46 protein-coding genes (2 of these 46 cut by a window edge) are annotated in these 57671 nt (G+C 67.2%); 17 read left to right on the forward strand and 29 right to left on the reverse strand.

The window, feature by feature from the left end; genetic code table 11:
- Positions 1-214, reverse strand: partial view of a VOC family protein gene (locus ACLJOO_RS40430; protein WP_410793385.1) — the 5' portion only. Its footprint begins 179 nt before the window's first position; 214 of the gene's 393 nt are visible here — the first part of the coding sequence; it begins with the start codon at positions 212-214; its stop codon lies beyond the left edge, outside the window.
- Between the two features lie 7 nt (positions 215-221).
- Complete coding sequence (locus ACLJOO_RS40435; RefSeq protein WP_130388993.1) at positions 222-431, reverse strand: hypothetical protein; 210 nt, start codon at positions 429-431, stop codon at positions 222-224.
- 232 nt (positions 432-663) lie between these two features.
- Between ACLJOO_RS40435 and ACLJOO_RS40440 the strand changes: the two genes are divergently transcribed.
- Both ACLJOO_RS40440 and ACLJOO_RS40445 read left to right on the forward strand, forming a co-directional pair.
- Positions 664-3747: a PD-(D/E)XK nuclease family protein gene (locus tag ACLJOO_RS40440; RefSeq protein WP_410793388.1), complete on the forward strand. Its 3084-nt coding sequence runs from the start codon at positions 664-666 to the stop codon at positions 3745-3747.
- Complete coding sequence (locus ACLJOO_RS40445; RefSeq protein ID WP_410793389.1) at positions 3740-7201, forward strand: UvrD-helicase domain-containing protein; 3462 nt, start codon at positions 3740-3742, stop codon at positions 7199-7201. Before ACLJOO_RS40440 ends, ACLJOO_RS40445 begins: the two co-directional genes overlap by 8 nt.
- Positions 7202-7216: 15 nt before the next feature.
- On the opposite strand, the gene ACLJOO_RS40450 is transcribed toward ACLJOO_RS40445, so the two are convergent.
- The 5 genes from ACLJOO_RS40450 to ACLJOO_RS40470 form a co-directional block, all read right to left on the reverse strand.
- Positions 7217-7999, reverse strand: coding sequence for an alpha/beta fold hydrolase (locus ACLJOO_RS40450; protein WP_410793392.1), 783 nt, complete (start codon positions 7997-7999; stop codon positions 7217-7219).
- A gap of 13 nt (positions 8000-8012) precedes the next feature.
- Positions 8013-8654, reverse strand: coding sequence for a LysE family transporter (locus ACLJOO_RS40455; RefSeq protein WP_410793393.1), 642 nt, complete (start codon positions 8652-8654; stop codon positions 8013-8015).
- A gap of 615 nt (positions 8655-9269) precedes the next feature.
- Positions 9270-9620 (reverse strand): hypothetical protein, encoded by a 351-nt coding sequence (locus tag ACLJOO_RS40460; RefSeq protein WP_410793395.1) that lies wholly within the window; start codon positions 9618-9620, stop codon positions 9270-9272.
- A 905-nt stretch (positions 9621-10525) separates the two neighbouring features.
- Entirely contained in the window at positions 10526-10843 is a 318-nt protein-coding gene (locus ACLJOO_RS40465; RefSeq protein WP_410793396.1) for a hypothetical protein, read from the reverse strand.
- Positions 10840-14811, reverse strand: a complete 3972-nt coding sequence (locus ACLJOO_RS40470) for a DUF6531 domain-containing protein (RefSeq protein ID WP_410793398.1) — start codon at positions 14809-14811, stop codon at positions 10840-10842. Before ACLJOO_RS40470 ends, ACLJOO_RS40465 begins: the two co-directional genes overlap by 4 nt.
- A gap of 319 nt (positions 14812-15130) precedes the next feature.
- On the opposite strand from ACLJOO_RS40470, the gene ACLJOO_RS40475 reads away from it, so the two are divergent.
- Positions 15131-15757 (forward strand): DUF6308 family protein, encoded by a 627-nt coding sequence (locus ACLJOO_RS40475; RefSeq protein WP_410793400.1) that lies wholly within the window; start codon positions 15131-15133, stop codon positions 15755-15757.
- Positions 15758-15760: 3 nt separating this feature from the next.
- Here ACLJOO_RS40475 and ACLJOO_RS40480 read toward each other — a convergent pair whose 3' ends face one another.
- Together ACLJOO_RS40480 and ACLJOO_RS40485 are read right to left on the reverse strand one after the other, a co-directional pair.
- Positions 15761-17275: an LLM class flavin-dependent oxidoreductase gene (locus ACLJOO_RS40480; protein ID WP_410793402.1), complete on the reverse strand. Its 1515-nt coding sequence runs from the start codon at positions 17273-17275 to the stop codon at positions 15761-15763.
- Between the two features lie 71 nt (positions 17276-17346).
- On the reverse strand, positions 17347-20373 hold the full coding sequence (locus ACLJOO_RS40485; RefSeq protein ID WP_410793403.1) for a BTAD domain-containing putative transcriptional regulator: 3027 nt from the start codon (positions 20371-20373) through the stop codon (positions 17347-17349).
- A gap of 92 nt (positions 20374-20465) precedes the next feature.
- On the opposite strand from ACLJOO_RS40485, the gene ACLJOO_RS40490 reads away from it, so the two are divergent.
- From ACLJOO_RS40490 to ACLJOO_RS40510, 5 genes are all read left to right on the forward strand, one after another.
- Positions 20466-21029 (forward strand): NADPH-dependent FMN reductase, encoded by a 564-nt coding sequence (locus tag ACLJOO_RS40490; RefSeq protein ID WP_410793405.1) that lies wholly within the window; start codon positions 20466-20468, stop codon positions 21027-21029.
- Positions 21030-21042: 13 nt separating this feature from the next.
- Positions 21043-21582, forward strand: coding sequence for a dihydrofolate reductase family protein (locus ACLJOO_RS40495; protein WP_410793407.1), 540 nt, complete (start codon positions 21043-21045; stop codon positions 21580-21582).
- Positions 21583-21648: 66 nt separating this feature from the next.
- The gene (locus ACLJOO_RS40500; protein ID WP_410793409.1) at positions 21649-22440 is read left to right on the forward strand and encodes a maleylpyruvate isomerase family mycothiol-dependent enzyme; all 792 of its coding nucleotides are present in this window, start codon (positions 21649-21651) and stop codon (positions 22438-22440) included.
- A 229-nt stretch (positions 22441-22669) separates the two neighbouring features.
- A complete protein-coding gene (locus ACLJOO_RS40505; protein WP_410793410.1) occupies positions 22670-23236 on the forward strand; it encodes a hypothetical protein in 567 nt (188 codons plus the stop codon).
- Positions 23233-23751: a hypothetical protein gene (locus ACLJOO_RS40510; protein WP_410793411.1), complete on the forward strand. Its 519-nt coding sequence runs from the start codon at positions 23233-23235 to the stop codon at positions 23749-23751. The genes ACLJOO_RS40505 and ACLJOO_RS40510 overlap by 4 nt, the downstream gene beginning before the upstream one ends.
- A gap of 48 nt (positions 23752-23799) precedes the next feature.
- On the opposite strand, the gene ACLJOO_RS40515 is transcribed toward ACLJOO_RS40510, so the two are convergent.
- The 9 genes from ACLJOO_RS40515 to ACLJOO_RS40555 form a co-directional block, all read right to left on the reverse strand.
- Entirely contained in the window at positions 23800-25158 is a 1359-nt protein-coding gene (locus ACLJOO_RS40515) for an FAD-binding oxidoreductase (protein ID WP_410793413.1), read from the reverse strand.
- Between the two features lie 205 nt (positions 25159-25363).
- Positions 25364-26029 (reverse strand): GntR family transcriptional regulator, encoded by a 666-nt coding sequence (locus ACLJOO_RS40520; RefSeq protein ID WP_410793414.1) that lies wholly within the window; start codon positions 26027-26029, stop codon positions 25364-25366.
- A 44-nt stretch (positions 26030-26073) separates the two neighbouring features.
- Positions 26074-26988 carry a D-2-hydroxyacid dehydrogenase gene (locus ACLJOO_RS40525; RefSeq protein ID WP_410793416.1) on the reverse strand — a complete coding sequence of 305 codons (915 nt, stop codon included), beginning with the start codon at positions 26986-26988 and terminating at the stop codon, positions 26074-26076.
- A complete protein-coding gene (locus ACLJOO_RS40530; RefSeq protein ID WP_410793418.1) occupies positions 26988-27812 on the reverse strand; it encodes a carbohydrate ABC transporter permease in 825 nt (274 codons plus the stop codon). Before ACLJOO_RS40530 ends, ACLJOO_RS40525 begins: the two co-directional genes overlap by 1 nt.
- Positions 27812-28711, reverse strand: coding sequence for a carbohydrate ABC transporter permease (locus tag ACLJOO_RS40535; RefSeq protein ID WP_410793420.1), 900 nt, complete (start codon positions 28709-28711; stop codon positions 27812-27814). Before ACLJOO_RS40535 ends, ACLJOO_RS40530 begins: the two co-directional genes overlap by 1 nt.
- Positions 28708-30015 (reverse strand): ABC transporter substrate-binding protein, encoded by a 1308-nt coding sequence (locus ACLJOO_RS40540; protein WP_410793422.1) that lies wholly within the window; start codon positions 30013-30015, stop codon positions 28708-28710. The genes ACLJOO_RS40535 and ACLJOO_RS40540 overlap by 4 nt, the downstream gene beginning before the upstream one ends.
- 10 nt (positions 30016-30025) lie before the next feature.
- Complete coding sequence (locus ACLJOO_RS40545) at positions 30026-31846, reverse strand: hypothetical protein (protein ID WP_410793423.1); 1821 nt, start codon at positions 31844-31846, stop codon at positions 30026-30028.
- On the reverse strand, positions 31843-32691 hold the full coding sequence (locus tag ACLJOO_RS40550; protein WP_410793425.1) for a 2-hydroxy-3-oxopropionate reductase: 849 nt from the start codon (positions 32689-32691) through the stop codon (positions 31843-31845). The genes ACLJOO_RS40545 and ACLJOO_RS40550 overlap by 4 nt, the downstream gene beginning before the upstream one ends.
- Positions 32688-34766, reverse strand: coding sequence for an alpha-amylase family protein (locus tag ACLJOO_RS40555; protein ID WP_410793427.1), 2079 nt, complete (start codon positions 34764-34766; stop codon positions 32688-32690). The genes ACLJOO_RS40550 and ACLJOO_RS40555 overlap by 4 nt, the downstream gene beginning before the upstream one ends.
- A gap of 79 nt (positions 34767-34845) precedes the next feature.
- On the opposite strand from ACLJOO_RS40555, the gene ACLJOO_RS40560 reads away from it, so the two are divergent.
- On the forward strand, positions 34846-35643 hold the full coding sequence (locus ACLJOO_RS40560) for a TIM barrel protein (RefSeq protein ID WP_410793429.1): 798 nt from the start codon (positions 34846-34848) through the stop codon (positions 35641-35643).
- Between the two features lie 7 nt (positions 35644-35650).
- On the opposite strand, the gene ACLJOO_RS40565 is transcribed toward ACLJOO_RS40560, so the two are convergent.
- Positions 35651-36559 carry a LysR family transcriptional regulator gene (locus tag ACLJOO_RS40565; protein ID WP_410793431.1) on the reverse strand — a complete coding sequence of 303 codons (909 nt, stop codon included), beginning with the start codon at positions 36557-36559 and terminating at the stop codon, positions 35651-35653.
- A 78-nt stretch (positions 36560-36637) separates the two neighbouring features.
- Here ACLJOO_RS40565 and ACLJOO_RS40570 point away from each other — a divergent pair, with 78 nt between their 5' ends.
- Positions 36638-37546, forward strand: coding sequence for a DMT family transporter (locus ACLJOO_RS40570; RefSeq protein WP_410793433.1), 909 nt, complete (start codon positions 36638-36640; stop codon positions 37544-37546).
- Complete coding sequence (locus ACLJOO_RS40575; protein ID WP_410793434.1) at positions 37543-38586, forward strand: alpha/beta hydrolase family protein; 1044 nt, start codon at positions 37543-37545, stop codon at positions 38584-38586. Before ACLJOO_RS40570 ends, ACLJOO_RS40575 begins: the two co-directional genes overlap by 4 nt.
- 22 nt (positions 38587-38608) lie before the next feature.
- On the opposite strand, the gene ACLJOO_RS40580 is transcribed toward ACLJOO_RS40575, so the two are convergent.
- The 3 genes from ACLJOO_RS40580 to ACLJOO_RS40590 all read right to left on the reverse strand — a co-directional run bounded on the left by ACLJOO_RS40580 (position 38609) and on the right by ACLJOO_RS40590 (position 40796).
- Positions 38609-39325 carry a hypothetical protein gene (locus ACLJOO_RS40580; protein WP_410793436.1) on the reverse strand — a complete coding sequence of 239 codons (717 nt, stop codon included), beginning with the start codon at positions 39323-39325 and terminating at the stop codon, positions 38609-38611.
- Positions 39326-39768: 443 nt separating this feature from the next.
- Positions 39769-40455, reverse strand: coding sequence for a hypothetical protein (locus ACLJOO_RS40585; protein ID WP_410793438.1), 687 nt, complete (start codon positions 40453-40455; stop codon positions 39769-39771).
- Positions 40452-40796: a hypothetical protein gene (locus tag ACLJOO_RS40590; protein WP_327636111.1), complete on the reverse strand. Its 345-nt coding sequence runs from the start codon at positions 40794-40796 to the stop codon at positions 40452-40454. Before ACLJOO_RS40590 ends, ACLJOO_RS40585 begins: the two co-directional genes overlap by 4 nt.
- A gap of 155 nt (positions 40797-40951) precedes the next feature.
- On the opposite strand from ACLJOO_RS40590, the gene ACLJOO_RS40595 reads away from it, so the two are divergent.
- Both ACLJOO_RS40595 and ACLJOO_RS40600 read left to right on the forward strand, forming a co-directional pair.
- The gene (locus ACLJOO_RS40595; protein ID WP_410793440.1) at positions 40952-43033 is read left to right on the forward strand and encodes a sensor histidine kinase; all 2082 of its coding nucleotides are present in this window, start codon (positions 40952-40954) and stop codon (positions 43031-43033) included.
- A complete protein-coding gene (locus tag ACLJOO_RS40600) occupies positions 43030-43677 on the forward strand; it encodes a response regulator (RefSeq protein WP_410793442.1) in 648 nt (215 codons plus the stop codon). The genes ACLJOO_RS40595 and ACLJOO_RS40600 overlap by 4 nt, the downstream gene beginning before the upstream one ends.
- Before the next feature lie 58 nt (positions 43678-43735).
- On the opposite strand, the gene ACLJOO_RS40605 is transcribed toward ACLJOO_RS40600, so the two are convergent.
- The gene (locus ACLJOO_RS40605) at positions 43736-44749 is read right to left on the reverse strand and encodes a helix-turn-helix transcriptional regulator (protein WP_410793443.1); all 1014 of its coding nucleotides are present in this window, start codon (positions 44747-44749) and stop codon (positions 43736-43738) included.
- A gap of 54 nt (positions 44750-44803) precedes the next feature.
- Here ACLJOO_RS40605 and ACLJOO_RS40610 point away from each other — a divergent pair, with 54 nt between their 5' ends.
- Positions 44804-45934: an epoxide hydrolase family protein gene (locus ACLJOO_RS40610; protein ID WP_410793445.1), complete on the forward strand. Its 1131-nt coding sequence runs from the start codon at positions 44804-44806 to the stop codon at positions 45932-45934.
- Between the two features lie 37 nt (positions 45935-45971).
- Here the strand turns inward: ACLJOO_RS40610 and ACLJOO_RS40615 are convergent, their stop codons facing one another.
- The 3 genes from ACLJOO_RS40615 to ACLJOO_RS40625 all read right to left on the reverse strand — a co-directional run bounded on the left by ACLJOO_RS40615 (position 45972) and on the right by ACLJOO_RS40625 (position 49785).
- Complete coding sequence (locus ACLJOO_RS40615; protein ID WP_410793447.1) at positions 45972-48704, reverse strand: caspase, EACC1-associated type; 2733 nt, start codon at positions 48702-48704, stop codon at positions 45972-45974.
- Positions 48705-48707: 3 nt separating this feature from the next.
- Positions 48708-49064, reverse strand: a complete 357-nt coding sequence (locus ACLJOO_RS40620; protein ID WP_410793448.1) for an effector-associated constant component EACC1 — start codon at positions 49062-49064, stop codon at positions 48708-48710.
- Positions 49065-49488: 424 nt separating this feature from the next.
- A complete protein-coding gene (locus ACLJOO_RS40625) occupies positions 49489-49785 on the reverse strand; it encodes an effector-associated constant component EACC1 (RefSeq protein WP_410793450.1) in 297 nt (98 codons plus the stop codon).
- Positions 49786-50158: 373 nt separating this feature from the next.
- Between ACLJOO_RS40625 and ACLJOO_RS40630 the strand changes: the two genes are divergently transcribed.
- The 3 genes from ACLJOO_RS40630 (at position 50159) to ACLJOO_RS40640 (ending at position 51812) form a co-directional block, all read left to right on the forward strand.
- Positions 50159-50560 (forward strand): hypothetical protein, encoded by a 402-nt coding sequence (locus ACLJOO_RS40630; RefSeq protein ID WP_410793451.1) that lies wholly within the window; start codon positions 50159-50161, stop codon positions 50558-50560.
- Positions 50557-51174, forward strand: coding sequence for a hypothetical protein (locus ACLJOO_RS40635; protein WP_410793453.1), 618 nt, complete (start codon positions 50557-50559; stop codon positions 51172-51174). The genes ACLJOO_RS40630 and ACLJOO_RS40635 overlap by 4 nt, the downstream gene beginning before the upstream one ends.
- Positions 51175-51401: 227 nt before the next feature.
- Positions 51402-51812: a hypothetical protein gene (locus ACLJOO_RS40640; RefSeq protein ID WP_410793455.1), complete on the forward strand. Its 411-nt coding sequence runs from the start codon at positions 51402-51404 to the stop codon at positions 51810-51812.
- On the opposite strand, the gene drmB is transcribed toward ACLJOO_RS40640, so the two are convergent.
- The 3 genes in view from drmB to ACLJOO_RS40655 are tightly spaced (each overlapping or abutting the next) and all read right to left on the reverse strand, a layout consistent with a single transcriptional unit that may run on beyond the window.
- A complete protein-coding gene (gene drmB / locus ACLJOO_RS40645) occupies positions 51801-53603 on the reverse strand; it encodes a DrmB family protein (RefSeq protein ID WP_410793457.1) in 1803 nt (600 codons plus the stop codon). The genes ACLJOO_RS40640 and drmB overlap by 12 nt on opposite strands.
- A complete protein-coding gene (locus ACLJOO_RS40650; protein ID WP_410793459.1) occupies positions 53603-56782 on the reverse strand; it encodes a helicase-related protein in 3180 nt (1059 codons plus the stop codon). The genes drmB and ACLJOO_RS40650 overlap by 1 nt, the downstream gene beginning before the upstream one ends.
- Positions 56779-57671, reverse strand: partial view of an NERD domain-containing protein gene (locus ACLJOO_RS40655; protein WP_410793461.1) — the 3' portion only. Its footprint extends 628 nt past the window's final position; 893 of the gene's 1521 nt are visible here — the last part of the coding sequence; the start codon falls outside the window, past its right edge; the stop codon is at positions 56779-56781. The genes ACLJOO_RS40650 and ACLJOO_RS40655 overlap by 4 nt, the downstream gene beginning before the upstream one ends.

Below are 57671 nucleotides of genomic sequence, written 5' to 3' on the forward strand. Positions count from 1 at the left end.
TCATCCCCGGCCGCATCCGGTCGTGCTCGGCGGCCGACATCGCCGGGCTCTGCTCGACGACGACGTAGCAGCCGTCCGGGGCGGTCCAGGTCATACCGCCGGGCCAGCCGTCGCCGTCCTTCCAGCCCAGCCGGTTGAAGACCCAGCCCCAGCTCGTTACGGCCCGGGACAGGTCCGGGACCCAGATCTCGACGTGATGCACCGCTGCAGCCATCGGAGCATTATCTGTGCTCGGCGTGATGGTGCGACACGGCCGTCGAGATCCCTGCCGCGATCGCGCCGGAAAGCAGCAGCCAGACCAGCGCGGCGAGCAGCCACGGCCACCACGGCCGGACCTGCGCGGCCTCGGCGACGGCCTTGCCGAACAATCCGCCGGCGGGCGCGAAGACGAGCACGAGCACCAACCGCGCGAACCTCGTCTCCCTGGTCATCTCTTCATTGTGAAAGCCGCTCGCCGCCCCCGCGCCGCCTACGGCGTTTCGCCCACCACTCGCACCCGCCACCACCCCCGACTTTGAGAAGCCACCAACCATTTCCGCGGTGAATTTTTGGTTGGTGGCTTCTCAAAGTCGGGTTGTCCACCGCCCGGCCGCCGGGTGTTTCGGTTTGTGTCCGTGGGAGGGTTTAGCGTCTGCGGTGAGAGTCGAGAGATGGGGAGTCCTGGTGAGTACCACCCGGATCGAGAGCACGGCGTACGGCGCCGCGGCTCTGGAGCGCCTGCAAGCCGTCGTCGCGCGGCTCAAGGCCGACGATCCGATGACCCCTGTCACCCTGCTCCTGCCGAACAACCTGGCCGGCGTGATCGCCCGCCGCCACCTCGCCCGCTCCTCGGTCGGCGGGCTGTATCTGGCGACCCTCGAGCGACTCGCCGAGCAGATCGCCGCCGGGTTGCTCTCGCCGCGACGTCCCGCGACCCGTCCGATCGTGGCGGCCACCTGGCGTACGGCGCTCGCGAAGGCGCCCGGCATCTTCGACGAGGTCGCCGCGCACCCGTCGACCATCCAAGCGCTTGCATCCGCCCATCGCGAGCTCCGTGACCTCACCGAACCAGCGCTCGACAAGGTCGCTGCCGCCTCCGCACTCGGCCCGGATCTGGTCCGTCTGCACCGGCACGTCACCGCCGAACTGGCCGCGGACTGGTACGACGCGACCGATCTGCTCCGCGCCGCCGCGTCCCGGATCGCGGCCGCGCCTTCAACCGTCGATGAGCTGGGCGCGCTGGTGCTGTATCTCCCGCAAGAGCTGACCCAGTCCGAGGCCGCGTTCGTCGCCGCGCTCGGCGAAGCGGCCGCGGATCTCACCGTGATCGTCGGGCTGACCGACGTACGTCGTGCCGACCGCGCCGTACGGCGATCGCTCGAACGGATCGGGATCGATCTGCCGACGTCGATCTCGAAGAACTATCCGGTCGCGACCGAGATCCTCAACGCGTCCGATGCCGACGACGAGGTGCGGTGCGTCGTGCGGGACGTCGTGTCGGCGCTCGAGCAGACGCCGGCGCATCGGATCGCGGTGCTGTACGCCGCGGCCTCGCCGTACGCGCGTCTGCTCCACGAGCACCTGTCCGCCGCGCGCATCGAGGTGAACGGTCCCGGTACGCGTCCGGTGCACGAGCGGGCGATCGCGCGGACGCTCCTCGAAGTCCTCGCGCTGGTCGATCAGGATCTGCCGCGAGCGGACGTGTTCCGTGCTTTGGCGAATGCGCCGACACGCGACTTCACCGGCGAGCGCATCCCGGTGCCGCAGTGGGAGCGGATGTCGCGGGCGGCCGGGGTGGTGCGTGGGGACGACTGGGACACGCGGCTGGCGCGGTACGCCCAGTCGGAGCGGCGGACCGCTGACCAGGAGGAGGCGGCCGAGGATCCACGACCGGCCGCGGTACGGCGCGCGCAGTACAACGCGTCGACGGCCGAGCGGCTGCATACGTTCGCGTCGACGTTGCGTCGACGGCTTGGGAGTTTGGCTGCGCTGGAGACGTGGGCCTCACTGTCCGAAGGTGTGCTGCAGCTCTTCCACGACTTGCTCGGGGACTACTCGTCTCTGCCGATCGAGGAGCAGTACGCCGCGGCCGCGGTCGAGGGATCGTTGAAGGGGCTGTCCACGCTCGACGAGCTCGGTACGCCGGCGAGTCTCGCGGTGCTGCGCGACGTACTCGATCTTGAACTGCAGCAGTCGCTGCCGCGGGTCGGGACGTTCGGGACGGGCGTGCTGGTGGCGCCGCTGTCGGCGAGCGTCGGGTTGTCGGCGGACATCGTGTACGTCGTCGGTCTGTCCGAGGATCTGTATCCGGGACGGGTGCACGAGGACGCGCTGCTCCCCCATCGGGTGCGTGAGGCGGCCGCACCGGAGTTGGCGTCGTTCCGGGACCGTTTGGACGAGAAACAGCGGCATCTCCTCGTCGCGTTCTCGGCCGGTGCGCGGGTGGTGGCGTCGTTCCCGCGCGGCGATCTGCGAAGGTCGTCGCGGCGGTTGCCGACGCGCTGGTTGCTCGGGTCGTTGCGAGAGCTGACGGGTGATCACGCGTTGCCCGCGACGCAGTGGGACCGGTACGGCGAGGTCCTGCAGACGTCCGCGTCGTACGCCGGTTCGTTGACGACGGCAACGATGCCGGCGACCGAGCAGGAGTGGCAGACCCGCGCGGCGGCAGCGCGGCTGTGGGTTCAGGACAGGGTGCTTGTGCGGGCGCGGGAGTTGCTGCGGGGGCGTGGTTCCGCTGCCTTCACGCGCTTCGACGGGGACTTGTCGGGCGTGTCGGGGCTGCCCGAGTTCGCGGTCGAGGACCGGATCGCGTCGCCGACGTCGCTGGAGTCGTATGCGACCTGTCCGCACGCGTACTTCGTCGAGCGGCTGCTGCAGGTGGAGCCGTTGGAGGCGCCGGAGGACCTGCTCGTCATCTCGCCGATCCAGGTCGGGAACCTGATCCACAACAGCCTGGACGCGTTCGTGACGCGACTGGCCGGTTCGCTGCCCGGGTACGGTGAGCCGTGGACCTCTGAGCAACGGTCGCTGTTGTTGGCGATCGGGGCGGATCTCGCCGAGCAGTTCGAGGCGGAAGGCCTGACCGGGCATCCTCGGCTGTGGCAGCGCGAGCGGTTGCGGGTCCTCGGGGACCTGATGGTGCTGCTCACCGACGACGATCGCTGGCGCGCATCGCGGTCCGCGTCGGTGGTTGCCAGTGAGTTGACGTTCGGGTTCGACGGCGAGCCTCCGGTGGAGATCCCGGTGCCGTCCGGCCGGGTGTTGCTGCGCGGATCCGCCGACAAGGTGGACCTCGGCGCGGACGGCACGATCTACGTGACGGACGTGAAAACCGGCGGCTTCTCGCGGTACGAGGGCATCGAGGCGGATCCGGTCGCGGGCGGGACAAAACTGCAGCTGCCCGTGTACGCGTACGCGGCCCGCGCGCGGCTGGGTGAACCGTCCACTCCGGTCGAGGCGTCGTACTGGTTCGTCCGGCGCGGCGGCAAACGGATCCCGGTCCCGCTGACCCCCGAGGTCGAGGCCCGGTACGTCGACACGCTCGACGTGATCGTGTCGTCGATCGCGGCGGGCCACTTCCCCCCGAAGGCGCCCGAAATCCCCGACTTCCTCTGGACTCAGTGCCCCTACTGCAACCCCGACGGTCTGGGCCACAGCGAAGTCCGCGCCCGCTGGGACCGCAAACGCCACGACCCGGTGCTGGAACGGCTGGTGCGGCTCATCGACCCGACCGCCCTCGAGGCTCGGGAGGGGGCTGGGGATGACTGAGCAACTGTTTGATGCCGCCGCGCGGGATCGGATTCGCTCCGACACCGACACCACCCTCTTCGTCGAAGCAGGCGCTGGGTCCGGGAAGACGCATGCCCTGGTCGAGCGGGTGAGCACGCTCGTGCTGCGGGACGGCGTACCGCTGCGAACGATCGCGGCCGTGACCTTCACCGAGAAGGCCGGGGCGGAGCTGCGGGACCGGCTGCGGGTCGAGTTCGAGAAGGCGCGGAAGAGTGAGGACCGTCAGCTCGCCGACGCCGCACTTGACGATCTGGATTCCGCGTCGATCGGCACACTGCACGCGTTCGCGCAGCAGATCCTGCTCGCGCATCCGATCGAGGCCGGGCTGCCGCCGCTCATCGACGTACTCGACGAGGTCGGCTCCTCGGTCGCCTTCGAGGAACGCTGGGCCGAACTGCAGCAGCAACTCCTCGACGACGACTCGATCGCCGAGCCGCTGCTGCTCGCGATGGCGGTCGGGGTCGAGCTGAAGCATCTCCGGTCACTCGCCCGTCTGTTCGGCAACGACTGGGACCTGATCGCGGATCGGGTCCTGGTCGAGCCGCCGGAGCTGGTCGCGATGCCGGATCTGAGCGGCCTGATCGCCGCGGCCGCGCAGATCGGCGCCGCGGCCGAGACCTGCCTGGACCCCGAGGACCGGCTGCTGCCGAAGGTCCAGCAGATCCGCGAGCTCGGCCTGACGCTGGACGCGGCGTCCGATCAGGAGACGCAGCTCGCGCTGCTGCAGACGTTCCGCGGCCTGAAGATCGGCCGGATCGGGCGCAAGGAGAACTGGCCGGATATCGCCAAGGTCCGCGCGGACTGCACCGAGGTCGTCGAGGTCGCCGGCTCGCTCGTCGAGCTGCTCCTCGACGCTTGCCTCCGGCATCTTTCGCACTGGATCGCGGAGCGGGTGCTCGAGTCGGCCGAGCTCCGGCGCGCCGAGGGGCGGCTGGAGTTCCACGATCTGCTGGTACTTGCGCGCGATCTGCTGCGGCGCGATCCCGAGGTGCGCGCGGACCTCCAGGAGCGCTTCGAGCGGTTGCTGCTCGACGAGTTCCAGGACACCGACCCGATCCAGATCGAGCTCGCAGTGCGGATCGCCGGCGGCGCCGAGGCGGACGCCACCGACTGGCACGACGTCGAGGTCCCGGAGGGGCGGCTGTTCGTGGTCGGGGACCCGAAGCAGTCCATCTACCGGTTCCGGCGCGCCAACATCGCGACGTACCTCACCGCTCAGCAGCTCCTGGGCGAAACCGTCGCCCTCACCACGAACTTCCGCACGGTGCCGCCGATCCTGAGCTGGATCAACACGGTCTTCGCGACCCTCATCCAGGCGCACGAATCCGCCCAGCCGTCGTACCAGTCCCTCTCACCGCACCGCACCAACCCAACATCCGCGGGCCTCGCGATCTCGCGCACTGCCCCCAGCCCGCCGCCCGACGCCCCGGTCAAGGGCGACCAGCTGTCGATCTTCGACGAGCCCACCCTCTTCTCCGACGCGGCTGAGGCTGAGGTGAGCGATCTCGCAGCCGTCCTCCCGTTCCGTCGGCGCGGCACCGACGTACCGCTCGAACCACCACCGGACGAACCCGAGGACCCCTCGGCCGGCCCTGCCGTCACGGTCCTCGGCGCGACCCCGCACGACGACCTGCCGCGCGCGCAAGCCTCCGTCCTCCGCGAACGCGAAGCCACCGACGTCGCCGCGGTCATCGAGGAAGCACTCCGCCAAGGCTGGCTGGTGTACGACGACCGCGCCGAAACCTGGCGCCCCGCGGAGGCCGGCGACATCGCCGTACTCGTGCCGGCACGCACCTCGCTCCCGTTCCTCGAGGACGCCCTCGACCGCGCCGACATCCCGTACCGCGCGGAAGCCAGCTCGCTGGTCTACCAGACCGCCGAGGTCCGCGACCTGCTCGCCTGCGCCCGCGCACTGGGCGACCCCAGCGACCAACTCGCGCTCGTCACCACCCTCCGCTCACCCCTGTTCGGCTGCGGCGACGACGATCTCTACACGTGGAAACGCGACGGCGGCAGGTTCATCCTCACCGCTCCGGTCCCCGACCAGCTCCTCACCCACCCGGTCGCCGAGGCGATGGAGTGGCTCCGCCGGACGTACTACGCCGCGCGCTGGCTCACCCCCAGCGAGATCCTCGCGAAGATCGTCGCCGACCGCCGCATGCTGGAAGTCGCCGCGGTCGGCCCCCGCTCGCGCGACGCCTGGCGCCGGATCCGGTTCGTCGTCGACCAGGCCCGCGCCTGGTCCGAGGTCGAGCACGGCGGCCTCCGCTCGTACCTCGCCTGGGCCGCCCACCAGGGCGAGGAGACATCCCGCGTCGCCGAGGCCGTCCTCCCCGAGACCGACGCCGACGCGGTCCGGGTGATGACGATCCACGCCGCGAAGGGCCTCGAGTTCCCGATCGTCATCCTCTCCGGCATGACCGCCTCCCCGAACCGCCAGCGCGGCGTCCAGGTCCTGTGGCCGCTGCCCGGCGGCTACGCGGTGAAGCTCAAGGCGTCCGTCCAGACCGAGGACTTCGACCTCGTCCAGCCCGTCGACGAGCAGATGGACGACTACGAACGCCGCCGCCTCCTGTACGTCGCCGCAACGCGCGCCCGCGACCACCTGGTCGTCTCGCTCCACCGCTCCGGCAACCGCCGCCACACGAGCAACGCCGAACTCCTCGCGAGCGCCGGCGGCGTCGACGCACCGCACGCCACGCTCTTCACCTGCCCACCGGTCCCCGACCGCGAGCCAACCGGCAGCCCCGACGTCACCCCACCGATCTCCCGCACCGAGTGGGAATCCCGAGCCGCCGCAGCCCAGTCCGCCAGCCGAACCCCCTCCGCCCAATCAGCCTCCGGCCTGGAGGGCACCGGCCCGGAACTCGCCCTCGCAGCGCTGTCCGTCGACGGCGAGGACCTTGCCGGTCACCCCATCGACCCCGGCACCGCGAAGGGCGCCCGGGACCTCGAACTCCCACCGTGGTCCAAGGGCCGCTACGGCACCGCGATCGGCCGCGCAGTACACGCCGTACTCCAGGTCGTCGACCTCTCCACCGGCGCCGGCCTCGAAGCCGCCGTCTCGACACAATGCCTGGCCGAGGGCGTCCTCGAGTACGCCGACGTCGTCACCGCCCTCGTCCGTTCGGCCCTCGCGTCCGACGTGGTGAAACGCGCCGCCGCCCGAGAACACTGGCGCGAGTCGTACGTCGGCACGGTCCAACCCGACGGCACCGTCCTCGAAGGTTTCGTCGACCTCATCTACCGCGAGGACGACGGCCGCCTCACCATCGTCGACTACAAAACCGACGACATCCCCGCCGCAGCCCTCGAGAGCCGAGTCGCGTACTACGCACCCCAACTCCAGGCATACGCCAAGATCCTCCCAAACACCGGCCCGCCGGTCCTGCTCTTCCTGAACCCCAGCGCCGCGGTCGAACGCAGCCTCTAACCCAGCCGTTCAACCTCACTCGTTCAGGTAGCGCCGGAGGAGTTCGATCCAGCGGTCGAAGGCGTCGAGATGTGCATCGTGGCTACCTCCGGCGAGGTCCGCGCGCCGCGTACCGGGGCGGCGACGGATCAGCTCGGCCTTCTGAGCCGCGGTGAACATGCCGTTCTCGGCGAAGACCGCCAGCGTGGGAGTCGCGAGGTTCTCCCACTCCATCCAACGATCCGCCTGCACCGCGGCGATCGTCGCCTCCATCACGTCAGCGTCGAACCGCGGACGCAGGCCGCCCCGCGTACGTTCGAGATCGTTGAACCAGGCAACCGCCAGCGCGCCGTCGCCGAGGAACGACCGAGCCGAAGCCTCATCGGCGAACGGCACCGGCCACGACGCAAAGTACTCACCGATCCTGCGCGCCTCCTCGGGCCGGTCGTCACCACCAGCGTTGCCCTCGAGCATCACCAGCCGGTCGACCAGGTCGGGCCGCGCCGCGGCAGTCAGCAACGCCGTATGGGCACCCATCGACTGACCGACAAGGCGGACCCGCTCCCCAGGTACGAGTTCCTCGATGACAGCAACCACGTCGCCGACGAATGCCTCCCGCGAGAGATCCGCCGGCCGTCGGGTGCTTGTTCCGTGCCCGCGCTGATCGATCAGCAACGTGCGGAAGCTGTCGATCAGCGCGTCCGCGGTGGGCAGCAGCTCACGTGAGCTACCGGCAAGCCCGTGCAGCATCACGACCACCGGCCCAACATCGCCGCGACCGGTAACCGCGATCTCCACATCCCCGCGCCGAATGATCACGGCTCATTCTCGGCTAAGCGACCAGCCGAACCGCAAGTACGACGATCAGCAGACTCGACGCCAACGCGGTCAGGAGCCTTCCACCGGCGCCGGTCAGCAATCGCCCGAGCAGCGCTCCGCCGCCCGCGAGCAGCAGTTGCCAGCTCGCCGACGCCACGAACGCCGCCACCACGAACACGATCCGCTCGCCAAGTCCAGCGACGCCCGACCCACCCAGCACGAGAGCCGCGAAGTAGATCACCGTCCACGGGTTCAGCATCGTCATCCCGAGCATCCCGAAGTACGCCGCCCACGCCCCGACCGGCGTCTCCTGCTGCAGCGCAACGATCCGCCGCTCGCGATAGCGCCGTACCGCCTTGACCGCCCCCATCACCGCGAGCCCGATCAGCACCACAACCGATGCCCACCGCAACGGCCCGACAACCGGCACCAACAACGGAGCCAACACCGACCCGGCTCCCGCAGCCACCGCCGCATAGACGCCATCAGCCGAAGCAACCCCGAGCGCCGCAAACGCCCCGATCCGCAACGAACTCCGCGCCGTCAACGCCACCAAATAGGTCCCGACAGGCCCGACCGGCACAGCAACCCCATACCCAGCCAAAACCCCCGCGACCACCACCCCGATCACGACTGACCGGAGATCGACCCCCACAAACGACCAACCTGCTGCTGAACCCAAGCCACCAAGGCCAAAGGTCCCACCAGCAACAGTCCAAGGGTCGTCGAAGTCATGCCCCCATGATGAGCACCCACCCCCACTCCCTCAACCCAATTACCTGTTGCCGCCAACAACCGCCGTCCCGACCCGACGCCCGCCACCTCCACACCCCGCTCAGGCGCCGAGCGTTCGCACCCGTCCCAACTCAAGCCCCCGCACCTCCGCTCACGCGATCGTGTGCAGGGCAACCATGACGCCACCAATGATTCGCACGCGCGGGCAATCCGCCACAGCCACCTGGCGCATCCTGTGGCGGGGCAGCCGCGTCCAGCGAGTCGTGGGTTTCGGTGGCCGAACACCACCCAGATCCACGACTCGCGGTTTCGGGCGCCAACCAGATGCCACGACTCGGCGTGATGTGTGACGAGCCGGAAGTTCCGTGCAGCGGCCGGGCCATCTTGCACCGACGCGAGATGGCCCGCTGGCAGGTTGTTTCACCGCCGACGTGCAAAACAACCTGCTACTGATGAAACAACCCGCCATCCCCACCAGGCAGACCCAACGTCCGTCAACGCCGGACACTCACCGACGGACCACCAGGCTGCCCGTTCAGGACTCCGCGAGGATGACCGCGAGTTCCCGCTCATACGCCGCGATCGCGGCCGCATCGTCGTCGAAGTACCGCTCCCAGAACCCACGCTCGAGCCATGCCGCAGGCCTCATCGAAAGCAGGCCACCCTCCTTGACATCTACCACCCAGTTCGACGGCACCGACCGATCCACCGTCTCGAACATCACCGCACTCCACACACTCGGCACACCTCCATCATCGAGGTCGATCCGCAAGTGGACACCTGAATCCGGTACGGCGACAACCTCAAGTACGACGTACTCCTGCCCGACCGACACCCAGGGACTGCTGTCCTCAACCCGAAGCGTCACCGGATTGACGATCTTCACGCACCGCACCCTCACCGCACCACCTCCAAAATCCGCGGGACCTCGGAGATGAATCTTGCCTCGATGAGTGGATGGGGCGAACCGCGACAGCCCTGAGTGCGGGCGTGACCAGTCCATAAGGCGCGCTGGAATGACAGCAACGCGTTCATTCGAAAGCGACCCCTGCCTGTTGTCATCCAAGCCTTCCTACGGGACATCTGCGAGTCCTCGGGCGTACTGCCTCAGCATCGACAACTGCTGGTCCGAGATCGGCGAGATCGGGCCATTCGGATCCAATGCAGACCCGAACTCTCCTTGCGCCGTCATCCAGGCCAAGACACCTGTAGACATGCAGCTGGGGTCGAACAACTGGGGCGGGTCACAGAATGGAAGGCCCTCGGCGCCAACCCACGCGACAGAACAACCCGACTCAACGACCGCGGCAAGCGAAACACCCAGCGCAGCTGTCATACCGTCAGCTGTCGGCCAGACGAGAATCGGCAGGTCCCAGGTCGGGATCTCCCACGCATCACCGCGCAGAACGAGCTCGTCGACGGGTTCGCCAACCCAAACATGGGCAGGAAACGCGACCGGACCCCAACCTCCACGCCTCGCAAGACCGTAAAGCGTGATGCCGGGCACCTCGTCCCCGTCGACGATCACAACGAGCGAGTCACGCGCGAGGCCTGAAGTCACTCGATCCCCTCCGACCATTCAATGAGCGAGGTGTGGTGCGGCGCCGCGCCGCAACCCCGGGCCGAGCACGACTCCAGCCTGGTCTGGCTCCGCTCATCAGAATGCACAGGGGCGACCGGAGACAGATGCGCCAAAACGGTCCAACATTGTGCTGGCCGGTCGGACTCGTCGTTGACCAGTTCGTAAATGTCGGCACGGTCGCCGGCCGACACTCGTCCTGGAGCACCAGCTCACTCCGGCTCGTCCTCACGCCGCCGGTACACCCACTCCTCGCCAGCCAACAGTTCCCGCGACTGCGAGGGCGGTACGGCGACAGCGTCGAAGCGGATGTCGACCGGAGGTACGAAGTCCGCGATGACATACGCGCCGACCTCTGAGGCCAAGAGATGCTCCTCTTGCCCCACCGTCTCGTACATGAACCTTGCCTCGATGAGGGGGTAGATCGGGCGGACCGCGATGGCTCTGAGGTTGGGCGTGACGAGGTCCCATAGAGCGCGCTGGAAGGACAGCAGAACTTCGATCCGGAAAGCAGCGGGATCTGTTGTCATTTTGGTCTCCCTGGAACGATGTGGACGCTTCCATCAGCCCGGTAGTGGAGGATACCGACCGTAGTCGGGCTCGCGACTCCGTCGCGCGTCATGTAGATGCCGATCCGGTAGCCGAAGTCGATGCGCTCCTTGAATCCAGGCTGACCTCGCACGACCTTGTCGACCTGTTCGCCGGTACCCGCGTGCTGGACGAGGTCCTCTGGGTTGGCCGTGAGTTGGCTGCGACCGGGGAGGTAGTTGGGGTGTCCCGGGAAGTGTTTTGACTGCTGCCCCCAGTTGACCGTTGGAAGGTTCTCCGCGACCCGACCTCTGCCTGTCGCTCGGCCAAGGGCGGGGAAGCGGGTGGCGACGAGGCCGACTGCTATGTCGGCTGCTAGTTGGGAGCAGTTGCCTTTGAGGACGCAGGCTTGGGAGTCGAGGATGCCGGCGGCGCCTGCGGAGATCACTCCGGTGGCTGAGGAGATTTGGAGGAGGATGGGGATGGCGGGGGCGCAGGCTCGGGCGAGGGTGCAGATTACGGCGCCGCCCAGGGCGGCTGTGGAGATGTAGCCGGAGACGTGGGAGACGTCGGTGAGGGTGCCCTCGATGCCGTCTAGGCCTTGTAGGTCTGTGGTTTTGAGGGGGTTGCCGGCGGTGTAGGCGTAGGGGTTGGCGGAGCCTGCCTGGTCGGTGGTGAGGAAGGTGCCGGTGGTGGGGTTGTACTCGCGTTGGCCCAGGAGGTAGTTGCCGGTGGGGAGTCTGAGGCCGCCGATGTAGCCGGGGGTCTGCTGGGTGGTTGGCTTGGTCGGGGTGGTCGGAGTTGACGGGCCGGCTCGGGTCTGGCCGTAGGGCTCGTAGTTGTGTTGTTCGGGCTTGGTGGTCGTTGCTGTGAGCACCGAGCCGTTGGGGGTGGTGGTTAGTGGGGTGAGGGCGCTTGGGGTTTGTTGGGCTAGGAGGCCGGAGCCGTAGAGGTAGCGAGTGGGTTGCGGAGTTCCTGTGGTGGCCAGGATTTGGGGTGAGAGGGGGTCCCAGAGGTAGTGGGTGGTTTGGCGGCCTGTGGTTGAGGTGGCTCGGCGGCCTTCGCCGGTGTGGGTGTAGGTGGTCTCAACGCCTGCGGTGGTTGAGGTGAGGGGTTTGCCGGCTGCTGACCAGGCGTAGGTGGTGGTGCCGTCGGAGGTCAGGTTGCCGTCGGGGTCGTAGGTGTAGGTGCGGGTGGTTGGTACGTCGCGTGGGTAGGCGGCCGGTGTGGTGAGCGAGGCCTGGAGTTCGTTGGCGGGGCCGTAGAGGGACCAGGTGCTGCCCGAGGGGCGCTTCTCCCAGGTGCGGTTGCCGTTGGCGTCGTAGTCGTAGCGGATGTAGTCGGTCGCGTCGTCTGTGCACTGATCGGTGCCGTAGCAGGTCGCGGTCAGGCGGTTGAGGGGGTCGTAGGTGTACGACGACTTGCCGGCGACGGAATCGTTGGAGCGGGTGAGGTTGTCGGCGGCGTCATAGGCGGAGGTGATGGTGCGGAGTGGGCGGCCGCCCTGTGCCAGGGAGAGCGATGTGGTGCGGCCGCGGACGTCCAGTAGTTCGGTCTTGACCAGCCCGCCGGGTTGGGTTGTCGTGATCGTGCCGCGGGCGAGGTCGTAGCGATACGAGGCCAGAGGCTTGCCATCGGCTGCGGCGGAAGTCAGACGGTTGGTCGCGTCCCAGGTGTACGACTCCGTGTGGCCGGCTGCCGTCCGTCCGGTGAGGTTGCCGACGGCATCCCAGTGGTAGGACACCGGGCCGGCTGACGTGAGCTGGTCGAAGGCGTCGTACCCGAAGCGGGTGAGGCCGAGGCCGTCGGTCATCGAGGTACGGCGGCCCGCGGCGTCCCATGTGTAGCTGACCGCGGGTGTCTTGTCGGAGTAGGCGATCCGCAGCGGCGCACCGCGGGCATCCAGAACGAAGGAAGCGGCCTTGCCTGATGGGAGTGTGGTGCGGATCAGGCGGCCGGCCTTGTCGTACGCGAACTTCCAGGTGCGACCGCCGTACGTCGTCGACATCGTCCGGCCCGCACCGTCGTACTCGAACGTTTGCGAACGGCCGCTGGCGTCGACGGTCTCAACCACCCGACCGGAGGCGTCGAAGGTTGTGGTGGCCTCAGGCAACGATGGGCTGGTGACGCCGACCACTGCGCCGGCGGCGTCGTAGCGCAGCTTGGTGGTGCCGCCGCGGGCGTCGATGAGTGTCGACACGCGGCCTTGTCCGTCGTAGGTCTGGCTCGTGGAGACATCAAGGGGCCCGTGCTGCGAGAGCGGCTGGTCGTCGTCGTTGTAGGTGACCGTGCTGACCGCGCCACGCGGTGAGATCGCCTTGATCGGACGTCCCCACCCGTCGTTCTCGAATCGAGTCACCTGCCGCAGAGGATCAGTGATCGAAACAAGATCACCATCGGCGGAGTACGCGTACTGCACAACACGACCCAAAGCGTCGCGAGACGCCGTGACAAGGCCGCGTGTGTCGTAGCTGACCGACGAGGTCCGACCCGCGTACGCCGTGCTGGTCAGGTTCCCGCGGGCGTCATAGGTGTACGTCGTCCGCCGCCCGAGCGGATCCACCGTCGCGACGACGTCGTTGCGGGCGTTGTAAGTACGCCGAGACACCGCACCGACCGCGTCCGTCGAGGCGACAACGCGACCGAGGGCGTCGTACTTGTGCCGCGCACCGTGCCCGAGACTGTCGAAGACCCGGATGAGGTTGCCGTCGGCATCGTAATGGAACGTGGCCGTGGCGCCGGTCGGATCGGTTTGGCGGATCAGCCAGTTCCGCTCGTACTCGTTGATCCACTTCCCGCCCGTCGGGTCGGTCATCGTCGACGTACCGCGAATGCCCTCGGTCTCCCAGGACCACGTCGACCGGCCGCCCTTGGCATCGGTCTGCGCGACGACCCGCCCGTCGGCGTCGTACTCGGTCACGTACGCCGGCTTGGCCGCATCCCCGACCGTCTCCGACGTCAGCCGCCCCTCGGTGTACTCGTACCGCGTGCGAATCCCGCCCGGCGACGTCACCCCGACCAGCCGACCGTCGGCGTACTCGTACCGCACCGTCCGCGGCGCGACACCAGGCCCCGACAACCGCACCGACGCGATCTGTCCCGAAGAGTTGTAGTCGTACGACAGCGACCGCCGCCCGTTCGCGACCGTCCGCACGCGCCCCGAGACCCGCCCGATCGTCACCCCTTGACCGTTGCGATCCCGGATCGCCTGCAACTCGCCGCCCGCAGAGAACTGCATCCGCACCTGGTCCACGCTCGTCAGCAAGTACGTCGACCCCGACCGCGCGAGCGTGAACCGAGCGGCCCCCTGCTCCACCGCGAGCCCGGTCCCGTGACGCGTGAACCCGATCTCCCGCCCGTCGGACGCCAGATATCGAACACCACCTGAAGACACGATGAGGCGGTCCGAGTACGACGCTCTCCACCCGGCACCGAGCGAGCCCGTGGATCCGTCGTTCGAGTTGTACGTCCGCGTCACCGTGAGCGGTACGCCGAGCGCCGTCACCGAAGCATCCGTCTCGACGGCGGCCAGCGCACCCGTCAGGGAGTTGACCGGATCGGATTGCATGGCGAACGGCCCGAAGAACGCCCGCGCCTGTTTGTCCGGGAACACGAACCCAGGCGCACCGGCGTAGATCATCACCGAGGCGGACGCCGAACCCTTGCCGTTCGTCAAGGACACGCTCAGCAGGTTCGGTGAGCCGACGAACTTGCAGTCGAGCGGCACGAAGACCGACCAGCTCAGCGACTGGGTCCGCGCCGGTTTCGGCTTGGGCACGTTCTCGCAGGGCCAGTGGTCGACCTGCCAGGTGCGCGTGTCGGTGATCCGGAGGTAGCAGAGGTCGATCGTCAGGTTGAACGTGCGGGCCTGGAAGGTGAAGGTGAGCCCGGTGCCGGCGTGCGCCATGCCGCCGTCGAGAGCGATCTCGGACCCGGTGCTCAGGACTTCACCGTTCGCAGAGACGGTCATGTCCGGATGCAGACAGGGATACTCATCCGGCTTCGCTGCGTACGCAACCGGTGTGAAGGGCAGGAGCAGGACAGCGAGGACGAGCACAACAAGCCGGTTCCGCACAGTTCGCCTCCGCTCAGTCGTGGGGTTGTGACAGAGAGTTTACGGAGTTCGGTGTGCGAAAAACGTGGATGGTTACAGGTTGTGGATAACGGGCAGTGACTTTGGCGTGCGGGGGGCCGTGGAGTCGCTACGATCTGCGGAAACAGGTGAGGAACGTTCGAATGATGGTCCGCCCGCTGGCGGGTCTGCCACCACAAGTGTGAGGGTGTGGCTCATGAACATCGGTACCCGGAAGATCGTCGTCGACGAGGCGATCGCGCAACTGCGGCTGTACGCCGAGACGAACGGCGCCGTGCTGCAGTACTACGACGGGCTGCCGGGTATGACTACCGTCGGTGGCTCCGACCCGAATCGGGTGACGTTCGAGGACCTCGGCCGGATCATGGTGATCGGCGCCGACCTGCGGGTGCTCGACATTCCCTGGCTGCTCGAGGTGGAGGCCGAGAAGGAACTCGCCGCGATCCCGGTGGACGCGCGCCTCGAGGACGCGGCGCCGGGCACCGACCTGTTCGAGGCGGCGATGGCGCTGGACGACAAGTTCACCGGTCACCGCGGGTTCGGGCACGCGAAGAAGTCGAAGCTGCTGCACCTGAAGCGGCCGTACCTGTACCCGGTGACCGACAGCTTCATCCGGATGACCTACGGTTCGGCGTCGGCCGGAGCCGAGTTCCTGAAGGCGGTCCGCGAGGACCTGGTGAACCCGGCCAACGTCCGTGACTTCAAGCTGCTGCAGGTCCGCCTGATCGCGGAGCCGGCGACCAGCGCCGCCCGTCTGCTCGGCGAGGTGCCGACGCTCCGCCTCCTCGACATCCTCGCGTCCCTGCTGGGCGAAGCGAAGTAGAACCTACAGAACGCCCAGTCGCGCTAGCGGCTCGACCAGTTCGCGTTCCTCGTAGGACAGGTGCGACAGCAACGTGTCGTCCAGCAGGTCGACGGCCGCGCGTAGACCGTTGATGTCACCTGATCCGTCAACCAGAGCGACAAGTGCTTTGTCGACACCTTCCAGTACGTCGTGAATGACCTTGTGCTCCTCCTGCAGCCGGTCCACGACCGGCACCAAGGCAGAGTCGGCGCGACGTAGGTGCGGGAACAGCGAGGCGTCCTCGAGCGAGTGATGCGTCGTCACGAGCCGGCAGTACGACTCGCAGTACGTCCCGAGCGTCCAGTTGTTCTGCCGCATTGTCATCGTGTTGATGTGCGACCGCGCCGCACCGACGCCCAACATCCCTGCCGCGACCTGCTCGACCAGGTCGCGCACCTGGTCGAGCTCCGCACGCAGGTGGTCGTGTACGTCGATGAGGTGCTGACCGGACTGCAGCTGGTACGGCGTGTACGTCCGCGACGGGTCCAGCGCCGGACCGGTCGGCCGAGCGGACTCATCCAGCAGCTGTACGGCGCTACGTCGTACAGCAGGAGGTGGTGTCGGTACGACGCTGAACCCACCTGCCACCACCGCAGCAGACCGAGGCGCAACAACAGCACCCGACCGAGCCAAAGCAACGGCCTCCCGCACACCAGCTGCCACCTCAGCGAACCGCCGGATGTCGTCCGGGTTGTCCGAGGCAAGGATGTAGGTGCTGATGCCCTCCTCCAGCGTCAGCTCGGTCAGCTGGTCGATCCACAGCTCCTCAGGCCCCTGCAGGAACCCACCACCGCCAGAGAAAACACCGGAGATGTTGTAGAGCCGCCGTACCGCAGCAGGTTCTCTACCAGCCTCCACAGCGGCCTCGTCGATGATCTTGTTCATCGCGGCCAGCTCGTCCGGCCCGGCGTACCCGCTGCTCGGCAGCCATCCGTCCGCCAGCCGTCCGGTGAGTGCGAGCATCCGCGGCTTGTACGCACCCAGCCAGATCGACACGTCGTGCGCCGGCGCCGGACCGCGCTTCGCACCGGACACCGTGTAGTGCTTGCCGGCCAGCCGGATGCCGCCACCACCAGGTGTCCAGACCTCGCGCATGATCGCGATGGCTTCTTCCAGCGCGCTGATGCTCTGCCCGGTCGTCAGCCGCGGCCCAGCGTTCGCCGCGACCGCGTCAAGGAACCCACCGGCGCCTAGGCCGAGCTCGACCCGCCCACCGGTGATGAGGTCCAACGTGGCGACGCTGCGCGCCAGCACTACCGGATGCCGGAGCGGGAGGTTGGCGACATTCGTGGTGACCTTGACCCGCGAGGTCTGGGCTGCGACGACGGACAGCAGTGTCCAGGCGTCCATCAACCGCGGCTGGTACGGATGGTCCTGGAAGCTCACCAGGTCGAGGCCGACCTGCTCGGTCAGCTGGGCCAGCGCGATCACGCGGTCCGGGGTGTCGACCGCGGGGGTCAGGAACGTGCCGAAGACCAGCTCGTGGCCGTAATCCATGATTCACCTTCTCGAAGTGGGTTCGGAAGCAAAACTACTTCGATAGACGAATAATCTCAACCACAGAACATCTACTGCCGGACGAGCAGCCCGAACGCGTCCGCCGGACTCAATCCTTCGCCACGGGTGAACGCCACCTGATACGCCGCAGGGCCCAGCGCAGACGACGCCGCGGCGACCGCCCGGGCGAGGTCCTCCTCCTCTGTCGAGGCCATCAGATAGTTCTCGGTGGCCCTGGTCGCGGACGAGCTCCCCAGCAGGGTCGCAGCCAGGGTCTTGTCCGGGTGCGAGCCCGCGATCCCCTCCAGCGCCCAGCACATGCCCCGCAGCGAGTCGAACTCCTCCGAGACCCGGAAGGCCTCCATGTGCAGCTCCAACGCGTCGTCCGACCGGCCCTGCAGCTCCCTGACGTGCCCCAGCTCCTCAAGGACGATCGACAGATACAGCACGGATTCCGTCTGCAAGCGAGCCGCGTCGATCAACGCCTGCAACCGCTCCGAAGCCTCGTCCAGGGCGCCGGAGCGACGAGCCGCGAAGCCGAGCACCAACTCCGCCAGAGCCTGCGACGCACGCTGCCCTTGCTCGGTCGCCAGCCGCAGCGCACGTTCGCCGTACGTCCTGGCCGAGTCGTAGTGGCCTCGCCGGATCGCCGTCCACCCGAGCATGCCCAACGCGTTGGCGACCTCAGGCCACAGCCCGATCTCCTCCGCGGCCTCAGCGCCTTCGAGGTGCAGCCGCTCCGCCTCGTCGAAGTCGCCGACGAGCTCGGCGTGCGCCCCGAACCACCCCGTCGCCTGCAACACGCCCCACCGGTCCCCCAGCGCCCGGAAGGTCCCGATGCTCTGACTCGCGTCGTCGTACAGCGCCGGCAGATCCGCCCGTACGTGCGCATGCTTCGCGCGCGCAGCCAGCACGGCCGCCACGCCCCACTGATTCCCGTCGGCCTCGAAGCTCTTCAGGGCCTGGTTGAGCAGCGACAGGCATCCCGAGAGGTCTCCGACGTCGCTGGCGGCATGCGCGATCCACCACTGCCCCATGGCATCGGCACTGTCCAGCCAACGGTCCCGCTCCGCTGGTGCGTCAGGGTGCCCGAGCAGGTACATGAACCCGGCCCGCCACACTCCAGCGCGAGCAGAACCCGGCACAGTGTCCAGAGATCGCATGGCCTCCACATACCGACCACGCAGGAACCAGTACCAAGACAGCGCGTCCACAAGCCGCTCAGCGAGGTCCGACTGCCCCGTGGTGACAGCACGGTCCAGTGCGGTCCGGAAGTTCGCGGAGTCCTCGTCCAGCAACAGCAGCCACCTGCTCTGCTCGTCACCGAACAACCCGGGCCTCGCCGCCTCAGCCAGCGACACGTAGTACGACAGATGCCTAGCACGTGACGACTCGAGCTCACCGGCCGCCCGCAGCTTCTCGACGCAGTACGCCGCCACCGACTCCAGCAACCGGAAGCGACCACCATCCACCGGTACGACGAGCGACCGGTCGACCAAACGCGCCAGCACATCCAGTACGTCGTCCTCACCGCAGACAGCTGCCGCGGCATCCGCCGTACAACCATCTGCATGTACTGCGAGACGCTGCAGCACGGACTGCTCATCCAGCGCCAGCAGCTCCCAGCTCCAGTCGATCATCGCGCGCAGCGTCTGTTGTCGTGGCGCAGCACCGCGGTGTCCCGTCGCCAGCAACCGGAAGCGATCGTCCAGCCGCGCTACGAGCCCACGTACCCCGAGCGCTCGTACACGCGTCGCGGCGAGCTCCAACGCGAGCGGGATCCCGTCCAGCCGCCTGCACAGTACGGCGACATCGGCAACGGTCTCGTCCGTCAGGGCGAAGCCACGTGACGCTGCAGCGGCCCGGGTGACGAAGAGCTGCGCCGCACTGCACTCGCCGACGACCTCCACTCCACCCGAGAGCGGCGGCACAGACAACGGCGGCACGCTCCACACGACTTCTCCAGCGAGACCGAGCGGCTCACGGCTTGTCGCCAGGACGCGTAGCCCTGGAGCAGCAGCCAGCAAGCGGTCTGTCAGTGCAGCAACCTCCTCGACGATCTGCTCGCAGTTGTCCAGCACCAGCAGCCGGGAGCCCATGACTGAGGCCAACCGATCGACCACAGGGGTGCCTTCGGTGTCGCGGAGATCCAGAGCTGCCTGCACTGCGTCAGTGAGCGAGTTGGTGACCGACAACGCGTCAGGAGTCACGGCGGCCAGCTCGACCAGCACGACGCCGTCAGCGAACCGGTCCGCAACACCAGCCGCAGCAGCCAGCGCCAAGCGAGTCTTGCCGACACCTCCCGGACCAGTCAGCGTTACTAACCGTGATGTGCCCAAACAGGCACCCACATCCGCCAGCGCATCGGTGCGACCGATCAACTCAGTCAGCTGAGCCGGAAGGTTGTTCCGTGCGTGCGGCAGCTCCTGAGCGAGGATCGACTGCTGCAGCGCCACCAGCTCCGGACTGGGGTCCAGCCCGAGGTCCTCCAACAGGAGCTGCCGTAGCTCATCAAAACTCTCGAGCGCCTCGGACTGCCTTCCGGAACGATAGAGCGCCTTCATGTGCGCAGCACGGAGTCCTTCACGCAGCGGGTGCTCTTTCACGAGCGCTGCGAGGTCCACAACAGGTAGATCGGCCTGCTCGAGAGCAGTGAGCCGCAGATCGGTCAGCCGGGCGACAGCTGTCTCTACGAACGCGTCGTCCGCAAAGTCGGCGTACGCCGGGCCGCGCCACAACGCCAGCGCCTCGTCGACCGAGCCGGCAGCCAGCAGTTCACCGAACTGCAGAGCGTCGTACGTCCCGGCAGAAACCACTAACGAGTAGCCGGCCGGACCGGACTGCACCAGCGAGCGGCTACCGGGCTCAGCGTCCTCAAAAGCCCGTCGTAGCTGAGACACCTTCGCGGACAGCGTGCCGGACGGGTTACCGGGCAGTTCCGACCCCCACAGGTCGTCGATGAGACGGTCCGCGGGCACAGGTCGGCCCTCGTGCACCAGCAGGTCAGCCAGCAGCGCACGCACCTTCAGCCCCTGGATGACCACGGGCGTCCCCGCGTCCGTCCAGGCCGTCACCGGTCCCAGTACCCCGAAGCGCATGACGGCACCTTATTCCGGTCAGCCAGAAAGGACCGGAAAGAAACCGTAAACCCCTTCCGGCAGAGTCTGTGTCAGACGGAAGGAGGACGCAGATGCGACTGGCAGTGATCATCGGCAGCACCCGGCGCGGCCGGTTCGGACCGACCGTGGCGCACTGGCTCGCGGAGCAGGCAGCGAAGCAGTTCGACGTCGACCTGGTCGACCTGGCAGCTGCGAACCTGCCGACCACGCTGCCGGATGCGGACGACGAGACACCGCAAGAGGTCGCCGTACTGAGCAGCAGACTGGCCGCCGCGGATGCGTTCGCTGTCGTCACACCGGAGATCAACTGCAGCTTTCCGGCCACGTTGAAGACCGCACTGGACTGGTACTACGAGGAGTGGCACGCCAAGCCCGTAGCGATCGTCAGCTACGGCCGGGAGAGCGGCGGCTGCCACGCCACCGCGCAGCTGCGGCAGGTCTTCACAGAACTCCAGGCGGTCACCATTCGCAACACCGTCGCACTGCCCTGCTACTGGGAGCAGTTCACTGCCGACGGCGGCTGGCCACGGCCTTCCGCCGGCTACGAGGCAACCGCCAAGCTCATGCTCGACCAGCTCGTCTGGTGGGCCGAAGCACTACAGGACGCCCGTACGCGGCGCCCGTACCAACCCTGAGAGGAACAGACCCATGAGGAAGCTGATCGAATCCACGTTCGTCACCCTGGACGGCGTCATCGACGAGCCGCAGAACTGGAGCCCGCCGTACTGGGACGAGGAGCACATGGCCTACAACCAGTCGCTGATGGAGGGCGTCGAGGGACAGGTGCTCGGCCGCGTCACCTACGAGGGCTTCGCGGACGCCTGGCTCTCGCGGGCCGGCGACCCGTTCGCCGACATCTTCAACGCGATGCCGAAGTGGGTCGCCTCCCGCACGGTCACCGAGTGGAAGTGGAACGCACAGCCGCTCGAGGGCGACGCGGCCGAGGCCGTCCGCAAGCTCAAGGAGTCCGAGGGCGGCGACCTGATCAAGTACGGCACCGGGTCGTTCTCGAAGACGCTGCTGGAGAACAAGCTCGTCGACGAGTACCACTTCTGGATCTTCCCGGTGGTCGCCGAGGGCCAAACCATGTTCCAGGGCACCGGGATCGACATCACCCACCTGGAGCTGCTCGGCACGACGACCTTCAAGTCCGGCATCGTCGTCCACAAGCTCGCACCGAAGGCCTGACCCACCTGCGGCCGGTACGTCGACGACGTACTGGCCGCACCACGAACCCATCGGAGAACGAATCCAATGACCGAGCTGAACGCGGAATATGCCCGGCGAGCGATCGTCGAACACACCCAACGACTGGCGGAATCAGCCGCCGCGGCCGGACCTGACGCCGCCGTGCCGACAGCCCCGAAGTGGACCGTCGCCGACCTCGTCGAGCACGTGGGCCAGACCCATCACTGGGTCGCGGAGATCATCGAGCGGCGCATCACCGACCCGGCACAGCTGCCGACGGAGATGGCCGTACTCCCCGCCGACCCCGGCGAGTGGGAGACGTGGCTGTCGGAGGCCGCGCAGCGAGTCGCGGATGCGTGCTCCGATGACGCGCTCGACGCGCCGGTGTTCAACGCCGCGGGCGACGAGCGCTCCGGGGCGCAGTTCTGGCTGAGCAGCGTCCTCAACGAGTCGGTCGTCCACGGCGTCGACGCAGCCAATGCCGCGAATCGGCCGGCCGACATCGAGGCCGACATCGCCGCCGCGCTCATCAGCAACCACCTCGCGATGCTCACCTCCCCCACGTGGGAGATGCAGCGGGCCGAGTCCGCCCAGGCCATCCGCGGCACCGGGCAGACCCTCCAGTGGCTCGCCACCGACACGGGCGCTTGGTTCATCGAACGGCGCCCTGAGGGGGCGACGTGGCGGCCCGAAACCCAGCAGGCCGATGTGACGGTGAGCGGACCGGCGCAGTCGTTGCTGCTGACCTTGACCCGCCGACGCCGGCTCGCCGACCGCGAGGCGACCGGCATCGCCGTCGCCGGCGACATCGACCTCGCCCAGCACTGGCTCGACAACACCGGCCACGACGCCGACTGACCCGCACCGAGGCACACACCGCGCAGCCGACAAGCTCGCACCGAAGGCCTGAGTGCATCCGGCCGGTCACCCGCAGCAGGGTGGCCGGCCGGAGGCTTGTTCGCGTAAGCCCTGGGTACCGGTCGGGGTCACGGGGGATCGAGGCGGCGCTGGGGACCGTCTGCCAGGGATTCACGCGATCGGCCGCTGCTGATCGCGGATCCACACGTGCAATCGGACTGGAGTTCTGATGGGTACCGTCCTCACCATCGTGATCATCGTCGTGGTGCTGCTCGCGGCAGCGGCGTTGTTCTACCTGTACCAGCGCAGACGCTCCGGCGAACTGCAGCAGCGGTTCGGCCCGGAGTACGAGCGCACCGTCGAGGAGTCGGGCGACCGCCGCAGCGCCGAGCGTGAGCTGCGCGGGCGGGAGCGGCGGATGTCGCGGCTGGACATCACACCGCTGACGCGCGAATCGGCCGAGACCTACCGCGCGGAGTGGGCCGGCGTACAGCAGAGCTTCGTCGACCGTCCCGCCGGAGCGGTTTCGGACGCGGATCGGCTGGTGCTGCGCATGATGCGCGAAGCCGGCTACCCGGTCGACGAGTTCGACCAGCGGGCCGACGACATCTCGGTCGAGCATCCCGAGGTCGCGATGCACTACCGCGAGGCGCACCGCGTCGCGGTCGCCCAGGCACGCGGCGAGGCCGACACCGAGGACCTGCGGCGCGCGGTCACCGCGTATCGCCAGCTCGTCGACGCCCTGCTGGACGACAGCACGAACTCCCGCCCGACCAACACCAAGGAGCAAGCATGAGCACGCCTGACGACCGTCGCGACGTCGCCCTCGACGACGACCGCACCCTGGACAACGACGACGTCGAAGCCGACCCCGACCTGGCCGGCCACCACACCCCCGACACCACGCACACGACAGAGACCACAGACACCGCAGACACAGCCGGCACGGCGAGCACGGCCGAGCCTGCTGGAAGTGCGGGTACGGCGGGCACAGCGAGCACGGCCGAGCCTGCAGAAAGTGCGGGTACGGCGGGCACGACGGCCGATGAACCGTTGGTGGCCGAGGACTCCGCTGTCGACTACCGCACCCGCTGGGAGGTCGTCCAGCAAGGGTTCGTGGACGATCCGCGCAATGCCGTCAGCGAGGCCGACAAGCTCGTCGACGACGTGCTCAAGCACCTGGCGGACGGCTTCGACCGCCAGCACCGGGACCTCGAGCAGCAGTGGTCGGACGGCGAGCCGTCGACCGAGGATCTCCGCTCGGCGCTCCAGCGGTACCGCGCGTTCTTCCAACGCCTGCTGACTTTGTAGGACAGTGAGCGGCCGGTACGACGTCGTACCGGCCGCACCCCCAACGCCCTAAGGGGCGATGTTCTGGTTCAGGTGGAACACGTTGCCCGGGTCGTACTTGCGCTTGACCTCGGCCAGCCGGTCGTAGTTCTGCCGGTAGTTGTCCCGGATCCGGCCCTGGTCGTCGCCGGCCATGAAGTTGATGTACCCGCCGGCCTCGGAGTGCGGCGAGACATCGTCGTAGTACGACCGCACCCACTCGATCCCGGCCTCGTTGTCCGCCGGGTCCGGCCACATTCCGGCGATCACGGTCGCGAAGTTCGCGTCCCGGTAGGCGAACGCGGTCGCGTCCGGTGTCACCCGGTGGCAGGCGCCGTTGATCGGATAGATGTGCACGGTCGAGTTCACCGCCGGCAGACCGGGCGCGTGCCGCACGTGCGCCTGGATCGCCTCGTCGGTCAGCTCGGTGACGAAGTTCGCCTTCCAGTAGTGCTGCAGACCCGGCGGCACCAGGCCGTCGAACATGGCGTTCAACGCCGGGTACGGCATCGGGCCGACGTGCTCGGCCATCACCGGCGCGAACTCGCGGAACTTCGAGATCTGCGTCTCCCCGTCGTCGAGATCGCCCGCCCAGCAGCCGACGATCACCGCGAACGGCTCGCCGTGCCGGTTCTCCGGAATGAACGGCAGCGGCGGCGCGATCTGGAACGCCGGGAACCCTCCGAGCTGCTCGGGCGCGTCCTTGATCAGTTCCCGGAAGCCCGACAGTACGGCGACCGCGTCGGACATCTCGAAGAACATCGGGCCGCCGTAGATCGTCGACACCGGCGCCAGCCGGAACTCGAGCGCGGTCACCACACCGAAGTTGCCGCCACCGCCGCGCAACGCCCAGAACAGGTCCTCGTTCTCCTTCTCGCTCGCGATCAGGAACCGCCCGTCCGCGGTCACCACGTCGGCCGACACCAGGTTGTCGCAGGACAGCCCGAGGCCCCGGTCCAGGTACCCGATCCCGCCGCCGAGGGTCAGCCCGCCGACACCGGTGGTCGAGATGATCCCGCCGGTGGTGGCCAGCCCGAACGCATGCGTGGCCGCGTTGAAGTCGCCCCACGTCGCCCCGCCGCCCGCCCGCGCCGTCCGGTTCACCGGATCCACCCGGACGTTCCGCATCCCGCTCAGATCGATGACGAGCCCGTCGTCGACCGTTCCGAACCCCGGCACACTGTGCCCGCCGCCGCGCACCGCGATCTCCAGCTCTTGAGTACGGGCGTAGTCGATCGCCGCCATCACGTCACCGGCGTTCTCGCACCGGACGATCACCTGCGGGTGCTTGTCGTGCATCGCATTGTTGACCCGGCGCGCCTCGTCGTACCCCTCGTCGCCGGCTGTGAAGACCTGTCCGCGCGTGCGTTCTCTCAAATCGTCGATCATTGTCCGCTCCCCGAACCACTGTCGCCTGTCACAGAGCGGCGCGCGCAGAACACACCACGCACACCACGCACACCGCGCAGACCGGTCGTCGCCGTCGAGCGCAGCGCGAAAACTCACCCCAGAGAGCGTCTGACCCCCGACGGGCGGCTGGCCCTCCCCCAGACCCACCCGTTCACCCCGACCCTCCCAAGCCGGACCGTTTTCGTCAATCCCCAGACAGCGTGCTGAGCAGGCGGCCCCGGGCCTGCTCGAGGTGGTAGGCCAGGTGCTCGGCCGCGGCCTCCGGGGCGCCTTCCTCGATCGACTTGAGGATCGCGGCGTGCTCTTCGGCGACCGTGGTCGGCGCGGCCTTGCGGTGCGCCTGGTACTGGCCCATGGTCAGCTGCACCTCGCCGATGATCAGCTCGTGCATCCGGGTCAGCCGGCGACTGCCGACCGCGGCCACCAACGCCGTGTGGAACGCGATATCCGCCTCGACCTGGTTCTCGAACAGCCGGTCGCGCGCGGCGTATTCGATCGCGACCTGGGCCCGGGCGGCGTCGGCCGGCACCTGGCCGGTCGCGGCCAGCGCGGACACCGCCGCCTTCTCGATCGTCATCCGGCTGAAGAACAGGTCCCGGATCTCGGCCTCGTCGAGCACCGGAACGATCGCTGTCTTGTGCGCGGTACGCCGCAACAGGCCGAGCGCCGTGAGCCGCTCGAGCGCCGCCTTCGCGGTCGGCCGGGCCACGTTGTACTCCGTGGCGAGCCGGACCTCGGTGAGCTTCTCCCCCTGCGGGATCTCGCCGTTCACGATCCGCTTGCGGATCGACTCGTAGAGCGCGTCGGTCAGCGAGGACGGCCCGAGCTCAAGACGCGCTTCGGTGCTCACAGCACCCCCTCCGCCATCGAAACTGGTCTGGCAAGTGTAGTGGCCTAGTAACCCGCGGCTTTGTCCACCACGTTCTGCAACGGCTCGCCGACGGCGAAACGGCGGATGTTGTCCGCGACGATCTCCTGGTGCCGCCGGACGGTGCCGTCGCTGGTGGCGCCGTTGTGTGGCGTCACGATGACGTTCGGCAGCGACCAGAACGGGCTGTCCGGCGGCAGCGGCTCCACCCCGTGCGCATCCAGGCCGGCGCCCGCGATCTGCCCGGTCCGCAACGCCTTCAGCAGCGCGTCGTCGTCGGCGATCCCGCCGCGCGAGATGCAGATGAAGTACGCCGTCGGCTTCATCCGCGCGAACGCGTCAGGGCCGAAGACCCCGATCGTCGAGGGCGTCCGCGGTGTCGTCACCACGACGAAGTCCGACTCCGCGAGCAACTGGTCGAGATCGCACAGCTCGTCGACGTTCGGCGACGGCTGCCCAGGACGCCGCCGTACGCCGAGAACCCGCATGTGGAACGCCTTCGCCTTCAAGGCGAGATCGAGGCCCGAGTTGCCGAGACCGTAAATGCCCACGGTCCGTCCGGCCAGCTCGCTGTGGCGGTAGTGGTCCCAGCGGTGCTCGGTCTGCGCACGCATCCACCGCGGTACGTCGCGGTTGAGCATCAGCATCAGCAGGATCGAGTGCTCGGCGAGCGAGATCCCGCCGTTGCCGGCGCTCGAGGTGAGGACGACCGGCGACGCGAGCATCTCCGGCGTGAGGTCGGCGTCGACCCCGGCCGACGGACTGTGCACCCAGCGCAGCCGGGGCGCCTTGACCAGCACCTCCGGCCGCACGCGACCGACCACCGCCGTCATCTCGCCGAAGACGTCCGAGGCGTCGTCCAGCGAGTCGACGAAACGCACCGGCACCTCCCCGGCCGCCTCGACGTACGCCGGCGATTCCTTGCCCACGACAATGATCATCACTTCAGTCCCGTCGTCGCGATACCGCGGATCAGGTACTTCTGGGCCACGGCGAAGAAGATCAGGATCGGGACCAGCGACAGCAACGACATGGCGAACAGCATGCCCACCCCACTCTGGGTCTCGGAGTCGACCATCGAGTTCAGCGCCACCGGCACGGTGAACGCACTCGTCCTGGTCAGGTAGATCAACGGTACGAAGAAATCGTTCCAGGTCCAGATGAACGTGAAGATCGTGGTCGTCACCAGCGCCGGACGCATCAGCGGCAGCACGACGTACCAGAAGGTCAGGAACGGGCCGGCGCCGTCGATCCAGGCCGCCCGGTCGAGCTCGCGCGGCAGCGTCCGGATGAACTGGACCATCAGGAAGACGAAGAACGCGTCGGTAGCCAGGAACTTCGGGATCAGCAGCGGCCAGTAGGTGTTCACCAGGCCGAGCTGCGAGAAGAAGATGTACTGCGGAATGACGAGCACGTGGAACGGCAGCATCACCGAGGCGAGCGTGATCGCGAAGTACACCTTCCGCATCCGGAACCGCAGCCGGGCCAGCGCGTACGCCGTCAGCGAGCAGGAGAACAGGTTGCCGGCGATCGAGGCGATCGTCACCACCAGCGAGTTCACGAAGAACGCCGAGAACGGCCGGTTCAGCGCGTGCCAGCCCTCCTTGAAGTTCTCGAAGGTCATCTGGTGCGGGATGATGCCCGGCTCGGTCAGGATCTGCTCGGGTGGTTTGAACGCGCTCACCACCATCCACACCAGTGGATAGATCATGAACGCCACGAACACCAGGAGCCCGGTGTGTTTGAGAAGAGAGCGATTCACCATCAGCTGTCTCCGTAGAAGACCCAGTACTTCGAGACCAGGAAATGCAGCGCCGTCACCACGGCGATCGCGACCATCAGCACCCAGGCGAGCGCGGACGCGTAGCCCATGTCGAAGGCGACGAATCCCTGCTGGTACACGTACAGCGTGTAGAACAGCGTCGAGTTCGCCGGACCGCCGGTGCCGCCGCTGACGATGTGCGCCTGGGTGAAGGTCTGGAACGCGCCGATCGTCTGCAGGATCAGGTTGAAGAAGATGATCGGTGTGAGCAGCGGCGCCGTCACGTGCGTGAACTGCCGCCAGACACCCGCGCCGTCGACGCGAGCCGCCTCGTACAGCTCGTCCGGGATCTGCCGCAGGCCGGCCAGGAAGATCACCATCGGCGACCCGAAGGTCCACACGTTCAGCACGATCAGCGTCGCCAGCGCGGTGCGCGGGTTCTGCAACCAGCTCTCGCCGTGGATCCCGATCAGTGCCAGCCCTTTGTTGATCAGGCCGTCGTCACCGAAGATCTCCCGCCACAGGATCGCGATCGCCACCGAAGACCCCAGCAGGGACGGCAGGTAGAACGCGCTGCGGTAGAACGCCAGTCCGCTCAGGCCGCGGTCGAGGATCAGCGCGAGCAGCAGGGCGAAGGCGAGCTGCAGCGGCACCGACACCAGCACGTAGATCAGGGTCACGCGGACCGAGGCCCAGAACTGGTCGTCGTGGATCATCCGCTGGAAGTTCTCCAGCCCGGTCCACTCCGGCGGATTGAGGATGTCGTAGTTCGTGAACGCCAGATACAGCGACGCGAGCAACGGCACCGCGGTGATCAGCAGGAACCCCAACTGCCAGGGGATCAGGAAGACGTGCGCCGCCCGCCCCTGGCGATCGAGGTGGAACCTGGAGCGGGACGTCATGTGGCCCGCTTGATCCCGGCGCCGATCTCGTCGACCAGCTTCTTCGCGCCGGCCGGCACCGCGGTCTTGCCCAGCGCGATCTCCTCGCAGATCCGGGCCATCGTCGTCCGCCAGGTGCTCGAACCGGGTGGGGCCTCGTACCGCGGTTTCCGCTCGGCCGCACGTTCCTTCGCGACCACGGCGAGCATCTCCTTCTCGTCCGGGCTCGCGAACGCGGCGGCCTGCTCGGCGACCTTCGGGTTCGTCGGCGCGCCCATGGTCAGCCGGACGGTCTTCAGCATCTCGGCGTTGTTCACGTTGTAGTTCAGGACCTTGCCGGCCGCCTCGAGATTTTCGTCGTCGATGCGCTGGTAGATCGCCATCCGCGGGAAGTACAGGTACTTGTGCCCGGCCGGCGCGCCCGCGGCGATCGGGGCCGCCCGCAACCGGAACTTCTCCTGCGGGAACATCTTCGCGTCGTCGATGATGTGGTTGGAGTTGCCGAAGTTCACCAGGACCTTCTTCCCCACCTGAGCCCAGTCCGGGCCCATCCCCTCCTGCTCGCTCAGCGACAACGCACCGCCGGCCTTGCGCAGCTTCTCCCACCAGTCGAGCCAGCTCCCCAGACCGTCCTCGGTGAACCCGACCTGACCGTCCTGCGTCCACAGCTGCTCACCCCGCTGCCGCAGCCAGGCCTCGAAGGTGAGGTCGTGGTCGGGCGCGTACGGCGTACCCTTGCGCTTCCCGGGATTGTTCTTGCTGTAGGCAACGAGGAGCTCGGCCAGGCTGTCCCAGGTCCAGCCCGGCCCCTCGGGCGGAACGGTCACGCCGTCGGCCTTGGCGACGGTCTCGTTGTAGCGGATCACCGGGGTGAAGATGCCGAACGGCAACGTGTTGAGCTGCCCGTCGAGCTTGAAGGTCTCCAGGTCTTCCTTGCTGTAGTCGTCCCATTTCAGCGTGGGGATGTCGTCGAGCTTCCGGTACAGCTTGCTCTTGTGGTACGTCATCACCTGCGGCGACGCGATCCAGAAGATGTCCGGTACGTCGCGGGCCGCGATCTGCGTCGTCATCCGTTCCTGGAAGGCGGTGTAGTCGGCGAACTCCGGCTCGATCGTGATCGACGGGTTCGCCGTACTGAACTGCTTCAGGGCCTTGGTGTAGTTCTGCTGACGGATGTTGTTGCCCCACCACGCGTACCGCAGGGTGACGTCCCCGCCACCGCCCGACGATCCGCCGCCGCTGCCGCCGCAGCCGGCGACCGTTGTGATCGCTGTCGCCGCGAGCCCCGTGCCCAGTGACACCTTGAGAAATCCTCGCCGATCCATCTCGTTCTCCTCACACACAGACGAGTACGTCGAACAATCCGATCTCCGGCACCTGCACCCACCCGTCGCTCACCCGCAGGCGCTCCTGCGCCACCAGCGCCCGCACCTCGCGTACGCCGGCCGGCACCCGCATCCGGGCCGGCCCGATCCGTACGGGCGGAGCGAATCGCTGGTCGGTGTCCCCCGATCTGTTCAGCAGATGTACGACGAACCCCGCCGCCGACCGCCCCACCACGATCTCGACCTGTTCCGGCAGGTCCGTCTGCACCGCTCCGCCCACCTGATCCGCGAACAGATCGCGATGAACGCTCAACCCCACCTCCCGGTAGGCCTGTCCGATGGTCCACGGGAAGAGCACCACGTCGCCCTGCTTGACCATCCCGGGATGGTCGAGCAGCTCGTGCCCGTAGCACTTCTCCGGCGGCCCGTACGGCGCCCGCGACATCGCCCGTAGGCCGACCTCGGCGTCGGGCGGCGGCTCGACCACGTCGAAGGCTCCGAACACCGGAACACCGCCCTCGAGATGCAAGGACCGGGTAGCCGCTTCGGTCTCGTACCGGGCCAGCCGTCTGACGGGGAGACGTCGCACGTCGGTGGTGCCGGTGGCAACTACCCGACCCGCGTAGTCGCCTAGGTCCACTGGTCCGACATCCGGCAGCACAACCACCCGATAGCGGCTCAGGTCCACCTCTCCGAGACGCTCTTCCGGCAGCACGTCGAACGGCACATGGCGTTGCAGGAGCGCAAGGTACAGACCTTCGAACTCGGCCCGCGAGTGCACTGGTCTGACCAGTAGCGTCTCCGCCGCCGGCACCAGGTCGCAGTACACGTCCGCGTGCTCGCGGTGGAACCGCGTGAGCCTCGACGCGACGTCCAGGCAGGCGTACGGCGTGGTGTCCGGCGTCCCCATGATGTACGTCGAGGGGTTGGCGCCGCGGGCGATCGCCTGCACCAGGTACTGCGCGAAATGCTGCGGATCTTCACTGGCCATCCGGTACGGCATGTCGACGAAGCCCACCGAGTTGGTCAGCACCGGGACCGTCGGACGAAAGGTCTTCGCCGCACTCACGCTCTCGCTGGTCCGGTGATGCCACAACCGCCGGCCGACCGCGTTGTTCGCCTCGTGGAACACGATGTCCGCCTGATCGCCGAGGACCAGCGGCGCATCCGGACGTCGGGCCTCCAGGTGATCCCGGATCCTCCCGGTGAGATCGGCCAGTACGTCCTTCGAGAACCGTTGCCAGTCCACGTAACCAGGTGAGTCACGGTCGTCCGGCAGCACACCGTCGTACCGCTCCTGACAAGCCACGCAGTGGCAGACCCCGTGGTAGACACGGCTGTAGTCGACCTCGTTGAACGACATCCAGTTGCAGAAGAAGCCGTCCAGCGGATACCGGTCGAGCACCTCGTCCAGCACCTCGAAGAGCTTCACCTGGTAGTAGTCACCACTCGGGCACACACTCGTCAGCCCGTTGTAGACCTCCCGTGCCCCGCTCGGTCCGACGAAGCACCAGTCCGGATGCGCCTCCGCGCGCCGCTGGTCGATCTTGGAGAAGTCCATCCGGCCCATCACCCGGATCCCGCGCCGCGCCGCCGCCTTCACCGCGTCACCGACCAGGTCACCGGACGGCCGCTCCGCCAGGTACGGGTTGCGCGTCTGGAACTCCAGATCGGTCGGGTAGTTCGACAAGATCCCGCCGACGCTCAGCAACCAAGTGTCCGCGCCGAACTCCTCCAGATAGTCCAGCACCGACTCGACGTCCAGCCCGGCGTCGATCTCGCGCAGGTTGGTCTGGAACATCCGGAACGGGTCCTGCCACCAGAGCCTCATGAGTGCTCCCGGCGCAACGTCCGGTACAGCGCGGAGTGGTCGAGCTCCCCGTCCCCGTCCGCGATGGCAGCGTTCATCAACTGCTGCGTCGCGGCGGTGTTCGGCAGCGCCAGATCCAGTTCGGCCGCGGCCTGAACGGCCAGCCCGAGGTCCTTGCGGTGCAGCCGCAGCCGGAACCCCGGCTCGAAGGCCTCATCGACCATCCGCTCGCCGTGCACCTCGAGAATGCGTGAGCTCGCGAACCCTCCCATCAGCGCCTGCCGTACGACGGCCGGATCTGCGCCGGCCCGTTCCGCGAACAGCAGTCCCTCGGCCACCGCTTCGATGGTCAGCCCGACGATGATCTGGTTCGCGACCTTCGCGGTCTGCCCCGCGCCGGGGCCGCCGATCAGCGTGACGTTCTTCCCGAGGACGTCGAAGATCGGCCGCGCCCGCTCGAACACGTCCGGCCTGCCGCCGGCCATGATCGTCAGCGTCCCGTCCCGCGCACCGAGCTCGCCGCCGGACACCGGTGCGTCCAGGTAGTCGCAGCCCAGTTTCTCGATCAGCTGCGCGAAACCGATGGTGGCCGTCGGCGAGATCGAACTCATGTCGATCACCAACGACCCCGCCCGCAGCCCCTCGGCGGCCCCGCCCGGCGCGAACAACGCCGCCTCGACGTCAGGAGTGTCCGGCACCATCAGGATCACGACCTCGGACTGCTCGGCCACCTCCTTGGCCGACGCGCACACGTGTGCCTCGAGGTCGATCCGGCCGCGATACACCGAGAGTTCGTGGCCCGCGGCAACCAGGTTGTCCGCCATCGGCCGGCCCATCACCCCTAGTCCGATGAACCCGATTCTCATGCCTGGCTCCAATCGACGTGCACGACCTCGAGCAGTCCGGCGGTCGGAATCACGATCTCGGCCCGCCCGTCGACGACGTCCGGCTCCAGGTCCACCCCGGCCACCAGCAGCCGGACCTTCGGCCGATCCGTCGGTACGGCGATCGACACGGTCTGCGGCGGCAACGGGAGCGTCTCGCGGATCGCCCCTCGCATCGCCATCGGATTCGTGAGGTTGACCAACGCGACGGCGACCTCGTTCACGCCCCGATGCACCGCGACGTCCACCAGCCCCGCGCCGTCGACCGTCACCTCGGGCGTCTTGCCGAGCACCCAGGAGACCGCGTTGGCGATCAGCCGGCCATGATCGGATTGCAACGCCTCCCAGAAGATCGCTCCGAGATCGAACGGGAAGTAGACCGTCCGGCCGCCCTCAGCGTTCTCGGTGCAGATCACCGCAGGCCGGTCCGGAGCCTCTCGCTGGTAGACCTCCTCCATCGGCAGGTCCGGGAAGTCCGGGATGAACCGGAACGGCGTGACCGCGTCCGACGCGACTCCGATGATGTGGGTGCCGCCAATGATCCGCGTCGTACCCTCGAAGCCGGCGTTCACCGGATGCGCGTCCGTCAACGCGATGTAGTTGTTCTGCACCGGCCGGCTCGCCTCGGTCAGCCGGACGCCGAGGACGTCCCCGAGCCCGAAGTCGGTCCGCCGGTTCCCGTTCTCGTCGTACAGCGAGCTCTGGTACGCCGCCACGAGCGACCCGCCGCCGTCGACGTACGACCGGAGGGTCGCGCACTGGTCGTCGCTGAGCTGCTCGGCGTTCGCGAGGACGACGACCTTGAACTCGCTCAGCCGCTCGACCGTCATCGCCTGGTCGGAGACGAACTCGAACGGCACGCGCGCCTCGACGAGCGCGTGATAGAAGCCGTCCTCGTGGTCGTTGTCGCCGGCCCGCAGCTGGCCGGTCCGGGTCGGGTCGAGCAGCGCGACCTCGGCGGTGATCCGCAGATCCTTGAGCACCGGTTCGACCGACGCGTGCAGGTTGAACGCCTCGACGACCGGCTGCACCCACCGCTGGTCCGCCACGCTCGCGTTGAACTTCGTGAACCACGGCAGCGCGCCCTGCGCGAACCCGTCGACGATCCAGGTCTTCGTCTCCTCCGGCGGCGCGACCGAGTCCTTCCAGCGGTACTTGTGCTCGGGCCCGACGGACGTGATGAGCCGGACCGGCCGATCCGGGAACACGCCGCGATTGCGCTTCCCGTTCCGGCCGGCCGCCCACGGCGCCTCGATCCCGTGCCGGCCTTGTTTGTCGATGATGAACAGCGGCGCGACCGGTTCGGCCAGATCACGGGCCAGGTCACGCGCCGCGAGCGCCCCCATGTTCGGCACGAAGCGGGCGTGCGGGCGGAGGTCGCGGACCGCCTGGTCCCAGATGCCGACCAGGTTCCCGAGTCGCCGGCGCCGCCACGCGACGTACTCCGGCCAGCCCTCGGCGTACTCCTCGGCCGGCAGCTCCAGACCGGTCTCGTCCCGGAACGACTTGCAGGCGTCCTCGCTGTACGAGATCCCGTAGTACCCCTCCCAGCGATTGGCGAAGACCGCGTCCACGCCGTACTCGCGGACGATCTCGCGAATCACCTCGGTGACGAACTCCCGGTGGTACGGCGTGAACGCGCACGTCAGCCAGATCCCCGGGTACGCCCAGTGCTCGATCGGGTTGCCGTCCCGGTCGCGGGCCAGCCATTCGGGGTGCGCCGCGGCGGCGTCGGCGTGGATCGCGTGCGGGTCGACCCGCGCCATCACACTCATGCCGAGGCTGCGGGCACCGTCGACGAGCGTTCCGAACGGGTCGGTGTCGCCGAGGAACTTGCTCCGGTGGTGGTACTCGAGTTGCGTCGGGTAGTAGGCGACGTACCCGCCGGCGCTGATACAGGTCGCGTTGGCCTTGCTGTCGCGCATCAGCCGCAGCCAGAAGTCGGCGTCGAAGTGCGCGGGATCGTCCTCGGCCAAGGTGATCTGGGCCCAGCGGGTCGCCGCCAACGGCCAGTCGGGATCGGAGTCGGCTACTCGGTTCTCGTGCTCGGTGTGCATCGCACCTCCGGCGTCGTCGGGTCCTAAGATTGTTAGACAAGAATGCACGACTAGCAAGAGCTGATGTTAGTCTTTAGCGATGGAGTACCGCGGCCACGAGCTGAGTGCGAACGTCTCGATGCTGTTCACCGAGCTGCCGTATCCGGACCGGTTCGCCGCGGCCGCGCGGGCCGGTTTCGGGGTCGTGGAGTCCTGGTGGCCGTTCGCCGTACCCGATCCGTCGACGGCCGAGGTCGACGACTTCGTGCGCACCGTGTCGGCGGCCGGGGTGTCGCTCAGCGCACTGAACTTCTACGGCGGGGACATAGCGGCCGGAGAGCGCGGCGTCGCGTCGCATCCCGATCGACAGGACCAGCTGGCCGCCAACGTGCGAGCGATGGTCGGGATCGCCGAGCGGACCGGTTGCCGACTGTTCAACCTGCTCTACGGGCAAGTCGACGACCGCTGGTCGCCGGAGGAGCAGGAGAAGACCGCGACAGCCGCGATCCATTCCGCCGCTTCGGCCGTGGCGGCCGTCGGCGGCACGGTGCTGATCGAACCACTGACCGAAGGGTTGAACGGCCGCTATCCCCTGCTCACCGCGGACGACGTCCTGCGGCTCCTCGGCGGCCCACTGCGAGACGTCGACAACCTCTCGCTGCTGTTCGACACGTTCCACCTCGGCAGCAACGGGGTTGATCTGCTCGCCACGGCGTCGACGGTTCCGGTCGCGCACGTCCAACTCGCCGACAGCCCCGGCCGCGGCGAGCCAGGCTCCGGCGCACTGCCGATCGACGCAACACTCGACGCATTGGCGGCCGCCGGCTATCAAGGCGTCGCAGCCTGCGAGTACAAGCCGACGACGGACACCCTCGACAGTCTGCGCTGGATTTCCTGAACCGATCTCAAGCTGTTTGATCTGTGGCTGCGGTGGCCAGGGCCTGTGTTACGGCAGCTACCGCGGGAGTTCGGGTACGGCGGGTCAGCAGGAAGACCGCCCGCCCGACATCCCCTTCGGCCGGCAGCCGTACGGCGACACCCGGAGCACCGGCGCCGATGACGAGATCCGGGAGCAGTGCGCCCGCGCCCGTCGTACGGACGAGTTCGAGCAGGATGAGGAAGTCGTCGGAGCTGTAGCGGATATCGGGCTCGAACCCGCCGAGCTCGCGGCAGACGCGGACATGCATCTCGCGATGACCGGTGTTGGGCTGGCAGGCGGCCCAGGGCAGGTCGGCGAGCTGCTCGATCGGGACACGCTCAGCAGAAGCCAGCGGGTGATCCGACGGGAGAATGACGCGGATCTGTTCGCGGAGCAGGTGCTCACGATGCAGATCGGTGTGTACGGCGCGTGGCTGGCCGTCGTACTCGTCGCCGACCATGACGTCCAACTGCTGCAGCCGAAGCGCGGGCGCGGCCTGCTCGACCTCGAGCTCAGCGGCCTCGACGCGGATATCGGGATGCGTTGTCGCGAGGCTGCGAATCGCGGGAGCGACGACGCGAATGAAGGCGGACTGGAACGACGCGATCCGGACCACTCCCGCAACCCGGCCCGCCGCAACCGCAGCCAACTCCGCCTCGGCTGCCTCGACTCCCTCCAGCAGGGCCGTCGCGTGCCGCACCAGCACCTCGCCCGCCGCGGTCAGCCGCACGTTGCGACCGACCCGCTCGAGCAATCGGGTCCCGGTCTCCCGCTCCAGGACGGCCAGCTGCTGGGAGATTGCACTGGGCGAGTAGCCGAGCGCGCGGGCCGCGCCGTGCACGGTGCCGCGGCCGTGGACCTCGCGCAGCAGCCGCAGTCGGTGCAGATCCATCATTCGTTCAGCTTAGCTTCACAATGCTGTCCGTGAAGCCGTGATGGACGTGAACAGTCCGCGCCCCTGACCATCGATGACGTGGGACGCCTCTTCTGCCTTCTGTCCGCCGCCACCTTCGGGGTCATGGCCGTCTTCGGCAAGCTCGCGTACGACGCGGGCGTGTCAGTGGACGCCCTCCTCCTGGTCCGCTTCGGCCTCGCCGGCGCGCTAGTGCTCGCACTCGCGCTCGCCCGCGGTGCGCTACGCAACCTGCCCCGCCGGGCCGTCCTCACCGGACTCGGCATGGGCGTGTTCGGGTACGCCGCCCAATCCGGCCTGTACTTCTCCGCGCTGGCCCGCATCGACGCGTCACTGGTCGCACTGCTGCTGTACCTGTATCCGGTCCTCGTGATGGTCGGGGCGATCGCCCTGCGCCGCGAACGTGCGTCACGGCGGCGTATCGGGGCACTCGCGGTCGCACTGGTCGGGATCGGGTTGGTGCTCAGCGGGGCGATGACCGGGCAGTTCGACTGGATCGGCGTCCTGCTGGCGTTGGGTGCACCAATCGTCTACACGTGCTACATCCTGGTCGGCGATTCGCTGACCGCCGACGTACAGCCGCTGGCGTTGACGGCACTCGTGTGCACGGGAGCGTTCGGCACCTTCCTGGTCCTCGGATTCTTCCGCGGAACTGATCTGACGTTTGCCCCGATCGGCTGGCTGTGGCTGGCCGCTGTCGCACTGATCAGCACCGTCGCGGCCATCCTGTTCTTCTTTGCCGGGATGGCCCGGGTCGGTCCGTCCGTCGCCTCGATCCTGTCGATCTTCGAGCCGGTGGTGACGGTCGCAACGGCAGCGCTGGTGTTCGGTGAGCAGCTGAGCGCCGTGCAGTGGTTGGGCGGTGCGCTCGTACTGTCCGCCGTACTGATCGTGCAGTGGCCTCGTCGCCAATCGTTGCCGGAACTTTCGCGGACTTCTCCGGAGGCGACGGCAGACTTGGCAGTATGAGCCGGCGGATGGCGTGGGCGGGAGTCGTCGCGTTGATGACGACGGCCGCGATCGCCTGCACCAACGACGACGCGGCACCCCCTGCGCCGACATCGAGTGCGACCTCCCGAACGCCGTCCGCCGCTCCGCCCACCACTCCAACCATGCCACCACGATCGACCGCCTCGCCCGTGACTGCTCCAGAGCCGGTGTCGCTGCAGGCGTTGACGACGAAGAAGTACAACGGCAGCGACCTTCGACTCGGCCGCGTGCTCGCCCGCAATCCGGCGTACACCCGCTATCACGTCACCTACCGCAGCGCGACGCTGACGATCTCGGGGATCCTCAACGTCCCGTCGGCACCGGGACCGCATCCAGCACTCGTCCTGAACCACGGCTACATCGACCCGGACGTCTACACCAACGGTCGCGGACTGATGCGTGAGCAGGACTACCTCGCCCGCCGCGGGTACGTCGTCCTGCACACCGACTACCGCAACCACGCCGAGTCCTCGAAGGATTCGAGCTCCGAGCTCAACCTGCGACTCGGCTACACCGAGGACGTCGTCAACGCCGTCCTCGCACTCCGCACCTCGCAGTACGTCGACCCGTCGCGGATCGCACTGCTCGGCCGCTCGATGGGCGGCGGAATCACCTACAACGTGCTCGTGACGCAGCCCGGACTCGTCAAGGCCGCCGTCGTGTTCGCGCCGGTCAGCTCGGACGCGGCCGACAACTTCAACCGCTGGACGCGACCGGACCGACCGATCGCCACCCAGATCCTGCGCAAGTACGGCGAACCGGCAGCGAACCCGTCGTTCTGGCGGAACGTGTCCGCCGTGAACTTCTTCGGCCGAGTCACCGAACCGGTGCTGATCCACCACGGCGAGTCGGACTCGACCTGCCCGATCGCGTGGTCCCGCGAGAGTCTCGCCGCGCTCAAGGCGGCCGGGAAGGACGCGACGCTGTTCACGTACCCCGGCGAGGAGCACGCGTTCGGCCCGGCGTGGCCGACGTCGATGGCGCGGACAGTCAGTTTCCTCAAGCAGCACGGGGTTTGAGAGCGCTCACGACGTCGCCGCGTCAGGCGGGTTTGCAGGCGGGCACGTCCGCGAGGGCTGCGGTGGCGCGGGCCGCCGCGTCGAGATTCCGTGGCGCGGCTGTCCAGGCGGCGACCCAGAGGTCCTGCGCGTGCTCGGCGCCGAAGTCCCCCGCCGCGTGCGCAGCCATCGCCTGCAGATGGGCTGCCCAGTCCCCGGCGGCCGCGCGGTCTGCCGCACCTGCGGCGTCGAGGGCGGCGAGTCGCTGCTTGCACACCGCAGCCGCCTTGCCCGGTACGCCGGCGCAGCCGCCCCTCACCTTCGCGCGCTCGGCCACCGCCGAATTCACCGCGACTTTATCCGCGGGACCGAGCAGCCGAGTGCGCTTCCAGATCGCCTTTGTCTGTTCCTCGGAATTCTTACCGGCCAGCAAATCGGTCCGTGCCTGTACGTGTTCACGCCAATGCTCAGTGGCATTACCCGCCGCGGTGACGACGGCTTCGGCCGCCTGGATTTCCTTGGCGCAGGCGGCCACGCCCGGATTCACCTCGTTGCGCTCGGTCGCAGGCGGCGTACTGAGCGTCGGCGTTACCTCATGTGCCGAATGCGTGGCGATCTGCGCCGATGGGTCCGCCGACCCGCTCCGGGAGCCGGTCTGTGCGATCGCCACCCAGGCAACGGCAGCCACCGCGGCGGCGATCCCGACGGCCAGCCATACCGCGCGGTGTTCCTGAGGTATTGCCCTTCTCGCTCGCGACATGATCCCCATCCCCCAATTCGAGAATGCTGCCACGAGGCCGGGAGAAACGCGACCGATTCACGGTACGCGACGGTAGTCCTGCATTCCGTGCGGTTATTCCTCAGGGTGGCCTGCAAGGAGGTCAGGTGCATCATCCCGACGAAGCCCTGCCGCGCGCCCCCCTGCGCTTCGACCATGCGTTGCAGTACGCCGGGATCGGCCGGGTGGACGTCGACCGCCGTCTCCCCCGCGGCCGGCGCCAACTGCTCGAGCGCCCACGACTTCAAGGTACGGATCGCAGGCCGCCCGGCCATCTCGTCCAGGATGAATGCCTGCTGTTCAACGTTCTGCTCGGCCACGTGCGCGGCCCGAAAGCTGCCGCGCTGGGTGACGAACCCGGGCCCGTCCGGTACGTCGGTCATCTGGATCTCCCCCTCCGATCCCTCACGCCGGACGGGCCCGCTTCACGGCAGTGGCTGCCATTCGTCGTTCGGCATCCGGAGGATCGCCCACCCCACCGCGGCGAACCCCACTGCCTGCAGTCCCCAGCCGACCAGGTCCAACGGGTGACTGCTGATGATGACCGAGATCAGGTGCAGCGGTTGCGAGATCGCGACCGCCACCGCGGCCCATCGGCCACCGACTCCGGAGCGCCACATCGCGATCCCGAGCAGGATGGTGCCGAGCACGTGACCGACCACGAACACCGTGGCCGCCACGTCCACCGAGCCGTGCGTGACCTCGGCGACCTTCGTAATCGACGCCTGGTCGAGACCGGCAGTGCCCGCCGACCAGGTGAACACGTCGCTCGACGCCGCTGTCGGCAACGACAGGTAGCCAGGAATCATCAGACACACCGCGACCCCGGTGAGCCACGGCGTACTGCGACGCGTCAACCGACCGACGAAGTACACGCCCGGTACCAGCGTGACGATCGCGAGGTAGCCCAGCCAGAGCACGATCGAACCGCGATCGAGATGACCGACGACCTTGCTGGTGATCGTCGAGACGTCGTCCGTCGTGTCGTACGGCAACAGGAACCGCAGCAGCGCGACCGCCGCCGGCCCGATCGGCAGGATCAGCGCCGCCAACCACCGCCACGTAGGCCGGATGTCCGCGCGGGACGTCGTACGGCTGATCGTCTGTGTCATCGCGCACCTACCAGCTCGCGCTTCGGCAGCAGTACGGCGATCACGCCGACGACCGTCGCAGCGACTCCGAATCCGGCGGCGGCGACCGCAGCTGCCGGTACGTCGGACGCGAAGAACGCCGGTACGGCGAGCAACGCCGACGCCAACCGCAGCGTGATCAACGGCGCCAGCGCCCAGCGCTTCCCACGCCAGGCGAACCCGACCAGCACGAGGCTGATCAGCCCGACCACCGCGGCCCCGATCGCGATGCTCATCGGCGGGTGGTCCCCGTCGGTGAGAAGTGGCGTCGCCACGTCCATCAGCGCGAGCAACCCGAGCAGAACCAGCCCGAATCTGTACATCTCCCTACCCCCTTGTTTCGGTGTTGGGCACCACCGTCGCCCGTGCGCCGTACCGTCCGCCTGGGCGCCGGATCCCACCCGGGCGGGCGGTTCCCCGGTCGATCCGGGATCGCATTCCCGAGACGCCGGGAACCTTCCGGGGGCACACTGCCGGTATGACAACCTCCGTGAACCGCCGCGGCCTGGCCGGCGCGCTGGCCGGTCTGGTGGTCGCCGAGGTGACTTTTGCTGTCGTCTACGCCCTGTCCGCGGGCTGGGGCTGGGGTCAACTGGTCGACAACTTCGTCGTCACGAACGGGCTGATGGGCCTCACCTTCGGTTTGTGCGGGGCGGTGATCGCCTGGCACCGGCCGGCCAACCCGATCGGCTGGCTGTTCCTGGCGGACGGGATCGGGCATGCCACGACACCGTTCGCCGACACCCTCGCGTACCTGGTGCACGGGGAACTCGCAAAGCAGGTGCTCGTCACCATCTCGCTGGCGGCTTGGCCGTGGTCGATCGGACTGTTCCTGCCGCTCGCCCTGCTGCTGTTTCCGGACGGCCGGCTGTTGTCGCCGCGGTGGCGGTGGGCCGCGATCGGGATCATCGCGACCGCGCCGCTCTTCGTGCTGGAGATGGCGGGGAGCGGCGAGCCGGTCTCGCCCGATCATCCTTACGGCCTTCTCGCCCTGCGCGACTTCGACGCCCTGCAACCGCTGTGGACCGCGACCGAAGTGCGCAACCTCATCGCGCTCCTGCTGGCGCTGATCTGCCTCGCCATCCGGTACCGCCGCGCCGATGAAATGGGCCGCCGGCAACTGCTGTGGTTGCTGTTGGCCTCGGTGATCGCACTGCTCTTCGTGACGCCGTGGTCGTTCGTCGCCGGTACGCCGATCCTTGTCCTGCTGGCGATTCCGCTGATCCCGATCGCGGTGGCTGTGGCGATCGTCCGCTATCAGTTGCTCGATATCCGGCTGGTCGTGTCGCGTGCGTTGACGTGGGCGTTGCTGTCGCTGGTTGCGATTGGCAGCTATGCGGCCTTGGTCGCGCTACTCGACTCGCTGATCGCATCACAGGTTGGCCGGTCGGCCGCGGTGACCGTCTTCGTGGCACTGATCATCGCGCCGGTACTCCCCCGCCTCCAGCAACTGGTCGACCGAGCCCTCTACGGCGACCGCCACGATCCCGCACGAGTGGCATCCCGGGTCGGCGAGCAACTATCCGCCGGCCTCCCAGGCGTGGTCGCAGCAATCCGCTCCGCCCTACGCCTGCCCTACGCCGCCCTGATCGTCGACGACCGAGTCATCGCCGACGGCTCCCTCGCCAACGACCGCGCCCTCGCGAACGATTCGATTGCTGATGCCCGCGGTGGTTCGGTGGCGAGTTCCGTCGTACCGCTGGAGTTGTCGTACGGCGGTGAAGTGGTGGGGACGCTGGAGGTCGGGGTCCGGTCGGGCGAGTCGGGGTTGTCTTCGGCCGACCGGAGTGTGCTCGGGCTGGTCGCCGTACCGCTGGCGGTGGCAGTGCACGCAACGCGGTTGTCCGCGGAGTTGCAGTCGTCGCGCGAGAAGCTCGTCTCCGCGCGCGAGGAGGAGCGGCGGCGCTTGCGGCGGGACCTGCACGACGGGCTGGGACCTACTCTCACAGGCGTTGCGTTCTCCGCGGACGCCGCCGCCAACCTCATCACCACCGACCATGCCCTCTCCCCCGACGCTTCGCGAGCAGTCGAACTACTCGCACGTTTGCGCGCCGACACCCGCTCCGCGATCGCCGACGTACGACGCCTGGTGGACGACCTACGCCCTCCCGCCCTGGACGAACTCGGCCTCCTCGGCGCCTTGCAACAACGCGCCGACCAGATGTCGATCCGCGCCGACGGCACAGCGATCCGCGTCGTGGTCTCAGCCTCCGGGTTGCCGACCTTGCCGGCCGCGTTGGAAGTCGCGGCGTACCGGATCGCGACGGAGGCGCTGACAAACGTCGTACGGCACGCACGGGCGACATCCGCCGTACTGACGCTGCGCTGCGGAAACGAACTGGAGATCGAGATCACCGACGACGGCCCACCCACCGACGCCTGGCGCCCCGGCGTCGGCCTCCAAGCCATGCAGGAACGCGCCGCCGAACTAGGCGGCACCTTCCAAGCCGGCCCAACCCGCACCGGCGGCCGAGTCCAAGCCCGCTTCCCCCTTCCCCAACCCACCCAAGCCAGTCACCCCACCACCACCGCTCCGGCTGCGTCCTTGGAGGTCCTGTGATCCGGGTAGTGCTGGCCGACGACCACCCGGTGGTTAGGGCCGGACTGGCGGCACTGCTCAGTTCCCTGCCCGGGATCGAGGTAGTCGGCGTCGCCTCAACCGGTCGTGAAGCGATCCGCGAAGTCGTCACAACCCGCCCCGACGTCGCCGTACTCGACCTCCAGATGCCCGACCTGGACGGCTTCACCGCCACCCGCGAACTAGCCCGGGCGGCGCCCGAAGTCGCCGTACTCGTACTCACCATGTTCGAAGACGACGACTCAGTCTTCGCCGCCATGCGCGCCGGTGCCCGCGGCTACCTCGTCAAAGGCGCCGAACAGGAGGAGATCGCCCGCGCCATCCGCGCCGTAGCCGCCGGCGAAGCCATCTTCGGCCCCGGCGTCGCCCGCCGCGTCCTCACCTTCTTCGCCGCCCCACCACCCACCGACCCGTTCCCCGAACTCACCACCCGCGAACGCGAGATCCTCGACCTGCTCGCCGCCGGCCTCTCCAACCCCGCGATCGCCACCCGTCTCGACCTCGCCCCGAAGACCGTCGCCAACAACGTCTCCACCATCTTCACCAAACTAGGCACAGCAGACCGATCCACCGCCATAATCCAAGCCCGCAACGCCGGCCTCGGCGTACCTAAGGACAGGACGTAGTCGCGCAACCCACACTCCCGCCCGCCTGAGTTCTCCCTCGCAACCCCAGATCGGCCGACTACCTCCTGTCCTTAGGCACATCAATCGCCTTCAGGTAGCGCTCGCCAACAGTTCGCAGGTGGCTGACGAGGGCGGGTGGGCCGTCGACGTGGAAGTCGAGGCCGAGCATGCCGATGTAGACGGCAATCACCTCGAGGGAGTCGGCTCCTGTGACGAGAACGCTGGTGTTGTCGTCGACCGACTCCACAATCCCGACGGCAGCGTGGATCCGCGACAGCACCTCCTGCGCGGGCGCATACACGGTGATCCGCGCATGCACCTTCCACCCGGTCGACGCGACGTCACGCAGTACGAAATCGGTGTAAGCCTCGTCAGTCATCGGCCGCGGCTGATACCGCCGACCCGTTGCCATCCGCAACGACATCCAATCAACGCGGTACGAATGCCAGACCGCTTCCTCATCCCGCGCCACCAGATGCCAGTACCCGTGCCAGCTCACCAGCCGATACGGCTCGACCAGGATGGGCAGGTCCCGCCCAACCCCCGACCCGGCTTTGTACATCGACACGCCATCCGGTACGACGTACTCGAAGCGAAGGTAATGCTCGTCCCGGATGCACGCCGCGATCGTCGACAGTACGGCGGGATCGATCTCGGGAGCGTCGACGTTCGAGCGCGTGTTGTCGGGGCCCTTGTCCATCGTGTCGTTGATCGCGTTGACCTGCCGCTGCAGACGATGCGGGAGCACCTGCTGGAGCTTGGTCAGCGCGCGCACGCTGCTCTCCGCCATACCGACAACGCCCGCGCCGGTCCGCAGACCGACAGCAACCGCGACCGCCTCCTCGTCGTCGAGCAGCAGCGGAGGGAGCTTCGCGCCGACGCCCAGCTGGTAGTGGCCGGCCGGACCGCGCGTCGCGTCCACCGGGTACCCGAGCTCGCGCAGCCGATCGATGTCGTTCCGCACCGTCCGCGTCGTCACCTCGAGCCGCACGGCCAGCTCGGAACCGGTCCACGCCGGGCGCGTCTGCAGCAGAGCTAGCAGTGCTAGCAAACGCTGCGAAGTCTCCAGCAAATCAATCTCCCAATTAGGAATCTAATGTTCCTATACGGATTCTACGGTAGACCCATGAGCACAAACGAGAGCATCCAGTCCTTCACCGTCAAGATCGACCAGTCCGACCTGGACGATCTGCAGGCCCGCCTCGCGCGGACCCGGCTGCCCGAGCCCGCTCCCGGCGACGACTGGGACCTCGGCACCCCGAACCACTACCTCCGCGAGATGGTCGACCGCTGGCAGAACGAGTTCGACTGGCGGGCGCAGGAGGCCCGGATGAACGAGTTCCCGCACTACCTGACCGAGATCGACGGGCAGACCGTGCACTTCATCCACGTGCCGTCCGCGGTCGAGGGCGCGACCCCGCTGCTCCTGCTGCACACCTACCCGGGCTCGTTCGTCGACTTCCTCGACATGATCGGCCCGCTGACCGACCCGGTCGCGTACGGCGGATCCGCCGAGGACGCGTTCTCGGTCGTCGTACCGTCGATGCCGGGCTTCGCCTTCAGTACGCCGCTGGTCGACCGGGGCTGGACGATGGCCCGGGTGGCGCGGACCTACGACACGTTGATGCGGCGGCTCGGCTACACGTCGTACGGCACGCACGGGTCCGACGGCGGCGCGATGATCTCGCGTGAACTCGGCGTACTCAACCCTGAGGGCTTCCTCGGCCTGCACGTCCTGCAGCTGTTCTCGTTCCCGTCGGGCGACCCGTCCGAGTTCGAGAAGTTCACGCCGGCGGACTACGCGGCGCTGGAGCACCTGCGGTGGTTCCAGTCGGTCGGCGGGTACAACGCGATCAACTCGACCCGCCCGCAGACCGTCGCCGTCGGCATCTCCGACTCGCCGGTCGGGCAGCTCGCCTGGAACGAGCTCTTCAACAACTTCGGCAACGGCACCAGCCTGGTCACCCAGGACCAGATCCTCACCGAGGTCTCGCTCTACTGGTTCACGAACACCTCGGCCGCGGCCGGCCGCTACCACTACGAGGAAGCCAACTCCGGCGCCGAGCCGCAACTCAACCACGCCCCGACCGGCGTCGCCGTCTTCGCCGACGACTTCAAGACGATCCGCCCACTCGCCGACCGCGACAACACCAACATCGTGCACTGGTCCAACTACGACAAGGGCGGCCACTTCGCCTCCCTCGAACGCCCCGAAGAGGTCACCGAAGACCTCCGCAAGTTCTTCCGCAACCTCTGATCGAGAAGGCCGGCTCGCGATCTGCGAGCCGGCCTTCTCAGCTGTTCAGCTCGATCTTCCCGATCACCTTCGGCCCGGCGGTGTCGAGCACGAGAATGCCGTCCTGGAAGAAGTTGCTGACGTACAGCCGCTGGCCGTCCGCGCTGACGGCCAGTTCGACCGCTCCCCCAAGGTCGTCGGTCAGGGATCCGACGACCTTACGAGTGCCCAGGTCAACGACCCGGACGGTGTCGTCGGTGGCGTTGACGCCTTCGGCTCCGAGGATGTAGAGCTTCTTGCCGTCCGACGCGCCGATGCTCGACTCACTTGTCAGGGTGACCGGGTTCGGCCGGGTCGTCTCGGCGTTCGTGTTGATCACCGCGTACGACGAACTGCCGATCGCGTACAACGCTCCGTCCGGACCTGGGGCGAGGTCACGCAGCTTGGAATTCACCTTGATCGGGTCTCGCGCGGGCTGACGGGTCTTGGTGTCGATCACCGCGACCGTGTCCGAGTCCCGGCCGGCCACGTAGAGCCGCTCGCCCTTCTCGTCGACCGCGACGTCCGCTGGGTTCGGTCCACTGGCCAGCGGACCACCGACCGTCTGCATCGTCTCGGTGTTCACCTCGGTGATCGTCTGCGACTTGTTGCTGAGCACGTAGAGACGATGGGCGGCAACGCTCACCGTCAACTCGGTGGAGTCAGGCGCAACAGCGATCGGCTGACCGATCACCTTCCACGCGGCGACGTCGATGACCGAGACGGTGCCGGAGCCGGAATTCGACACGTACAACCTCGCTCCGTCGGACGACAGGACGATCTGGCCGGGCCGGACTCCGACTCGAAGTGCGTCGCCGACCTGCTTGCGGGTCGTCGTGCTCACCTTCAGGATTCGTCCGTTGGCGAAGTCGGCGGCGTACAGGAACTGATTGTCGGGACTCACAGCCAGTCCGACCGCGACCGGCGATCGGAGCGCGGGCGGTACGACGGCGAACGCGGCACCAGCCAGTACGGCCGGAGCCAGCAACGTTGTCGCGACCAACCAACTCTTCGTCGGCAGGTCGGCTTGAACCGGTCTCGTGACGGCGACGATGCCCAGCAGCAACCAGACGACCAGCAAGCCCAGCAACAGCGGGCTGAACCCGCCAGGCGGGTGGAAGAGTCCGATCCAGACTGCGAATCCGCCGAGCACCCAGCCGGCCATGAACGGTCGTCCGAGATTGAACAACGGACCGGCCAGCGCCAACTCGGCGCCGAGAACGCCGAGGACGGCCGGGCTCAGCCTGTCGAGGACATCCGGATTCAAGCGGTGCGGTCCATGCCGATACGCGTCGACCACCATGACGAGGATCAGGATCGTCGCCGCGGCGCCCAGCAGCACGAGCCGGAGCTGAGGACGTGGCCTTCCAGGGCGCCAGCTGACGAAGCTCACAACGCCCGCCGCCAACCAGGCAACATGGGCGGCCGCGAGCAGCAATCCGGGGGTGTGATTCAGGGGCGCGAAGACCAGGTTCGTCAGCCAACTGGTCAGCAGCACAGCACTCACCAGACCTGGGACCGACAAGCCCGCAACGAACGCGGTCCCTGCCTCGCGGAGCCTCAACTGTGCGATCACCGCGCACGTCAGAACCGCTGCAACGGTGATCGAGTACACCGTGTCGTCCAGCACCGCGGATGTCACCGCAAGCCCCGCGGCCACGACCGTCAGCAGGAAGACAGGCCAGTCGATCGTCGGCAGATGAAAGCGGTCGCGCCAGCGCCGTACGATCGCCTTTGCGACATCGCCGAACGTCGGTCCGGCCGCGCGCCGTCGTACCTGAGGTGATGCGACCGGCTGCGGTCTGGCCGGCGGCGGGGCGTCGAGGTAGGCCTGTGCAGCGGCGGAGATCGCCCGGCTGTCGTCGTTCGTCAACTCCTCGAGCTTGGCTCTCGCGGTCTGCTGAACCTGCTCATTGCTTGCCTGAAGCAACTGCCCGAGCTCCTGCAGGCCGGCCTCACGGAGAGGCTGCAGCGGACTGTCCAGATTCGCGGTGATCCGCGTCGGCAGGGTCCATCGGACATTGGCGGCGATCACGGTCCGCCCCTCGACATCGGCGAACTGCTTCGGCCGCTGGCTCGGCTGCTCGGCAACCACGGCGTCGTACACATAGCGATACAACTCGTCTGCGGTGATGTCGCCGTCCGCGTCCAGATCGGCCGCTCCACTGCGCAGGCCCTCCACTACGTGACGAGTGAACACCGATTGCGCCGCCTCGCCGTGGATCTGGCTGCCTTCGAACGCGTACTGCGTCGAGTCCGTTGCCGTCAGCACGATCCGGCCCCTCCCGCCGAGCTCGGTCTTCGTGTGCACAGCCGAATCCGCTTTCGCGAGCTGTTGCACGGCGTACGCGCCGCCGTAGCAGCAATCCAGGATCAGGATCTTCTGCCGCGCCGAACTCTCCGCGACGGCCTCGTCGATCATGTGCGCCGGGAGCGCGCTGAACCGCAGCCGCTCGCGCTTGGTGTTCTTCATCGCCAGATACAGCCGGCCGTTGTCGTCCTTCAACCCGTGGCCGCTGAAGTACAACAGCGTCAGGTCGTCACGTTCGGCCGTCGCGTAGAACTCACCGATCGCCTCGCCCACGCGACTGGTCGGCTGGTTGATCAGCACCTGCACCTCGAACCCGGCGATCGCCGGATCTTCGAGTACGTCGGCCAACGCCTCCGCGTCCTGCGCCGGCGTGTTGAGTTGGCGCAGGCCGGCGTCCTCGTACTCGTACGTGGCCACCAGCAAGGCCCGGCGACGCCCCACGACTCAGCTCGCTTCGTGCTGACGCAGGAACGCCTCGATCAACTGCGCCTTCTCCTCGGTCGACGCCGCGTCCACCTCGATCGAGTCCGCCCCGATCGTCAGCTTCACCCGCTGCTGCGGACTCCGCCGTACCAGCCAGTCCTTGAGAATGGCGACCAGCACCGAGACCATTCCGCCGGCCCCGCCCAACGCGACGGCCACCTGCCCGATCGCGGCCGCATCCCCCTTGCTGCCCTCCGGCGCGGTCGTCGGAACCGCCCTGGTCTCGAACTCCCCCAACTCCCGTCGCAACTGCCTGATCCCCCGATCCGCCCATTCCGGATCGTCATCCAGCAACACGACGTCCACCCAAGCCCCCACGCCCCACCCCTCCCAGGATCGTGCCCATGATCTCGCGCCCGACCCGATCCCGCAACGGTAAGTAGCCACCCGCCTCCCCTCCGCGCTCCCTTACACAGCAGTCCGCGCCCCTTGCACAGCAGGGAGCCCGGAGTGCTCACGCACCCCGGGCTCCTTTGGGCTCCACCCTTCTGGAGGGACGTCCGGGCAGAGCTTCCTCGTCCGGCTCGACCTCAGACCCGCCGGTGCTCCCACCAGTTCCGCCGCAGCCCCCCGACTCCACAACAAACAACCGGCCACCGAAGGCCTCCCCGAATCCTGCACCGCCCCACCGCATGCCGCATCGCAGTCCCTTCCCCCGGCCGGCTACCCCATCGGCCCCACCATCGACGCTACGCCCGCCGGTTCCGCCGGACAACGCCAGAACTGCCGTTCAAACGTGTGACTACCGAGGCCGGTTGAGGAACTCCTCGAGCAACGCAGCCCGCTCGTCGAACGTCGGCCGCTCCAGCTCGATCGAGTCCTCCCCCAACGTCACCACGATCTTCCCCGGACTCTTCCGCCGCTGGATCCAATCCCGCAGTACGGCGACCAACGTCGGCACCACCCCGCCCGCCCCCACCAACGCCACCGCGATCGCAATGGACCCATCGTCCTGAGCCAAACCACCCGGCTCCGCCACATCCTGCGTAGGCAGCCCCTCCCCAGCCAACTCCTTCCGCAACTGCCGAACAGCCTTCACACACCGCTTCTCATCCACCCCCGCATCCGCCACCACCCGAACCTCAACCCACCGCGGCTCACCCATCCACTCACTCCCATCAGTTGCCCCAGGCCCCCTGTGGATAACTCCCCCGCCAAGTCGTGCCCAACTCCTATTCTGCTGAGATCCCGACGGAAAGGCCCCCAATGCCCCCCAACGAAACCGAGCCCATCTGCCTCATCACCCCCACCACCGCCGCCGAACTCCTCCCCCACATGCTCACCCGCCTCCGCCTCGGCTACCAAGACCCCCTCATCTTCGGCACCACCAAACCAGAAGCCGTCATAGTCCCCTACGACCTGTGGCACACCCACATCCCCGGGCCTGTGGATAACTCCAGTCTCCATGAGCGTTGAACTTCTATCCTGATGACGATTCTCCACTCACTGGAAGGACAATGATGGACTCCGAAGAAACGCCGTACCTCCTCCCCGATGGAGACCGCGTCTGGGTCATCAAGACGTCCACCGCAGCCGGGCTCCTCCCACAGATGCTCGAACGCTTCCGCGCGAACCAACCCGAGCCCCTCATCTTCGGCGACGCCGGCCAACCAGAGGCCGTAGTCATCCCCTTCGACCTCTGGCGCCGCCTCGATGCTCTTGCCGCCGACGAAGAGGGCTTCGATCACGCCTATGAGGAAGTCCACCGTCGCCTTGCGGATCCTCAACCCTCGGTTCCGCTCGAGGAGGCCGCAGCCGAGGTCGGGTGGGATCTCGACGAGGACATCGATGACTCCGACTTCAAGCCGCGATGACGCAGTACCGCCTCCTGCTGCGGAAGGAGGTCATGCAACAACTCGCGGCACTGAGCCAGGCCGCAAAGACGCAAGGCCCTGGCGGCCTGCGCACGCGCGAGTTCCGCGGACTGCAGATCGGCCTTCGCGCGCTCGCTGACGGCCTGGAAGAAGAATTTGAAGGCAAACGCCTCTCCTATCACCGCCACGACCTCAGTGATTGCGCAGAGATCAAACTCGCGGTCATCCCCGAGACTCGCCACAACATCGAACTCGGGCCATCGCACCGACTCATTTATCGTGAGTTCGAGTCCGAGGATGGCGGCCTGCCCTACCGGCAAGTGGTCGCCTATGCGCACCGAGGAGACGACCGCCCATTTGAAGAGGCCGCATCCCGCCTCGGCCGTCAGTCGGGAACCCGGCTGCGAGCCGTCCGCCCATCCAGCACGCCGAACAGCCGCCCGTCCACCGCCGTTGCTCCAATCCGCCAGGCCCTCCCGCCGGACCTCCTTATGGCGCTGGCCGCAGCATCCAACGTCGCACCAGCCTCCGGCGCTACCAGACGCACGCCAACCGCAGACAAGCCACGCGCCATTCCACGCGACAGGTACGACCCACCCGGCCGCCAGCTATAGCGTCTGACCGGGAGCCGCGGGGAGGACTGATGGACCCGGCCCGGCCTCTCCTGGCTGCGACTCATGCAGGCTCGCCATAAAAGCTTCAGTCAAGGAACAAATCGAGCGGTACACCGAATCCGCGCTCACCGGCATTCTGACCTCGATCAACGACCACGGAACCTCGCTTGAAACCTGCCGACCGTTTGCTCCTCTAGGCTGGAAAGATAGCTGGCGAAGGAGCTCAGATGTCGACGGAGACACCACAGGATCGCCCGAACAGTGACTGGGTCAACGTGATCGATACGGCAACCGCGGCCTACAACCTTCCTCGAATGCTGCAGCGGTTCCGCGCAGGTCAGGCCGAGCCGCTGATCTTCGGCGACGACGGTCGACCGGAGGGCGTGGTCGTTCCGTTCAACCGCTGGGAGCAACTCGAGGAGCTCGCCGCGGATGCCGAGCAGGCCACGGAGATCCGTGCGGTCACTCAGCAGCGCCTGGCGACGAACCGCGCCGAGGACTACGTCTCGGTCGACGACCTCGCCGCAGACTTCGGCTGGAACCTCGACAGCGAAAACGAGCCGCCGGCCGCCCGAACGGCCATGCATCACCTGACCGTCGACCCGGAACTGCGAAACGAGATTCGCCTAGGCTTTTGACCGCAACTCGTCGAGTACGTCGCCCAGGAAACCAGGAACGCCGGTTCCGCCGAGAACCAGCTGGCGATCGAGAAGCCGATTGCCAGTTTCGCACGAGGTCTCACTGACCAATGAGCAGCCGTGGCAAGCCGACAAGTTCAGGCTGGACGAGCCCTGGCGGTCACTCTCGATGCACACCGGATCGTTCGAGCAGACATCGGCCTCGTCGAGGGCTGCGATCAACAACGGAATGAGGCTTTCCGGTTGTCCCAGTCTCACGAGGCCTCCAAGCGTTCCCTGGGCGTCGCCGGCAGCCGTGTAAATCAGTATCCCAGCCGTGCGATCTGACCGCTCGGAATTGGCGTAGATGCGCTCCTGCAAAGATGCAGAGGAGTAGCCGCTGTCGTAGGCCAGTCTACGTATGAGGAGGTGCGAAAGGGTGTGCAGCGCCACGAATCGGGGTTCCGGGACATCGAGCCGGGCAGCCCACGGCAACTCCGCCCTGCGTGCTGCGAGAATCGAAGCTCGCGCACGCACTTCCGGCAATTGCTCCCAGGCACTCATTCGCGACTCGTCGAACCGAAGAAAGATGCCCTCGCCGAACATCTCGATCGCCGGGTACACCGGTTTGCGATCGCGATCGGGGCCCAAATCGGCTTTGACGCGTTCAGCCGCCGCGTTGTGCCTCTGAAATGCCAGCAAGGCCGTGACCTCACGTACCCGTTGGACTTGCCCGAGGTTCACCAGCCGGTCGGTCAGCGCAACCGGCCACGTGGGCCTCGGCTCGACCTGCCATCCGTCCACGACGAAGTCGTCGCCTGTCCTGTCACGACCCAACTCGAGCTTCTTCAGGAACGCTGCCCATTCACCGTCCTTGAGATGCAGAAGGGGGGTCGTCACAGCCTTGCGTCCTCCAGCAGCGATCGCAAGGACTTGCTCGGCTGTCGTTCCGAACTCGTCCGCGATCCACCCCGCAACCATCTGCGCCTGCGGTCCGCCGCTATCGGCCACGACCTTGTCAAAGTAGACATGACTCCGAACGTTCGCAGCAATTTCCTCCGACCGCGGCGTCTCCTCCGGAATATCGAGAGCCGAAAGCCGCTCCGCGATGTAGTTGCCGGTGGCCCCCCTCTGTACCGCGACCAATCGATGCCGGCATGGCTGGGCCGGTTGCTCGTCGATCCACGGTTGAGTTCCTTTGCACTTGATACCGTCGGTCGTCAGGGCCCGCTCAACCACCAACTCGGCCAGGGAACGCGACCGCTTGCAGTCATTGCAATGCATTGTCAGCGCCTTCAGGCCCTCGCCGAGCTTGCCTGATCGCACAAGTCTGAGCTCCTTGTAGGCCTTGCAGAAACGCACCTCATCGGTCACGCCGGAGTCGTGCCCACGGTGAGTCCACATGAACCACGGAATATCTTGGAGATGGCTGCCCTTCTCACAGATCGCGACGTAGCGCATCGGCACGAGCGCACCTCCGCAGCCACACTTATTGACCCACTTACCTTTGTTCTTGCCGGTGAGCTTCGATACCTTCGTGCAGCGCTCGCAGAATCGCCACGCCGGGAATCGCCAGTAGGTGAGGCCCGGAGTCTCTTTGGCCGCAATACCTGCATGCGACGGCGCCTGCCGCAACTCACCGCCGCCAACGCGATCGAGCAAGCGCTTGCAATAAATCACCGGTGCGAATCTCTTGTCCCACCACGATGTGTCTGGAGCGATCAAGGACTCACCGCGGATATCGACAATCGCTCCGACGCCGAACGGTGCAACTGTCTCGGACAGCCTCAGGTCGTGCCGGATCGGTTCCATCAGTCACTACCTTCCATCGGCTCGCGCACCTCGATAGCAACGTTCGGCTCGACCGATCGCATCGAGTCCGCGACCAGCCATCCTTCACCGGACTGCCCGAAACGCTTCAACAGCGCAAGGTCCACGTTGGGTCTCCTGTTGTAGACCATCTCCTGGCCGGCGTGACGGGCGTCTCCTGCCCGTCTGTCCCAGTCGTTGAGCAAGGACCGAATCAAGGCGGTCGTCTCGTCGACCTCGGTGGCATCCGACCTCGCCACCAGCTGTCTCAGACCATCGACAGACTTCTCGATCGAAGACGCCAGCTGTCCATCATCGAGATTCATCTCAACCGCGCCGGTGTTGGAGGCCAGCATGCCGAAGCTGTGTCGCATCAACAGCACCAAGGCGCCTCTCAGCGAGCGCTCACGGGATGCCACCGACCACGGCGTGACGCTGGTGGGTTCGACCGTCCGGTACAAGGACTCGTGGTAGCTGCGGAACGTCTCGAAGTGCGAACGATCACGAGCACGGTTCGACCGGAACAATGTCGTAACGACCCCGCGCACATCTCCACGGCCGACACGGCTCGTTGCCTGTATGTACTCCGCTGTCGTCTTCGGTTGACCGATCATCAGCATCAGCGCAAGGCGCGGTATATCGATGCCCACCGACAGCATGTTCGAGGAGAGCACAACGTCGATCGCCTCATCCGTACCCTCGACACTTTGCCCGAGCTCGCGCAGGTCGTTGGGCAGCTCCTCGGGCCGGCGACGACTGGTCAGTTCGAGAACGCGATCCGGACGGACCTTGCGGTAGGCAAGCGCCAGACGATCGGCTCGCGCCTCGAGCCGGGCGTTCACGTCGTCGACCACCAGAGTTCCGGTGCGGCCGAGCTCGCGCAGGCTGTTGTGGTAGAGGACCGCCGTCCAGTAGTCATCCATCGATGACACGGTCCCCTTGCCGAGAACCTCCGGGAGCTCGATGAGCGGCGTGACAGCCGCAATCACCGCCGAAGCCTGCGAGACGGACTGCGGCATCAGGCCCACGTACAGGCGGCCCTCGCCCGATGTAACGGGGCGCGAGAAGAAGTTGCGGTCGTCGTCCAGCCCGGACGGTGGATACAGTGCAACTTCACGACCATACAGGCCGCGTACCTGCTCCTCGGATGCGCGGATTGTCGCGGTGGAGGCGACGATTTTGGGTGTACTGCCTGCTGATTCCAACAGACGCTGGATCATTGCGTCGAAGACCGCCACTGTGGTGCCCAGCGGGCCGGACAACAGGTGGAGCTCGTCTTGGATGATCATCGAAGGTAGGCGGAACGGCGTGTTCAGGCCCAATAGGCGCCCGGCTTCGGGATTGAACTGAAGCCGGGCGAACTTGTCGACTGTTGCAAGCAGAAACGTCGGAGGATTGTCGTACATGACCTGGTCGACGACCGCGACCGGCAACTCCTCCCTGAAAGGGCAGCCAGTGTTGGTACATCGGATCACAACGTCCTGGCCGACCTGCCTCATTCCGTAGTCTTCAGGATCGGGCGAGTATTTACGCGGGACGAGCGGAGTGCCGCACCACGGGCAGCCCTCGATCTGGAACTGATTGGCTTCTTCTGGCCTATTCGCCTTGTACAAGCGTTCCAACGCCTTCTTGGCCTCGTAGCGACCACCGGGCGTGACCTCGTTACCCACCCACAGGCCGATCGAGAACGGCGCCATGCCCTGAGCCCGCTCATCCGCAAAGCGATCGGGTCGCCTTAGCAACTCCATCGCACAAATCAGCGCCGAAGCCCGGTGAAATTGCTGCGCCGTCAAGAGGCGCAGCGTGTAACGCGTGATAACAGCGGTGCCCCCGCCGGCGATGCCATGTACGAGCCTCCGCCGGAACATCTCGATCGCAGCCAGCCCGAGGTAGGCTTCCGTCTTGCCACCGCCAGTCGGGAACCAGATCAGATCGACGAGCTTGCGGTCCGCGTGGTGTTCGTCGACCGTGGATGCGAGAGATACCAGGATGAACCCGAGTTGAAAGGGCCGCCAGGTCGGCTCGGCGACGTTTTCAGAGGTCTTACCCTCGTTGATCCTGATCTGCCTCATCTGCAGACGCATCGCTGCCATACCCAGCGCGAAGGCACTGCGAAGCTTGCCCTGATCTGAGCGGCGCAGCAGCTCGACCCCGGCATGCATCCGACTGGCGGCAGTTCTCGATCGCGCGACAACAGCCCCAGCGATCGGCGCAGCAGCTCCGAACCCCGCCACTCTGCTCTCTTGCTCCGCGACCCAGCTGGTGAACGACTGCACGAATACGTCCAGGAGAGCGGCTACCGCGTCCGGCTCGGTGTCGACACGCGCCAGGACATCGAGCCGAAGTGCCTCGGCCGCAGGGCTGCCGGACTCGAAGGAAATCGTTTCGACGTCAGGAACGACGAAGGACGGAACAGCATCCAGGAAGATCCTCTCGCACACGCCGCCTTCCGCGATCTGCCAATCGGCTGCCATGCCGTGCCCGACCGCGTAAGTCTTACGCTTGCGGTACCGCAGGCGTAGCTCGGCGGCCTCGGCATCGACATCGAGAGAGCCGGCCGTGTCGTACTCGAGGAAACGACCCTCAGGTCCGGCCGTCACAGCCAGCCGGACCTGATAGATGGTGCGAGCAACATTTCTCTTGGTGTCGTCGCTCGCAGGCGTCGTCACCCTGGCATGAACGGTGACGAGGAAAGCGCTTCCGAACGGTCGCCAGCGAGAACCGATCTGGACTGTGATGTCACCGACCTTCAGCTCACGCGGAGGCTCCTGCGCAGAGAGCTTGAGATCTTCGAACGCGAACGGCGAGCGCTGCCACTTGGGCGGTCCGTCGTCGTCGACGAGCGAATAAGTGCCACCCGCGAAGTCACAGAGAACGGTCGGACCGTCGACTACAAATGAGACGGCGACAGACGAAGGACGCCAGTCCTCGGCAAGCGGAACGCCCGCGTTGGCATCCTCGACATCTCCCTCGATGACGTCTGCGTGAAGCTTGTCGTCCAGCTCGACATCCGAGATCTTGGTCGGATCGGTCTGATGCAGCTCCGGCGGGTAGAGCATCCCGACCGTGTATTGCAGGTCCGGCCGTCCGTTGTACACGATCTCGTCAGGGCCTCCCTCAGGACCGACATACGCCGATCGAAGGTGCGCCAGCGCCTCTTGCTGTGCCTCTGTCAGCGTCATTCGGCCCTCATTTTGCTTTTCAGCAGCGCCTGTAGACGCTTCCTATCTGCGTTGGACACAACGATGTGTAGGCCGACGCGGGCACGCGTCACCGAGACGTAGAACGCGGCCGAACCAGCGTGGTCGAACGTAGCAGGCAGGTTGCAGACAATCACACGTTCTGCCTCTAGCCCTTTCGCATACTTGGGACTCGTACAGGTCAGCCCCAGCTTCGTCGTCACGGGTTCGGCCTGGGACGAGGCATCTACGATCCAGATCGAGCTCGGTTTGGCGCCGTCAGCAACGAGCTTCTCAGCGACCGCTTCGGCGGCCGCGACATTTGCAGGGCCGTCGACGGTGTGCCAGTGGAGCGGCTCACCGTGAACGATTCCGGGGTCGCCGACGTCCGCACCGAGATATTCCTGCACGATATGAACGATGTGCTTGGTGTTCCGGACATTCATAGGCAGCTCGAACTCGACAGCTTCATCGGCGATCAGCTCGAACACGTCCTCGTCGAATGCACCGTCCACATGCGCCTGATTGTTCCGATCGAGGAACAACCGCCAACGTCCGGTCGCCCGGCCACCCTCGACCACAGCGTCCAGCTTGTCCATGTCCTCGGCATTCATCAGATCCTGCGCTTCGTCCACGAAGACAGCCTCGTACGCTTGGTTAGGATCCAGCTCGCCGAAGGGCACGACATCGATCCTTCTGCCGTCGACAAGCGTCCTGAAGAAAGCTGACAGGCCGGGCGATCTGAACGTCACAAGGACCGTGCGGCCCTGGTCAGCCTCCTGCTTCGCGCCCTCCGCCAAGGCCAACGACTTTCCGGTGCCGGCTCCGCCGAGAACCAGGATGCGAGGTGTGCGGCCCAGTCCTTCGAGATATCTTGCCTGCCCGGCCGTGG

Origin of the sequence: Kribbella sp. C-35 (genome assembly GCF_046549195.1) — a bacterium.
Taxonomy (GTDB): domain Bacteria; phylum Actinomycetota; class Actinomycetes; order Propionibacteriales; family Kribbellaceae; genus Kribbella.

Bases quoted from the DNA above. Each gene is read 5' to 3' on its own strand.
- ACLJOO_RS40580 (WP_410793436.1), bottom strand. From the start codon at position 39,325: ATGTCGCGAGCGAGAAGGGCAATACCTCAGGAACACCGCGCGGTATGG.
- ACLJOO_RS40530 (WP_410793418.1), bottom strand. From the start codon at position 27,812: ATGGTGAATCGCTCTCTTCTCAAACACACCGGGCTCCTGGTGTTCGTG.
- ACLJOO_RS40510 (WP_410793411.1), top strand. From the start codon at position 23,233: ATGAGCACGCCTGACGACCGTCGCGACGTCGCCCTCGACGACGACCGC.
- ACLJOO_RS40465 (WP_410793396.1), bottom strand. From the start codon at position 10,843: ATGACAACAGATCCCGCTGCTTTCCGGATCGAAGTTCTGCTGTCCTTC.
- drmB (WP_410793457.1), bottom strand. From the start codon at position 53,603: ATGGAACCGATCCGGCACGACCTGAGGCTGTCCGAGACAGTTGCACCG.
- ACLJOO_RS40470 (WP_410793398.1), bottom strand. From the start codon at position 14,811: ATGACCGTCTCTGCGAACGGTGAAGTCCTGAGCACCGGGTCCGAGATC.
- ACLJOO_RS40445 (WP_410793389.1), top strand. From the start codon at position 3,740: ATGACTGAGCAACTGTTTGATGCCGCCGCGCGGGATCGGATTCGCTCC.
- ACLJOO_RS40635 (WP_410793453.1), top strand. From the start codon at position 50,557: ATGACGCAGTACCGCCTCCTGCTGCGGAAGGAGGTCATGCAACAACTC.
- ACLJOO_RS40545 (WP_410793423.1), bottom strand. From the start codon at position 31,846: ATGAGGCTCTGGTGGCAGGACCCGTTCCGGATGTTCCAGACCAACCTG.
- ACLJOO_RS40525 (WP_410793416.1), bottom strand. From the start codon at position 26,988: ATGATCATTGTCGTGGGCAAGGAATCGCCGGCGTACGTCGAGGCGGCC.
- ACLJOO_RS40575 (WP_410793434.1), top strand. From the start codon at position 37,543: ATGAGCCGGCGGATGGCGTGGGCGGGAGTCGTCGCGTTGATGACGACG.
- ACLJOO_RS40550 (WP_410793425.1), bottom strand. From the start codon at position 32,691: ATGAGAATCGGGTTCATCGGACTAGGGGTGATGGGCCGGCCGATGGCG.
- ACLJOO_RS40540 (WP_410793422.1), bottom strand. From the start codon at position 30,015: ATGGATCGGCGAGGATTTCTCAAGGTGTCACTGGGCACGGGGCTCGCG.
- ACLJOO_RS40650 (WP_410793459.1), bottom strand. From the start codon at position 56,782: ATGACGCTGACAGAGGCACAGCAAGAGGCGCTGGCGCACCTTCGATCG.
- ACLJOO_RS40590 (WP_327636111.1), bottom strand. From the start codon at position 40,796: ATGTACAGATTCGGGCTGGTTCTGCTCGGGTTGCTCGCGCTGATGGAC.
- ACLJOO_RS40515 (WP_410793413.1), bottom strand. From the start codon at position 25,158: ATGATCGACGATTTGAGAGAACGCACGCGCGGACAGGTCTTCACAGCC.
- ACLJOO_RS40480 (WP_410793402.1), bottom strand. From the start codon at position 17,275: ATGGATTACGGCCACGAGCTGGTCTTCGGCACGTTCCTGACCCCCGCG.
- ACLJOO_RS40640 (WP_410793455.1), top strand. From the start codon at position 51,402: ATGTCGACGGAGACACCACAGGATCGCCCGAACAGTGACTGGGTCAAC.
- ACLJOO_RS40560 (WP_410793429.1), top strand. From the start codon at position 34,846: ATGGAGTACCGCGGCCACGAGCTGAGTGCGAACGTCTCGATGCTGTTC.
- ACLJOO_RS40475 (WP_410793400.1), top strand. From the start codon at position 15,131: ATGAACATCGGTACCCGGAAGATCGTCGTCGACGAGGCGATCGCGCAA.
- ACLJOO_RS40610 (WP_410793445.1), top strand. From the start codon at position 44,804: ATGAGCACAAACGAGAGCATCCAGTCCTTCACCGTCAAGATCGACCAG.
- ACLJOO_RS40555 (WP_410793427.1), bottom strand. From the start codon at position 34,766: ATGCACACCGAGCACGAGAACCGAGTAGCCGACTCCGATCCCGACTGG.
- ACLJOO_RS40495 (WP_410793407.1), top strand. From the start codon at position 21,043: ATGAGGAAGCTGATCGAATCCACGTTCGTCACCCTGGACGGCGTCATC.
- ACLJOO_RS40585 (WP_410793438.1), bottom strand. From the start codon at position 40,455: ATGACACAGACGATCAGCCGTACGACGTCCCGCGCGGACATCCGGCCT.
- ACLJOO_RS40505 (WP_410793410.1), top strand. From the start codon at position 22,670: ATGGGTACCGTCCTCACCATCGTGATCATCGTCGTGGTGCTGCTCGCG.
- ACLJOO_RS40490 (WP_410793405.1), top strand. From the start codon at position 20,466: ATGCGACTGGCAGTGATCATCGGCAGCACCCGGCGCGGCCGGTTCGGA.
- ACLJOO_RS40535 (WP_410793420.1), bottom strand. From the start codon at position 28,711: ATGACGTCCCGCTCCAGGTTCCACCTCGATCGCCAGGGGCGGGCGGCG.
- ACLJOO_RS40595 (WP_410793440.1), top strand. From the start codon at position 40,952: ATGACAACCTCCGTGAACCGCCGCGGCCTGGCCGGCGCGCTGGCCGGT.
- ACLJOO_RS40500 (WP_410793409.1), top strand. From the start codon at position 21,649: ATGACCGAGCTGAACGCGGAATATGCCCGGCGAGCGATCGTCGAACAC.
- ACLJOO_RS40485 (WP_410793403.1), bottom strand. From the start codon at position 20,373: ATGCGCTTCGGGGTACTGGGACCGGTGACGGCCTGGACGGACGCGGGG.
- ACLJOO_RS40565 (WP_410793431.1), bottom strand. From the start codon at position 36,559: ATGATGGATCTGCACCGACTGCGGCTGCTGCGCGAGGTCCACGGCCGC.
- ACLJOO_RS40435 (WP_130388993.1), bottom strand. From the start codon at position 431: ATGACCAGGGAGACGAGGTTCGCGCGGTTGGTGCTCGTGCTCGTCTTC.